Annotated in this window: 53 protein-coding genes, 1 other RNA gene and 1 riboswitch (2 of these 55 cut by a window edge); of the genes, 28 read left to right on the forward strand and 26 right to left on the reverse strand. The window is 68.2% G+C overall.

Annotated elements, in window-relative coordinates; translation table 11 throughout:
• On the reverse strand, positions 1 to 643 hold the 5' portion of the coding sequence (locus tag GBRO_RS15150; RefSeq protein ID WP_083775604.1) for a C40 family peptidase. 440 nt of this gene lie to the left of the window's left edge; only the first 643 of its 1083 coding nucleotides appear in the window; the start codon lies at positions 641 to 643; the stop codon falls past the left edge of the window.
• 294 nt (positions 644 to 937) lie between these two features.
• Positions 938 to 1621: a C40 family peptidase gene (locus GBRO_RS15155; protein WP_012834773.1), complete on the reverse strand. Its 684-nt coding sequence runs from the start codon at positions 1619 to 1621 to the stop codon at positions 938 to 940.
• A gap of 16 nt (positions 1622 to 1637) precedes the next feature.
• Positions 1638 to 1849, reverse strand: a riboswitch (cyclic di-AMP (ydaO/yuaA leader).
• A gap of 593 nt (positions 1850 to 2442) precedes the next feature.
• On the opposite strand from GBRO_RS15155, the gene GBRO_RS15160 reads away from it, so the two are divergent.
• A complete protein-coding gene (locus tag GBRO_RS15160) occupies positions 2443 to 4230 on the forward strand; it encodes a DEDD exonuclease domain-containing protein (RefSeq protein ID WP_012834774.1) in 1788 nt (595 codons plus the stop codon).
• Positions 4231 to 4377: 147 nt separating this feature from the next.
• Positions 4378 to 4656 carry an Lrp/AsnC family transcriptional regulator gene (locus GBRO_RS15165; protein ID WP_012834775.1) on the forward strand — a complete coding sequence of 93 codons (279 nt, stop codon included), beginning with the start codon at positions 4378 to 4380 and terminating at the stop codon, positions 4654 to 4656.
• A gap of 3 nt (positions 4657 to 4659) precedes the next feature.
• Here GBRO_RS15165 and trpD read toward each other — a convergent pair whose 3' ends face one another.
• A complete protein-coding gene (gene trpD / locus GBRO_RS15170; RefSeq protein WP_012834776.1) occupies positions 4660 to 5748 on the reverse strand; it encodes an anthranilate phosphoribosyltransferase in 1089 nt (362 codons plus the stop codon).
• 24 nt (positions 5749 to 5772) lie between these two features.
• Positions 5773 to 6282 (reverse strand): hypothetical protein, encoded by a 510-nt coding sequence (locus GBRO_RS15175; protein WP_012834777.1) that lies wholly within the window; start codon positions 6280 to 6282, stop codon positions 5773 to 5775.
• Positions 6283 to 6487: 205 nt separating this feature from the next.
• Between GBRO_RS15175 and ctaE the strand changes: the two genes are divergently transcribed.
• The 5 genes from ctaE to GBRO_RS15200 all read left to right on the forward strand — a co-directional run bounded on the left by ctaE (position 6488) and on the right by GBRO_RS15200 (position 12535).
• Positions 6488 to 7105, forward strand: a complete 618-nt coding sequence (gene ctaE / locus GBRO_RS15180; RefSeq protein WP_012834778.1) for an aa3-type cytochrome oxidase subunit III — start codon at positions 6488 to 6490, stop codon at positions 7103 to 7105.
• Between the two features lie 96 nt (positions 7106 to 7201).
• A complete protein-coding gene (qcrC, locus tag GBRO_RS15185; protein ID WP_012834779.1) occupies positions 7202 to 8089 on the forward strand; it encodes a cytochrome bc1 complex diheme cytochrome c subunit in 888 nt (295 codons plus the stop codon).
• Positions 8086 to 9234, forward strand: coding sequence for a cytochrome bc1 complex Rieske iron-sulfur subunit (qcrA, locus tag GBRO_RS15190; RefSeq protein ID WP_012834780.1), 1149 nt, complete (start codon positions 8086 to 8088; stop codon positions 9232 to 9234). Before qcrC ends, qcrA begins: the two co-directional genes overlap by 4 nt.
• Positions 9231 to 10850 carry a cytochrome bc1 complex cytochrome b subunit gene (gene qcrB / locus GBRO_RS15195; protein WP_012834781.1) on the forward strand — a complete coding sequence of 540 codons (1620 nt, stop codon included), beginning with the start codon at positions 9231 to 9233 and terminating at the stop codon, positions 10848 to 10850. The genes qcrA and qcrB overlap by 4 nt, the downstream gene beginning before the upstream one ends.
• Positions 10851 to 11029: 179 nt before the next feature.
• The gene (locus tag GBRO_RS15200) at positions 11030 to 12535 is read left to right on the forward strand and encodes a bifunctional phosphatase PAP2/diacylglycerol kinase family protein (protein ID WP_052298284.1); all 1506 of its coding nucleotides are present in this window, start codon (positions 11030 to 11032) and stop codon (positions 12533 to 12535) included.
• Positions 12536 to 12604: 69 nt separating this feature from the next.
• Here the strand turns inward: GBRO_RS15200 and GBRO_RS15205 are convergent, their stop codons facing one another.
• Together GBRO_RS15205 and ctaC are read right to left on the reverse strand one after the other, a co-directional pair.
• Positions 12605 to 13021: a cytochrome c oxidase subunit 4 gene (locus tag GBRO_RS15205; protein WP_012834783.1), complete on the reverse strand. Its 417-nt coding sequence runs from the start codon at positions 13019 to 13021 to the stop codon at positions 12605 to 12607.
• On the reverse strand, positions 13018 to 14046 hold the full coding sequence (gene ctaC, locus GBRO_RS15210; protein ID WP_052298416.1) for an aa3-type cytochrome oxidase subunit II: 1029 nt from the start codon (positions 14044 to 14046) through the stop codon (positions 13018 to 13020). Before ctaC ends, GBRO_RS15205 begins: the two co-directional genes overlap by 4 nt.
• 455 nt (positions 14047 to 14501) lie before the next feature.
• Between ctaC and asnB the strand changes: the two genes are divergently transcribed.
• Positions 14502 to 16442 carry an asparagine synthase (glutamine-hydrolyzing) gene (gene asnB / locus GBRO_RS15215; protein WP_012834785.1) on the forward strand — a complete coding sequence of 647 codons (1941 nt, stop codon included), beginning with the start codon at positions 14502 to 14504 and terminating at the stop codon, positions 16440 to 16442.
• Positions 16443 to 16490: 48 nt separating this feature from the next.
• On the opposite strand, the gene GBRO_RS15220 is transcribed toward asnB, so the two are convergent.
• The 3 genes from GBRO_RS15220 to GBRO_RS15230 form a co-directional block, all read right to left on the reverse strand.
• On the reverse strand, positions 16491 to 17465 hold the full coding sequence (locus GBRO_RS15220) for a carbohydrate kinase family protein (protein ID WP_012834786.1): 975 nt from the start codon (positions 17463 to 17465) through the stop codon (positions 16491 to 16493).
• Positions 17466 to 17592: 127 nt separating this feature from the next.
• Entirely contained in the window at positions 17593 to 17952 is a 360-nt protein-coding gene (locus GBRO_RS15225) for a HesB/IscA family protein (RefSeq protein ID WP_012834787.1), read from the reverse strand.
• 178 nt (positions 17953 to 18130) lie between these two features.
• On the reverse strand, positions 18131 to 19192 hold the full coding sequence (locus GBRO_RS15230) for a glycerate kinase family protein (protein ID WP_041920573.1): 1062 nt from the start codon (positions 19190 to 19192) through the stop codon (positions 18131 to 18133).
• Between the two features lie 78 nt (positions 19193 to 19270).
• Between GBRO_RS15230 and GBRO_RS15235 the strand changes: the two genes are divergently transcribed.
• Genes GBRO_RS15235 through GBRO_RS15245 form a run of 3 tightly spaced genes read left to right on the forward strand, consistent with a single transcriptional unit; the run spans position 19271 to position 22524 of the window.
• Positions 19271 to 19957, forward strand: coding sequence for a DUF3043 domain-containing protein (locus tag GBRO_RS15235; protein ID WP_012834789.1), 687 nt, complete (start codon positions 19271 to 19273; stop codon positions 19955 to 19957).
• A gap of 3 nt (positions 19958 to 19960) precedes the next feature.
• Positions 19961 to 21733, forward strand: coding sequence for a nicotinate-nucleotide--dimethylbenzimidazole phosphoribosyltransferase (gene cobT, locus GBRO_RS15240; RefSeq protein ID WP_012834790.1), 1773 nt, complete (start codon positions 19961 to 19963; stop codon positions 21731 to 21733).
• Positions 21734 to 21738: 5 nt separating this feature from the next.
• On the forward strand, positions 21739 to 22524 hold the full coding sequence (locus tag GBRO_RS15245) for an adenosylcobinamide-GDP ribazoletransferase (RefSeq protein ID WP_012834791.1): 786 nt from the start codon (positions 21739 to 21741) through the stop codon (positions 22522 to 22524).
• Positions 22525 to 22551: 27 nt separating this feature from the next.
• Here GBRO_RS15245 and GBRO_RS15250 read toward each other — a convergent pair whose 3' ends face one another.
• Positions 22552 to 23658 (reverse strand): branched-chain amino acid aminotransferase, encoded by a 1107-nt coding sequence (locus GBRO_RS15250; protein ID WP_041919921.1) that lies wholly within the window; start codon positions 23656 to 23658, stop codon positions 22552 to 22554.
• 80 nt (positions 23659 to 23738) lie between these two features.
• Here GBRO_RS15250 and GBRO_RS15255 point away from each other — a divergent pair, with 80 nt between their 5' ends.
• Complete coding sequence (locus GBRO_RS15255) at positions 23739 to 24080, forward strand: DUF2200 domain-containing protein (protein ID WP_012834793.1); 342 nt, start codon at positions 23739 to 23741, stop codon at positions 24078 to 24080.
• A 21-nt stretch (positions 24081 to 24101) separates the two neighbouring features.
• Here the strand turns inward: GBRO_RS15255 and gcvT are convergent, their stop codons facing one another.
• Both gcvT and GBRO_RS15265 read right to left on the reverse strand, forming a co-directional pair.
• Positions 24102 to 25211 carry a glycine cleavage system aminomethyltransferase GcvT gene (gene gcvT, locus GBRO_RS15260; RefSeq protein ID WP_041919922.1) on the reverse strand — a complete coding sequence of 370 codons (1110 nt, stop codon included), beginning with the start codon at positions 25209 to 25211 and terminating at the stop codon, positions 24102 to 24104.
• A gap of 65 nt (positions 25212 to 25276) precedes the next feature.
• Entirely contained in the window at positions 25277 to 25882 is a 606-nt protein-coding gene (locus GBRO_RS15265; RefSeq protein ID WP_012834795.1) for a CHAP domain-containing protein, read from the reverse strand.
• Positions 25883 to 25971: 89 nt separating this feature from the next.
• On the opposite strand from GBRO_RS15265, the gene GBRO_RS15270 reads away from it, so the two are divergent.
• The 6 genes from GBRO_RS15270 to GBRO_RS15295 all read left to right on the forward strand — a co-directional run bounded on the left by GBRO_RS15270 (position 25972) and on the right by GBRO_RS15295 (position 33000).
• Positions 25972 to 27519, forward strand: a complete 1548-nt coding sequence (locus tag GBRO_RS15270) for a leucyl aminopeptidase (protein WP_012834796.1) — start codon at positions 25972 to 25974, stop codon at positions 27517 to 27519.
• A 210-nt stretch (positions 27520 to 27729) separates the two neighbouring features.
• Positions 27730 to 29544 carry a 2-oxoglutarate dehydrogenase, E2 component, dihydrolipoamide succinyltransferase gene (gene sucB, locus GBRO_RS15275; protein ID WP_012834797.1) on the forward strand — a complete coding sequence of 605 codons (1815 nt, stop codon included), beginning with the start codon at positions 27730 to 27732 and terminating at the stop codon, positions 29542 to 29544.
• Between the two features lie 7 nt (positions 29545 to 29551).
• On the forward strand, positions 29552 to 30436 hold the full coding sequence (locus GBRO_RS15280; protein WP_012834798.1) for a TIGR01777 family oxidoreductase: 885 nt from the start codon (positions 29552 to 29554) through the stop codon (positions 30434 to 30436).
• Positions 30429 to 31184, forward strand: a complete 756-nt coding sequence (gene lipB / locus GBRO_RS15285) for a lipoyl(octanoyl) transferase LipB (RefSeq protein ID WP_012834799.1) — start codon at positions 30429 to 30431, stop codon at positions 31182 to 31184. Before GBRO_RS15280 ends, lipB begins: the two co-directional genes overlap by 8 nt.
• On the forward strand, positions 31181 to 32209 hold the full coding sequence (lipA, locus tag GBRO_RS15290; protein ID WP_012834800.1) for a lipoyl synthase: 1029 nt from the start codon (positions 31181 to 31183) through the stop codon (positions 32207 to 32209). The genes lipB and lipA overlap by 4 nt, the downstream gene beginning before the upstream one ends.
• A 47-nt stretch (positions 32210 to 32256) precedes the next feature.
• A complete protein-coding gene (locus GBRO_RS15295; RefSeq protein ID WP_012834801.1) occupies positions 32257 to 33000 on the forward strand; it encodes a DUF4191 domain-containing protein in 744 nt (247 codons plus the stop codon).
• A 68-nt stretch (positions 33001 to 33068) separates the two neighbouring features.
• On the opposite strand, the gene GBRO_RS15300 is transcribed toward GBRO_RS15295, so the two are convergent.
• On the reverse strand, positions 33069 to 33572 hold the full coding sequence (locus GBRO_RS15300) for an RDD family protein (protein WP_012834802.1): 504 nt from the start codon (positions 33570 to 33572) through the stop codon (positions 33069 to 33071).
• 328 nt (positions 33573 to 33900) lie between these two features.
• On the opposite strand from GBRO_RS15300, the gene glnA (GBRO_RS15305) reads away from it, so the two are divergent.
• Both glnA (GBRO_RS15305) and GBRO_RS15310 read left to right on the forward strand, forming a co-directional pair.
• The gene (gene glnA / locus GBRO_RS15305; RefSeq protein WP_012834803.1) at positions 33901 to 35334 is read left to right on the forward strand and encodes a type I glutamate--ammonia ligase; all 1434 of its coding nucleotides are present in this window, start codon (positions 33901 to 33903) and stop codon (positions 35332 to 35334) included.
• A gap of 168 nt (positions 35335 to 35502) precedes the next feature.
• A complete protein-coding gene (locus tag GBRO_RS15310; RefSeq protein WP_012834804.1) occupies positions 35503 to 35688 on the forward strand; it encodes a hypothetical protein in 186 nt (61 codons plus the stop codon).
• 63 nt (positions 35689 to 35751) lie between these two features.
• Here the strand turns inward: GBRO_RS15310 and GBRO_RS27870 are convergent, their stop codons facing one another.
• On the reverse strand, positions 35752 to 36456 hold the full coding sequence (locus tag GBRO_RS27870; RefSeq protein WP_408585045.1) for an MFS transporter: 705 nt from the start codon (positions 36454 to 36456) through the stop codon (positions 35752 to 35754).
• A gap of 11 nt (positions 36457 to 36467) precedes the next feature.
• The gene (locus GBRO_RS27875; protein WP_408585047.1) at positions 36468 to 37271 is read right to left on the reverse strand and encodes an MFS transporter; all 804 of its coding nucleotides are present in this window, start codon (positions 37269 to 37271) and stop codon (positions 36468 to 36470) included.
• 97 nt (positions 37272 to 37368) lie between these two features.
• On the opposite strand from GBRO_RS27875, the gene GBRO_RS15320 reads away from it, so the two are divergent.
• Together GBRO_RS15320 and GBRO_RS15325 are read left to right on the forward strand one after the other, a co-directional pair.
• Complete coding sequence (locus tag GBRO_RS15320) at positions 37369 to 38115, forward strand: TetR/AcrR family transcriptional regulator (protein ID WP_012834805.1); 747 nt, start codon at positions 37369 to 37371, stop codon at positions 38113 to 38115.
• Between the two features lie 4 nt (positions 38116 to 38119).
• Positions 38120 to 38530: a phage holin family protein gene (locus GBRO_RS15325; RefSeq protein ID WP_012834806.1), complete on the forward strand. Its 411-nt coding sequence runs from the start codon at positions 38120 to 38122 to the stop codon at positions 38528 to 38530.
• A gap of 8 nt (positions 38531 to 38538) precedes the next feature.
• On the opposite strand, the gene GBRO_RS15330 is transcribed toward GBRO_RS15325, so the two are convergent.
• The 5 genes from GBRO_RS15330 to glnA (GBRO_RS15350) all read right to left on the reverse strand — a co-directional run bounded on the left by GBRO_RS15330 (position 38539) and on the right by glnA (GBRO_RS15350) (position 45568).
• Entirely contained in the window at positions 38539 to 39183 is a 645-nt protein-coding gene (locus GBRO_RS15330) for a biliverdin-producing heme oxygenase (RefSeq protein ID WP_012834807.1), read from the reverse strand.
• The gene (locus GBRO_RS15335; RefSeq protein ID WP_012834808.1) at positions 39180 to 40124 is read right to left on the reverse strand and encodes an endonuclease/exonuclease/phosphatase family protein; all 945 of its coding nucleotides are present in this window, start codon (positions 40122 to 40124) and stop codon (positions 39180 to 39182) included. Before GBRO_RS15335 ends, GBRO_RS15330 begins: the two co-directional genes overlap by 4 nt.
• A gap of 19 nt (positions 40125 to 40143) precedes the next feature.
• Positions 40144 to 41100: an endonuclease/exonuclease/phosphatase family protein gene (locus GBRO_RS15340; RefSeq protein ID WP_012834809.1), complete on the reverse strand. Its 957-nt coding sequence runs from the start codon at positions 41098 to 41100 to the stop codon at positions 40144 to 40146.
• 27 nt (positions 41101 to 41127) lie between these two features.
• Positions 41128 to 44166 carry a bifunctional [glutamine synthetase] adenylyltransferase/[glutamine synthetase]-adenylyl-L-tyrosine phosphorylase gene (locus GBRO_RS15345; RefSeq protein ID WP_012834810.1) on the reverse strand — a complete coding sequence of 1013 codons (3039 nt, stop codon included), beginning with the start codon at positions 44164 to 44166 and terminating at the stop codon, positions 41128 to 41130.
• A gap of 61 nt (positions 44167 to 44227) precedes the next feature.
• A complete protein-coding gene (glnA, locus tag GBRO_RS15350) occupies positions 44228 to 45568 on the reverse strand; it encodes a type I glutamate--ammonia ligase (RefSeq protein ID WP_041920578.1) in 1341 nt (446 codons plus the stop codon).
• A 259-nt stretch (positions 45569 to 45827) separates the two neighbouring features.
• Between glnA (GBRO_RS15350) and panB the strand changes: the two genes are divergently transcribed.
• The 3 genes from panB (at position 45828) to GBRO_RS15365 (ending at position 49399) form a co-directional block, all read left to right on the forward strand.
• A complete protein-coding gene (gene panB / locus GBRO_RS15355) occupies positions 45828 to 46691 on the forward strand; it encodes a 3-methyl-2-oxobutanoate hydroxymethyltransferase (RefSeq protein WP_012834812.1) in 864 nt (287 codons plus the stop codon).
• A 44-nt stretch (positions 46692 to 46735) separates the two neighbouring features.
• Complete coding sequence (gene pip / locus GBRO_RS15360) at positions 46736 to 47695, forward strand: prolyl aminopeptidase (RefSeq protein WP_012834813.1); 960 nt, start codon at positions 46736 to 46738, stop codon at positions 47693 to 47695.
• A 213-nt stretch (positions 47696 to 47908) separates the two neighbouring features.
• Positions 47909 to 49399, forward strand: coding sequence for a CYTH and CHAD domain-containing protein (locus GBRO_RS15365; RefSeq protein WP_012834814.1), 1491 nt, complete (start codon positions 47909 to 47911; stop codon positions 49397 to 49399).
• Between the two features lie 55 nt (positions 49400 to 49454).
• Here GBRO_RS15365 and GBRO_RS15370 read toward each other — a convergent pair whose 3' ends face one another.
• Positions 49455 to 50882 (reverse strand): RNB domain-containing ribonuclease, encoded by a 1428-nt coding sequence (locus GBRO_RS15370; RefSeq protein WP_012834815.1) that lies wholly within the window; start codon positions 50880 to 50882, stop codon positions 49455 to 49457.
• Between the two features lie 60 nt (positions 50883 to 50942).
• On the opposite strand from GBRO_RS15370, the gene rnpB reads away from it, so the two are divergent.
• Positions 50943 to 51369: RNase P RNA component class A (gene rnpB / locus GBRO_RS24900), an RNA gene on the forward strand.
• 22 nt (positions 51370 to 51391) lie between these two features.
• On the opposite strand, the gene GBRO_RS15375 is transcribed toward rnpB, so the two are convergent.
• The 4 genes from GBRO_RS15375 to cobC form a co-directional block, all read right to left on the reverse strand.
• Complete coding sequence (locus tag GBRO_RS15375; protein ID WP_012834816.1) at positions 51392 to 52048, reverse strand: histidine phosphatase family protein; 657 nt, start codon at positions 52046 to 52048, stop codon at positions 51392 to 51394.
• Positions 52049 to 52051: 3 nt separating this feature from the next.
• On the reverse strand, positions 52052 to 52789 hold the full coding sequence (locus GBRO_RS15380) for a zinc ribbon domain-containing protein (protein ID WP_012834817.1): 738 nt from the start codon (positions 52787 to 52789) through the stop codon (positions 52052 to 52054).
• Positions 52790 to 52896: 107 nt separating this feature from the next.
• A complete protein-coding gene (locus GBRO_RS15385; protein WP_012834818.1) occupies positions 52897 to 54036 on the reverse strand; it encodes a Nif3-like dinuclear metal center hexameric protein in 1140 nt (379 codons plus the stop codon).
• A gap of 18 nt (positions 54037 to 54054) precedes the next feature.
• Positions 54055 to 55134 carry an Rv2231c family pyridoxal phosphate-dependent protein CobC gene (gene cobC / locus GBRO_RS26550; protein WP_052298417.1) on the reverse strand — a complete coding sequence of 360 codons (1080 nt, stop codon included), beginning with the start codon at positions 55132 to 55134 and terminating at the stop codon, positions 54055 to 54057.
• Positions 55135 to 55164: 30 nt separating this feature from the next.
• Between cobC and GBRO_RS26555 the strand changes: the two genes are divergently transcribed.
• Positions 55165 to 55851 (forward strand): HAD hydrolase-like protein, encoded by a 687-nt coding sequence (locus GBRO_RS26555; protein ID WP_012834820.1) that lies wholly within the window; start codon positions 55165 to 55167, stop codon positions 55849 to 55851.
• A complete protein-coding gene (locus tag GBRO_RS15400; RefSeq protein ID WP_012834821.1) occupies positions 55844 to 56317 on the forward strand; it encodes a low molecular weight protein-tyrosine-phosphatase in 474 nt (157 codons plus the stop codon). The genes GBRO_RS26555 and GBRO_RS15400 overlap by 8 nt, the downstream gene beginning before the upstream one ends.
• Positions 56318 to 56323: 6 nt before the next feature.
• Here the strand turns inward: GBRO_RS15400 and GBRO_RS15405 are convergent, their stop codons facing one another.
• On the reverse strand, positions 56324 to 57066 hold the 3' portion of the coding sequence (locus GBRO_RS15405) for a zinc-binding metallopeptidase family protein (RefSeq protein WP_041919924.1). The gene runs 259 nt beyond the window's last position; only the last 743 of its 1002 coding nucleotides appear in the window; its start codon lies off the right edge, out of view; it ends in the stop codon at positions 56324 to 56326.

Consider the following 57066-nt stretch of genomic DNA (forward strand, 5'->3'; position numbering starts at 1 on the left):
GGATCTGAATCCCCTGCAACTGGAGGTTGGCCTGTTTGGTCTGCAGATCACCGCGGACCCGCTCGGCCGTGGACACGGCCTGCGACGCCGTGGCCGCGGCGGTCTCGGCGGTGGCCTTCGCCGACGCGATGCGCTTGCGCGCGGCCTTGAGGTCGGTGAGGTCCTTGGCGGCCTGCCGCTGGATCATGTCCAGGCCCGACATCTGATCCAGCAGTGACTGCGGCGAATCGCTGACCAGGACGGCATACAGGCCGGTGACCCGGGCGCCCCGATAGCTGGCGCGCACGATCTTGTCCACCCGGCCCTGGTAGAGGTCGAGCTGCGCCCGCGTCGCATCCAGCGAGCGCCGGGCGTCGGCGGCGGCGCGCCGCGAGGTCGCCACGATGCGGCGTTGCTTGTCGTATTCGATCTGCGCGTTGTGCATCGACTCCGCGGTCTTCTCCGCGTCGATGCCGAGTTGCTTGTAGCGGGTCAGCAACTGGTCGGCGGTCCGTGCCGGGATCGCTTGCGCCTCACCGGTTCCGCCGACGCCCAGCTGGACAGCGAGCAGAATCGCCAGCGCACCGGCCGCCAGAATCGCGGGTATCGAACGCGACGCCGGCACGCGTCGCTCCCCTCCCGGTCGGTTGTCCACGTTGTTCATGTCTCCTCTGAAGCCTGCTGGCCGCCCGGAGCCCGGCGTCATCCCACCCGACCGGCGCCGCCTCATCGGCGGTCCTGCCTCATCGTGTGCGAAGAATCCCCCACTGCCGTGCACTCCCTCACCTGGCGTCCCAGCCTAGATCTGTCGGGCCGTCGGGATGACCGGTTTGGGCCATACCCGGGCGATCCGCTGTCCGGTGCGGGCGAACCCGCCGCCGGAATGAGGATCGGGCGGATCACGCGTGTGTGCGTGACCCGCCCGGATCCCAAGTCATCGTGTTGCCGGCATCGTCGCTCAGTAGCGCCGCACGCCGACCAACGACCATTCCTTGACCGCGGCCTTCTTCACCGGCTGGCCATAGGTCGAGGAGTGGATGAACATGCCGTTGCCGACATAGATGCCTGCGTGACCGCCACCGTTGAAGATGAGGACGTCGCCGGGCTTGGCATCCTGGTAGGCCACCGCACGACCGCCGCCGAGCTGGCCGTAGCTGTCACGCGGGATGGTCTTGCCGGCCTGCTTGTAGGACCAGTAGATGAGGCCCGAGCAGTCGAAGGCGTTGGGCCCGGCCGAGCCGTAGGAGTACGGCGAGCCGATCTTGCTCTCGGCGGCGCGGACAGCCTTCTCACCGGTGGTCTGCTGCGGCTGACCGAACGGAGCGCCACCGTGGGGGCGCAGCTGCTGGGGGATCTGGTCCGGGTTGATGCCGGGAACCGTGAACGTGCCGAGATTCGGGATCTCGACGGCAGCGCCCTGGTTCTTCTTCTTGACCGGCTGTGCCTTCTTGACCGGGGCCTTGTGATCCTGTTGCCCGACACCCGGCACCTCGAAGGTGCCGACACCGGGCACGGTGATCGGCGCGGCGAGCGCGGGGCCGGCGGCTGCGGCGAGCGAACCGAGTGTGATCGATCCGGCGATCACGGCCCTCTTGGCGACCTTGCCTCCGCGAGTGGGCTGTTCCAAACGATGTTTGGCCACGAAGCGAGTTCTCCTTCAGTTCTCCCTCTACCGCCTACCGAGTTAGCTGTCGGGTTCGGGCCGGAAGAATGGCCCTACGCGCGTGTCATCGTGACGTGTCCATTGCCGAACACACCCGACTCGATACGCGATTCACCCCGATTCGAACTCGTCCGATGAAACATCGAACCAGCCCGAAGATGGTGGTTCCCCGGTTCGCCCGCGAGGGCGATTGAGCGGTGACCGCTTGCAGACCACTTCTTGGTGAAGCGGGACGCTCCGCAAAGGTCTCGGAAAGGTTACGAAATCGGATGCGGGTCTGTCTACCAGGCCACGCACAGCCGAACTGGTTCGCTTTGCTAACCAGCCCTCAGGATGTGCGGACCGCGGTCCGAATCAGCCCTGTGAACTGCCGTTTTCCCTGATCTTGCAGATCGTGCAGCCGTACTGGAGGCCATTGCAGCCGAGACGAACACATCGATGGCCGCATCGAGTTCCGCATCCGGCGCAAGGGACCTCAGGCCCATCCCCGACGGACCCCTTTGACCCCCATCGTCCCAGCTCGGAGTACCCAACAGCACCGTCATCGCACAGTCGCCACACGCGACGGGACGGCCCGGGCAGCTAGCGCAGTCGACATACATCTGTGATCTCCATCTCACTTCTCCCGCACGGGATGTCGTCGGTCGGATTTCGCCTGGTGATCACGACGTCGACGCCGCTCTCACTCTGAGGTGGAGACTAGGGGCACCCACCGACAAAACCACCGCAGTCCCATCCGGCCCACCGGTCCCTCGTGTCACTACCGGCCGTTGTCATAGCGTCGAACTAGTGTTCGTCGCGTGCGGAAAACGTATCGGGAGGCCGGTGACGCCGGGCAACTCACCTTCGCCGATCTCGACGACGATGCCGCGGGTGGCGGCTTCGGCGATCGCGCCCTGTTCGACACGACACTGGTCGTGGTCGACCTCGAGACCACCGGGTCGGATCCGGCCGGCGATCGCATCACCGAGATCGGTGCGGTGAAGATCCGTGGCGGAGAGGTGCTCGGCGAGTTTGCCACCCTGGTCGATCCGGAACGATCGATCCCGCCGCAGATCGTCACTCTCACCGGCATCACCCACGCCATGGTCAGCGCTGCCCCCCGTATCGAGGAGGTCCTGCCGGCCTTCATCGAGTTCGCCCGCGGATCGATCCTGGTGGCCCACAACGCTCGTTTCGACATGGGGTTCCTGCGCCGCAACGCGCAGCGGCTGCATCTGGACTTCCCGTTCCCGCTGAGCCTGTGCACCGTCACCATGGCCCGGCGCATCTTGCACCGCGAGGAGGCACCCACCGTGCGACTGTCGGCGCTGGCCGACCTGTTCGACGTGTCGGTGCGGCCGACCCACCGGGCGCTCGACGACGCGCGCGCCACCGTCGAGGTGTTCCACCATCTGCTCGAACGTGTCGGCAACCAGGGCGTGCACAGTATCCGCGACCTCACCGAGTACCTGCCGCGAACCGATCCGCAGTTGCGCGCCAAACGCCATCTCGCCGACAAGATCCCGGCACGACCCGGCGTCTACCTGTTTCGCGGACCGTCCGATGAGGTCCTCTATGTCGGCACGGCCGTCGATCTGCGGCGCCGGGTGCGCTCCTACTTCACCGGGAGCGACCCGCGCCGGCGGATCGGCGAGATGGTCCGGCTCGCCCATCGGGTCGATCACGTCGAGTGCAGCCACGGGCTCGAGGCGGCCGTGCGCGAGCTGCGCCTGCTCGGCGCACACGCACCCGCCTACAACCGCAAGTCCAAGCAGCCGCACCGGGGCTGGTGGGTGGTCCTGACCGCCGAACGCTTTCCGCGGCTGAAGGTCAGCCGGTCCCCGAGCGCCGACACCATCGGTCCCGTCGGCAACCGGACCACGGCAGCCACCATCGCCGACGTCATCTCCGCGGCCGCCGGTCTGCGAACGTGCACCGGCCGGGCGGGCGCTGACGGTTACCACTGGTGCCGCCTACCCGAGCCGGGCGCAGCAACCGTCGGACTCTGCCATGCCTCGTCACGGCGACCGCAAACGCTGACCGACTATCTGCCCCGGGTGACCGCCGCGGCGGCCCTGATGTCCGGCGCCGACGACGCGCTACTGACCGCCCTGGCCGACCGCGTCGTCGCCGCCTCCGCGGCCCAGATGTTCGAGACCGCCGCGCGCCACCGAGATCGGCTGGCGCTCACCATAGATGCCCTCGCGCGATGCCAGCGGCTGGCCGCGCTGTGCGCCGTGGCCCAACTGATCGTCGCCCGGCCCGACGGTGCCCGCGGCTGGGAGTTCGCGGTGATCCGTCACGGCCGACTGGCCGGTGCGGGGGTCGCCCGGCGCGGCGTGGCCCCGATGCCCGTCGTCGATGCGCTCGTCGCGTCGGCCGAGACGGTGATCGCCGGTGACGGCCCGCTCCTCGGTGCCGCCGCCGAGGAGGCTGCCCTGCTCTTCCGGTGGATCACCGAACCGGATGCGCGAATCGTCGCCTGCACCGAGGCCCTTGCCCTGCCCGCCCGATCCGCTCAGCGGTGGCAGTCCTGGTCGGCGACCGCCCATCGCGCCCGGGACTCCGCCCGACACGTCCCGGCTACACACCTACGCGCGAGCTGATCAGCTCGTTCCCAGCACACATCCACTGCCGGTTGCGCCCGCCCCCCACAGCCGGTCAAGCCGCGACGGGCGAGCCCGTCGCGGGTCGAAACCCCGCACGCCGAACATGTCCGCACCCGCCGACGCACACCCACTACGCTGAGGGCCATGATCACCGCCATCGTGCTCATCCAGGCCGACATCCATCAGATCCCGGAGACCGCGCAGGCGGTCGCGGACATCCCGGGTGTCGCCGAGGTCTACTCGTGCGCAGGGGACGTCGACCTGATCGCGAAGATCCGGGTGCGGGATCACGAGCAGATCGCCGAAGTCGTCACCGGCCGGATCAACCGGCTTCCCGGTGTGCGCCACAGCGCGACCCACATCGCTTTCCGCAGCTACTCCCGCTCGGATGTGGAGGGCGGGTTCTCCATCGGCGAGGAGTAGTCGTCAGGAGCGAGCGCCGGCCAGGTCGGTACTCAGACTCGCCCAGCGCTCCAGCAGCGCGCGCGCAGCGCCCGAGTCGATGGCGTCGGCCGCGCGTTGCCGTGCGGCCCGGAATGCCTCGGTGAGTTCCGACGAGGTCATCGGGGTCTCCTGTTCGAAGGCGACGATCGCGCCGGCCGCGTTCAGCAGTACCGCGTCGCGCACCGCGCCCGTCGCCCCGGCGAGCAAGTCACGGGCGATCGCCGCGTTGGCGACCGCGTCACCGCCCTGCAGAGCCGACAGTTCCACCCGCTCGATGCCCAGGTCCGCCGGGTCGAGGGACAGCCGGGTGACCCGGCCGCCGATCACCTGCCACACCGTCGACGTGGTGGTGGTGGTCAGTTCGTCGAGTCCGTCGTCACCGCGGACGATGAGTGCGCCGGCGTCGCGGTCGGCGAAGGCCTGCGCCAGGACCGGCGCGAGATCGTCGAAGGCACAGCCGATCAGCCCGCGGGCCGGCCGGGCAGGGTTGGTGAGCGGGCCCAGCACGTTGAACACGGTCGGGATCCCGATCTGCTTGCGCGGCGGGCCGGTGAAGCGGAACGCCGGGTGAAAGACCGGGGCGAAGCAGAATCCGATGCCCAATTCGTCGACACACCGCGCGACACCCGCGGCATCCAGGGTGATCGCCACACCCAGCGCCTCCAGGACGTCGGCGCCCCCGCTCTTCGACGACGCGGCGCGGTTGCCGTGTTTCACGACCGGCACACCGGCAGCGGCGATGACGATGGAGGTCATGGTGGAGATGTTGACGGTGTGCGACCGGTCACCTCCGGTCCCGACCACGTCGACCGCCGGGCGGGATACGTCCACGAGCGTCGCGTGCGAGAGCATGGCCGCGGCCAGACCGATCAGTTCCGACGGCGCGACGCCCTTCATCTTGACCCCGACACCGAAGGCCGCGATCTGCGCGCCGGTGGCACCGTCGGTCATGATCTCGTTCATCGCCCAGGCGGCCTCCTCGGCCGTCAGGTCCTGTCGGTCGGTGACCTTGCCGAGGATCTGCGGCCAGGTGTACGTGGGTTGTGCGGGCGATGTCTGGGCGCTGCTCACAGACCCAGAGCTTACGGTGTTCCCTCAGCCCGATCGGTCATCGGCCGCAGGTCGCTGCAGCACCTGCCAGCCCAGAGCGGTCCCACCGTGCCGGGAACCGAGACTGGCCATTCGGGAACGTTCCTGGGACAGATGCATTGCGTCGAGAAGTTGCACGCGGGCCACCACGAGCACGGCGAGTCCCGCCGATGACGGCACCTCGGCCGACAGCGCTCCCCACCGCCCGGCGTCGACGACGCGGTAGCCGTCGAGGGCGGCGAGCGCGACGGCCTCGTCGAGACGGTGAGCCGGCAGCCGCAGAACGTGCCGCAGCACCACCTCCTCCTCGGGCTGCCACGACGACGCCGAGAGTGCCGTCGAACTCGCGATGGCGTCGTCGTCCGACGCGGCGACCACCGTCAGGTCGGGGTCGTCGACGGACAACGGCATCCCGGCATGCTCGCCGCCGAGGCGCGCGCGTAGCCGTGCCCACCGGCCGGCCGCAACGCGACGACCGTTCAGGTCGCGGCGGCCCCCGCTGTCACCGTCGTCCATGTGTCCTCCAGTCCTCGCTCGCGGCCTGTCGTCACAACCCCTTCAGCAAACCACGCGCACGCCACCCGCCCGTGCTCTCACCGAAGCCGTCAGGGGACACGCTGAGACGCCCCGATCATGCCCGCGACCTGCACGGAAAGAAAATGTTGGGGCCAATTTCCGACCCAAGTGGCCACCGCTTACTACGAACCGTCATACTTCACTTGTGACAAGCGCTGTAGGAACCTCAGGAACAGCCATCACCTCGCGCGTGCACTCGCTGAACCGGCCCAACATGGTCAGCGTCGGCACCATCGTGTGGTTGTCCAGTGAGCTCATGTTCTTCGCCGGCCTGTTCGCGATGTACTTCGTGGCGCGCGCGAACTCTCCCGCCGACATCGGCTGGCCCGCGAAACCCACCGAGCTCAATCTGGCACTCGCGATCCCGGTGACCACTGTGCTCATTCTCTCGTCGGTGACCTGCCAGATGGGCGTCTTCGCCGCGGAGCGCGGCGACGTCTTCGGCCTGCGCCGCTGGTATGTACTCACCTTCCTGATGGGGGCGTTCTTCGTCGCCGGTCAGGGCTACGAGTACTACCACCTGGTGCACGAGGGCACGACCCTCTCGTCGAGCGCCTACGGCTCCGTCTTCTACATGGCGACCGGCTTCCACGGCCTGCATGTCATCGGCGGTCTGGTGGCCTTCGTCTTCCTCCTGATCCGTACCAAGTTGTCGAAGTTCACGCCGGCACAGGCGACGGCCGCGATCGTCGTCTCCTATTACTGGCACTTCGTCGACATCGTCTGGATCGGTCTGTTCGTCACGATCTACTTCGTCCGATGACGCCGGTCCACACCGCCACCTGAACCAACAGCCCCGCGGGGCAGCTCCCCGCAGAGCACGACAACGACAGTCCGTCCGCTTAGTAGAGAGTCACAGATGAGTTCATCTCCACCGCGATCGTCGGATGGCGACGCCGGTACCCCCGCGGTTGCCGGACCCGCACCGTCTCGGGAGTCGGCCGCCGCTGCCGGCCGCAAGGCCAAGTCCCGTCGCAAGTTGCGCCGTCGGGCGAGTGGCGCGTTGCTGCTGCTCGCCGGTCTCATGATGGCCGGGGTCATCGCCTCGGTGCTGACCCCCGACGCTCAGGTCGCGGTCGCCAACGCCGACGACGCCGCCCTCATCAAGGACGGGAAGAAGCTCTACGAAACGTCGTGCATCACGTGTCACGGCGCCAACCTGCAGGGTGTGGCCGATCGTGGTCCGTCGCTGCTCGGCGTCGGCGACGCCGCCGTGTACTTCCAGGTGTCGACCGGTCGTATGCCGGCCGCCCGTGGTGAGGCACAGGCACTGCGCAAGCCGCCGAAGTTCACCACCGCGCAGATCGACCAGCTCGGCGCTTACATCCAGTCCGAAGGTGGCGGCCCGGTGGCCCCCGACGCCGACGGCGAGGCCCTGCGCGGTCAGAACCTCGGACGCGGTAGCGAACTGTTCCGCCTCAACTGCGCCTCATGCCACAACTTCACCGGACGTGGCGGTGCTCTCTCGGGCGGCAAGTTCGCCCCGACGCTCGACGGCGTGACGGAGAAGCAGATCTACACCGCGATGCTGACCGGTCCGCAGAACATGCCCAAGTTCTCGAACCGCCAGCTCACCAGCGATGAGAAGAAGGACATCATCGGGTTCATCAAGTACGCCACCGAATCCAAGCCGCAGGGCGGACTCGGTATCGGCGGCTTCGGCCCGGTCAGTGAGGGCATGGTCATGTGGTTTGTCGGAGTCGTCGCGGTCGTGGCCTCCGCCATGTGGATGGGATCTCGGACATGAGTGGCGCAGACAAGGACGTCCCCACGCAGGACGAACTCGAGCAGATGAGCAACGACGAGCTCGTCAAACTGGGTACCAACCTCGACGGGGTGGAGATCATCCACCGTTCCGAGCGCTATCCCGAGCCCGGTTCCAAGGTCGAGAAGCGCGCAGAACGCCAGGTGGCCATCTGGTTCACCGTCTCGGGCATCTCGGCCATCGCGTGCTTCATCATCTTCATCTGGAACCACTGGGAGTTCGCCCTCCCCGGGAGTGCCGACTACTGGCGTTACACGCTGAACACTCCCCTGCTGGGCATCACCTTCGGGCTCTCGGTCCTCTCCATCGGTATCGCTCTGGTGCTCATCACCAAGAAGTTCCTGCCGGCCGAGATCGCGGTGCAGGATCGTCACGACGGTGGTTCGTCGGAGCTCGACAAGAAGACCATCGTCGCCGAGCTCGTGGACTCGGGCACAACGTCGACGCTGGGTCGTCGCAAGATGCTCATCGGGTCGGCCGTCTTCGGTCTGGGAGCGTTCGCGTTCACCGGTCTGATCGCCTTCGTCGGCGGCCTCATCAAGAACCCGTGGGCCGAGGGTGACAACTCACCCCTGTGGCATTCCGGCTGGTCGACCCTGCCGGGGCAGCCCAAGGAGACCGTCTACCTGCGTCGGGACACGGGTGACCCGTGGCGCGTCGCGCTCGTCCGTCCGGAAGACCTCGATGCGGGCGCGATGGAAACCGTGTTCCCGTGGCGGGTGTCCGACGGCTACGGCGCCGATGAGCACTCCCGGCACAAGCTGCTCGAGGGGCTGCGTCAGGTGCGCAACCCCGTCATGCTGATCCGCCTGCGTCCCGAGGACGCCAAGAACGCGGTCAAGCGTCGTGGCCAGGAGAGCTTCAATTACGGCGACTACTTCGCCTACACCAAGGTCTGCAGCCACCTCGGCTGCCCGACCTCGCTGTACGAGCAGCGCACCAATCGCATCCTCTGTCCGTGCCATCAGTCGCAGTTCGATGCCCTCCAGTACGCGAAACCGGTGTTCGGTCCGGCTGCGCGTGCACTGGCCCAGCTGCCGATCACGGTGAACAATGAGGGATACCTGGTCGCCGCAGGCGACTTCATCGAGCCCGTCGGACCAGCATTCTGGGAGCGTAGATCATGACCATCGCCGACCGTCTCGGGACGCAGGCGCAAGAGGTGGATTCGCGGTATCACCTCGCCGCCGGTATGCGTCGCCAGATCAACAAGGTCTTCCCGTCGCACTGGTCGTTCATGCTGGGTGAGGTTGCGCTCTACAGCTTCATCATCCTGCTGATCTCCGGCGTGTACCTGACTCTGTTCTTCGATCCGTCGATGAGCGAGGTCATCTACGACGGCGCCTATCAGCCGCTCAACGGTGTGATGATGACCAAGGCCTACGAGACCACCCTCAACATCTCCTTCGAGGTGCGCGGCGGTCTGTTCGTCCGCCAGATCCACCACTGGGCCGCGCTGCTGTTCGCCGCGTCGATCATCATCCACATGATGCGCATCTTCTTCACCGGTGCGTTCCGGCGTCCGCGTGAGGCCAACTGGATCATCGGCTGCTTCCTGCTGATCCTGGCGATGTTCGAGGGCTTCTTCGGCTACTCACTGCCCGACGACCTCCTCTCCGGCACCGGCGTCCGCGCCGCGATGAGCGGCATCGTGCTCGGTATTCCGCTGGTGGGTACGTGGATTCACTGGGCGCTCTTCGGTGGGGACTTCCCCGGCGAGATCATCATCCCGCGCATGTACGTGCTGCACATCCTGCTGTTCCCGGGCATCATCCTGGCGCTCATCGGCGCCCACCTCGCGCTCGTCTGGTACCAGAAGCACACCCAGTTCCCCGGCCCCGGCCGCACCGAGCGCAACGTGGTCGGCGTGCGCATCATGCCGGTCTTCGCCGCCAAGGGCGGCGCGATGTTCGCGATGACCACCGGCGTGCTGGCCCTGATGGCGGGTGTCTTCCAGATCAACCCGGTGTGGGTGCTCGGACCCTACAACCCGGCCCACGTCTCGGCCGGCTCCCAGCCCGACATCTACATGATGTGGACCGACGGTCTCGCCCGTCTGATGCCTGCGTGGGAGTTGTATCTCGGTAGATACACGATCCCGGCCATCTTCTGGGTGGTCGTGGTGATCACGATCATGTTCGCGGGGATGTTCGCCTACCCGTGGATCGAGAAGCGCTTGACCGGCGACGACGCCCATCACAACCTGTTGCAGCGTCCTCGGGATGTGCCGGTGCGTACCGGCATCGGGGCGATGGCGCTCTCGTTCTACATCATCCTCACGCTGTCGTGCATGAACGACGTGATCGCCTACAAGTTCCACGTCTCGCTCAACGCGACCACCTGGATGGGCCGCATCGGCCTGATCGTGGTGCCACCGCTGGCCTACTTCGTCGCCTACCGCTGGGCCCTGGCCCTGCAACGCAGCGACCGTCAGGTCCTGGCGCACGGTATCGAGACCGGCCTGATCAAGCGCCTGCCGCAGGGCGAGTACATCGAGGTCCACCAACCGCTGGGCCCGGTCGACTCGCACGGCCACCCGATCCCACTGCCCTACGAAGGTGCGGCTCTGCCCAAGCGGATGAACAAACTCGGCTCCTCCGGCGCACCCGGCACCGGATCGATCCTCACCGCCGACCCGCCCGAGCAGCAACGCCGCAACGTCGAGGCCGACCACGAGAACGAGATGGCCGAGCTCAAGGCTCTACGCGAGCTGCAGGCCAAGGGCGGCAATCCCTTGGAGTGACCCCGACCCGCTCGACAACGTCAGAACGCCCACCGGAGAGAACTCCTCCGGTGGGCGTTTTGACGTCGGTGTCCGAGGGTTGAGGAATGCGGTGACGGCTCCCCACGATAGGACCGATCGACTCAGTGTCGCGCGCGACCTACCGCGCACCTTTGCGCCGATATGACAACGTGGAGGCCATGAGACGACGCTTCGTTGCCGATACCGCCCGCCGAGCTACGGGCTTGCGCCAGATCACCCGCGGACTCGGCACCCTCGACGCCGAAATCTACGATTCCATCGCACGCTCCCCCAGCCCACTGCTGGATGCCACGATGCCCAAATTGTCTCGCGCAGCAGATCATTCGAAGTTGTGGATGGCCATCGCGGCCGGGCTTGCGCTGTCGGGTAAACCGTCGTTGCAGCGGGGCGCGGCCCGTGGCATCGCCTCGCTGGCGGTCACCAGCGTCGTGACCAATCAGGGCGCCAAGCGGATTCGGCGACGTTCCCGCCCAGGCGTCGACCCGATTCCCCTCCCCCGCCGTGGGTTGGCCCAGCCCACCTCCAACTCGCTGCCATCGGGGCACTCAGCGAGTGCGGCTGCTTTTGCCGTCGGTGTGGCGGTGGAGAACCCACCGGTCGGTCTGGGCCTGGCCGCGCTGGCCGGTCTGGTCGGTATCTCGCGGGTCGCGACGGGGGCCCACTACCCCGGCGACGTGATGGCGGGACTGGGCATCGGTGCCGGGATCGCCACGCTGGGCACCCGAGTGATCACACCGATCACCCGGCCGCGGATCTCCATGGCCCCACCCTCACGAGTACACACCCAGGCCCGGCCAGACGGTGATGGTGTTGTGGTGGTGGTCAATCCAGACTCGGGTGACGGTCAGGGCACGCGCGTGCTTGACCGCATACGCCGCGATCTGCCGGCGGCCGAGATCGTCGAACTCGATGAGAACTCCGACGTCGAGCAGGTCTTGCGTGATGCGGCGGCCGACGCCGAGGTACTCGGTGTCGCCGGTGGTGACGGGACCGTCGCGACAGCGGCCGCAGTCGCCCGCTCGGCCGATCTGCCCCTCGCGGTGTTCCCGGCCGGCACCTTCAACCACTTCGCCCGCGACATCGGCTGCGACACCACCGCTGCCACCATCGGCGCGATCCGCGCCGGGCACGTCACCCGCGTGGACACGGTGTGGCTCAACGACGAACACCTCATCCTCAACACCGCGAGTATCGGCGCCTACCCGCAGTTCGTCCGGACCCGTACCCGCCTGCAACGCCGGATCTCCCGGCCGCTGGCGACCGCCTATGCGGTCTTGCGAGTGGTGCGTCGTGCCCCGCATGTCCGCATCGACGTGGACGGCAAGGAGGTCGAGACGGCTCTGTTCCTCATCGGCAACTCGATGTATCACCCCACCGGCTTCCTGCCCTCCCGTCGCATGCGCATCGACGACGGTCTCCTCGACGTCCGCATCCTGGAGACCAATCACCGCTGGGCGACGGCCAGAGTCCTCGGAGCCCTTGCCGTCGGACGGCTTGAGGGTTCGCGCCTGTACCACGAGATGCAGGTCCCGGAGTTCCGGTTCTCCGCCGTCGACGCACCGATCACCATCGCCCACGACGGTGAGGTGGGAGACGCCTACACCGATGCGCATTTCCGCGTCGGCTACCGCGAGCTCGCCGTCTACTCGCCGCGTCGTCGCTGACCCCCAGCTGCTGAAACGACTACGGCCGCACCGAGATCGGTGCGGCCGTAGTCGTGCGGAGAGAGCGGGTCAGTGTTTCTCGGGTCCCACGTGGTATTCGAAGACCATTCCCGCAGCGGTACCCATGATGACCGCTGCCGCGAAGATCGCCAGCCAGAAGTTGCCGGTCGCGAACGCCACCGCGAACAGTGCCGCGCCGCCGGCTACCAGGATCGGCCACCACGAGTGCGGGCTGAAGAAGCCCAGTTCGCCTGCGCCGTCCTCGATCTCGGCGTCCTCGAAGTCCTCCGGACGGATCTCGACGCGACGGGCCACAAAGCGAAAGTAGGTGCCGGCGATCAGCGTCAGGCCGGCGCTGAAGAACATGCCGACCACACCGACCCACTCGGTGCCCTTGCTGGTGAAGGTGGTGAATAGCGTGTAGGCGACGCCCGCGAGGGCGAAGAACACGGTGAGCAGCTCGAAGAGCCGGGCTTCGACTTTCACTGGGGGCCTCCTGGCGAGCAGCTGGCGAGACGGGTGTTGTTCGGGTCACCGGTGGCTCCGATGCTGCCGTCGGACTTGCGTCGCGTGTCGAACGGCACGGTCGTCACCGACTTGGGCTCCTGGCAGATCGCTTCGAGCGCTTGGGCGTTGGTTGCCTGCGGGTTGCGATCGCGGAACTTGATGTAGGCGTCGAAGGCCTGCGGCGAGACCGCACGCACCTCGAAGTTCATCATCGAGTGGTATGTGCCGCACATTTCCGCACATCGTCCGACGAAGGCGCCCTCCCGGTCGATCGAGGAGATCTGGAAGACGTTGTCGGTGTGGTTCTGCTCCGGGAAGGGCAGCACGTCGCGCTTGAACAAGAACTCCGGCACCCAGAAGGAGTGGATGACGTCGGCGGCGGCGAGGTTGAACTCGATGCGCTTGCCGGTCGGCAGAACCAGGATCGGGATCTCGCTGGAGCTGCCGATGGTCTCGATCTTGTCGAACCGCAGGTAGGTGCGGATGTCGTCGTCACGACCGCCGGCCGGGAACGGCAGTTCCTCGCCGTGATGCATCTCGCGTTCCTGCGGACCGGCGAACGGGTTGCCCTCACCCACGCCGGGCTGAGCGCCCTCGTAACGGGGAGTGCCGTCGTCGAAGATCACGCTGCGGTAGCCGAACTTCCAGTTCCACTGGAAGGCAGTCACATCCACGACGACCTTGGAGTCGTTGTTCTTGCTCTCCACGTCGTTCTGCACGATGACGGTGAAGTAGAAGAGGACCGCGATGATGATGAACGGGATGGCGGTGTAGGTCAGCTCGAGCGGCACGTTGTAGGCCGTCTGCCGCGGGAACACGCCCTTCTTCTCGTCGTTGGCGCGATGGAAGCTGATGGTCCAGAAGATCAGCGCCCACACCAGGATGCCCATGATGAGCGCCGCGATGACCGACCAGGTCCACAGGTCGCCCATCTGCTTGGCCTCCGGCGTGATGCCTTCGGGCCAGCCGAAACGCATCGCATCGCGCGCGTCGCAGCCGGTCATCACCAGGGCGGCGAGCGCCAGACCGGCAACGACGCCGACCCGCTTGACCGCCCGTGACGTGGAAGAGACCTGCCGCGATCGGGGTCGTCCACCGTGTGCCAATTTCACGCCTTCCTGCTCGCCCGGGTGCGCGCTCACGCCACCGGGTGCATGCCACATGACCTGCACAGCACAAGTCCTGCGCGGGAGTCCCACGGCAATTCTTGCACCTAGTACTACGCAGCGTAGACCAACACGACGAAGCTTTCGTGATTGGGGCGCACGTTGCGACATCTGGTGGTCTCAGGCCGTGCTCAACCGCAGTTCATCGCACGCTCAGGCGGCATCGGCAACGCGTCACCACCGATGGTCACCTTCGAGGTACGGCGCCGACGTCAGGCATAATCGGACGCGGTCGGCGACGCGCTCGTCGCATCGACCGGCACCGGACCCCGACGAGGAAATGAGGCGCTCACGTGTGCGGACTGCTCGGCCTGCTGACATCCGACGGTTCGGCGGCCCATGCCGTCGACGCCGTCTCATCGGCCTCGCACTGCATGCGCCACCGTGGGCCCGACGAACCGGGCACCTGGCACGACGACGATCTCGTCTTCGGATTCAACCGGCTGTCCATCATCGACATCGAACACTCCCACCAGCCGCTGCGCTGGGGCCCGCCCGAGGCACCCGACCGGTATGCCCTGGTCTTCAACGGTGAGATCTACAACTACGTGGAGATCCGGGCCGAGCTCGCGCGCGACGAGGAAGCCGTTTTCGCCACCGAGGGCGACGGTGAGGCGATCGTCGCGGCCTTCCACTACTGGGGGCCCGACGCGGTGCGTCGCCTGCGCGGCATGTTCGCCTTCGCGATCTGGGACACCGTCGAGCGCAGTCTGTTCCTCGCGCGCGATCCCTTCGGTATCAAACCGCTGTTCCTGGCGACCGGGCCGGGCGGAACGTTGTTCGGCAGTGAGAAGAAGAGCCTGCTGGAATTGATCGGCCGGGTGGTTCTCGACGGTGCCCTCGATCCCTGGGCCCTCGATCCCCGGGCCATCGAGCACTACACCGTCCTGCAGTACGTTCCCGAGCCGGAGACGCTGCATGCCTCGATCCGCCGGCTCGAGTCCGGTTCCCACGCCACCCTGAGGCCCGGGCAGGCACCCGATATCCGACGGTATTTCACCCCCCGGTTCGGCGTGCACCCGTTCACCGACGCCACCCGGCAGTCGCGGTACGACGAGATCGCCGAGGTGCTCGCGGACTCGGTCGCCAAGCACATGCGCGCCGACGTCACCGTCGGCTCCTTCCTGTCCGGCGGAATCGACTCGACGGCGATCGCCGCGCTCGCCATCCGCCACAACCCCGACCTGATCACCTTCACCACCGGCTTCGAACGTGACGGATATTCCGAGATCGACGTCGCCGTCGAATCGGCCGAGGCCATCGGCGCGCGCCACGTCGTCAAGGTGGTCAGCGAACGCGAGTTCATCGACGCCATCCCGCAGATCGTCTGGTACCTCGACGACCCCGTAGCCGACCCCGCGCTGGTCCCGCTGTACTTCGTGGCCCGCGAGGCCCGTAAACACGTCAAGGTCGTGTTGTCCGGTGAGGGCGCCGACGAGTTGTTCGGCGGTTACACGATCTACAAAGAACCGTTGTCGCTCAAGGGCTTCGACCGGCTGCCGGGCTTTCTGCGCCGCGCCGCCGGCCGGGCGTCGGACCGCATCCCCGAGGGAACGCGCGGCAAGAGTCTGCTCCACCGCGGGTCGCTGACCCTCGAGGAGCGCTACTACGGCAACGCGCGCAGCTTCGACGACGCGCGACTGCGAGCCGTGCTACGCGACTATCGGCCGGAGTGGACCCACACCGACGTCACCGCACCGATCTACGCGATGAGTGAGGGCTGGGATCCGGTGGCGCGCATGCAGCACGTGGATCTGTTCACCTGGCTACGCGGCGACATCCTGGTCAAGGCCGACAAGATCACCATGGCCAACTCGCTGGAACTGCGTGTCCCGTTCCTGGACCCGGAGGTGTTCGCGATCGCCGAACGTCTCCCCTACGACGAGAAGATCGCGCACGGCACGACGAAGTACGCATTGCGCAAGGCGCTCGAACAGATCGTCCCGGCCCATGTGCTGCACCGCAAGAAGCTCGGCTTCCCCGTACCGATCCGCCTCTGGCTGGCCGAGACCGAGATGTACGACTGGGCCCACGAGATCATCGAGCACTCCCAGACCGATCACATCCTGGTGAAGGAGGCGGTGGTGGCCATGCTCGACGAGCACCGCGCCGGCACCGTCGACAACAGCCGCCGGCTGTGGACGCTGCTCATGTTCATGGTGTGGCACGGCATCTTCGTCGAGAAGACGATCGTCCCCCAGATCACCGACCACACCTACCCGGTCCGCCTGTAGCGGCCCGCGTCGACGTCCACTCAGCCACCGAGGTGGGACGCGGCTCGATCAGCTCAGGACCGCGCGGATCTCCGACGCCGCCTGCTCACCGTAGGCACCGGCGATCCGGCCGAAGGCGGTCTCGGACTCCCAGGTCCAGTCCTGGGTCGATTCCGCCTCGAGCACGAGCACCGCGACCATCGAACCCACCTGCGCGGCGCGCTCGAAGCCGAGCCCCTTGCCGAGCGCGGTGAGGAATCCGGCACGGAATCCGTCGCCGACACCGGTCGGGTCCACCTTGGCGGTCTCGGGGACGACCTCGACGTGGATTCGGGTGCCGTCGGAGTCGATGATCTCGGCGCCGTCTTTGCCGAGGGTCGTCACACGCACGCCCACCATCTCGGCGACCTGCGCCTCCGACAACCCGGCCTTCTGGCGGAGCAGCCCCCACTCGTACTCGTTGGTGAACAGGTAGGCCGCGCCGTCGATCAGCTCGCGCACCTGCTCCCCGTCGAGACGCGCGAGTTGCTGCGAGGGGTCGGCTGCGAACGGAACCCCGGCGGTCCGGCATTCGCGGGTGTGCCGGAGCATGGCCTCGGGGTCGTCGGCACCGACGAGAACCAGCTCGGGAGTTCCGGTTTCGCTGATCACGTCGGCCAGGGAGATCTCGCGTGACTCGCTCATGGCACCGGCGTAGAAGGTGGCCAGCTGCGCCATCGTCTCGTCGGTGGTGCACATGAATCGGGCGGTCTGGTGAATGTCGGACACCCGCACACCGCGGCAGTCGACGCCGTTCGATTCCAGCCACTGCCGGTAGTCGTCGAAGTCGGGCCCGACGGAACCGACGAGGACCGGATTGCCACCGAGCTGACCCATGGCATAACCGATGTTGCCTCCGACACCGCCCCGGCGGACGACGAGATCCTCGACGAGGAAGCTCAACGAGATGTGTTCGAGGTGATCGCCGAGCAACTGCTCGGAGAACTTGCCCGGAAACTTCATCAGGTGGTCGGTCGCGATGGACCCGCAGACGACGGTTGCCACGTGGTTCTCAGCCCTTCAGATGTGGGACGGGTGAACAGCAAATGAGGAACGTCCGTCAGGCTACCCACACCAACACACAACCGACCGCACCCCGTCGATCACGAGGTGCGGTCGGTAGTGGTCGAGATCAGTTGAACGAGTCGCCGCAGGCGCAGCTGCCGGTCGCGTTCGGGTTGTCGATGGTGAAACCCTGCTTCTCGATGGTGTCGACGAAGTCGATGGTCGCGCCCTGCACATACGGTGCACTCATCCGGTCCACCGCGAGGCTCACGCCCCCGAAGTCCGAGATGACGTCGCCGTCGAGCGAACGGTCGTCGAAGAAGAGCTGGTAGCGCAGACCCGCACAGCCGCCCGGCTGCACCGCGATCCGCAGCGACAGGTCGTCGCGGCCCTCCTGGTCGAGCAGCGCCTTGGCCTTGGACGCGGCGGCGTCGGTCAGGATGACGCCGGTGCTCGTCGCGGCGCCGGATTCGTTCTGCACGGTCATGGATTGCTCCCTCGGTGGTTGGTTTCCCGGATGACATCCCCCGTGCGCGCGGCCGGCCGGCCGGAACCGCGATCCAGAGGCATACCGGGATGGCGAACCAGTGGTACGTGTGCCCTCAACGGTACTCCTTCGCCGTCTATTCCCGCGTATCGCGAGCGGTGTATCAGAGGCGATGCACTCAGGCCGCCCACTGCCCGGCCACCGACTCGGCCAGCCGGGCGAGCTGAACGGCGGCGTCGTTCATGGCGACCTCCACAGAACCGGCGATGTCGACGACGGCATGCGCCGATGCGATACCGGCTGCCGCGATCTCGCCGGCGGGCAGTGTCACCTGTCCGGCGAGGACCACCGTGCGTGCACCTGCGGCAGCCGCCGCGCCGTGCAGCGCGGACACCACCTTGCCGCGGAGTGTCTGGGCGTCGAACTTGCCTTCCCCGGTGATCACCAGGTCGGCGGCGGCGACGTCGGTGGCCAGGTCGGTGGCCTCGGCCACCAGCGTCGCACCGGACACGCGCCGGGCGCCGAGCGCGAGGAGCGCCGCACCGAGACCACCGGCCGCCCCGGCGCCGGCGTCCCCACTGATGTCGCGACCCGCCATCGACGACAGCACGCGTGACCACTGGGTCATCCGTTCCTCCAGGCGCGCCACGGTCACGTCGTCGGCGCCCTTCTGCGGCCCGAATACGGCCGCCGCGCCGAGCGGGCCGAGCAGCGGGTTCTCCACGTCGGAGGCCGCGACGAGATCGATGTCGCGCAACCGCGCCGCGGCCTGGGTGGTCCCGCCCAGCGCTTCGACCAGACCGCTGCCGCCGTCGGTGGTCGCGCTGCCACCCAGTCCGACTACGATGCGCCCGGCACCGCGCGCGAGCGCCGCCGACACCAGTTGCCCCACGCCGCGGGTGTCGGCGGCCATCGCGGTGCGCGGCGTCGGACCACCGCCGAGCTGATGCAGTCCACAGGCCTGCGCACATTCGATGTAGGCCGTCGGCACCTCGCCGCCGGTGTCATGGAGCCACCGCGCGCTCACCGACGCGCCGAGTGGCCCGGCGACCGTCTCGGTGACCACCGTGCCGAACCTCGAGGCGAGGACGTCCACGAAGCCCGGCCCCCCGTCGGATTGCGGCGCGCGGGTGATGTGGTCGTCGGGCCGGGCGGCCGACCAGCCGCGGGCGATCGCCTCGGTCGCGGCGACCGCCGAGAGGGTGTCACCGAAGGAATCGGGGGCGATCAAGACACGCAGGTGAGCGGGTGCCGTCATGCGCGGAAGTATAGGGAGGCCCCCGGAAGTCGGCAGCGCGGATCGCCTAGGCTCGAAGGTGTGAAACTGCCATGGAAGTCGGACACCGGGGGCCGTGACGACAGCGACGACGCGACGACCGGCGAGGTCGTCGACACGACCGGCGCCGACGATTCCGCCGGCTCGGTGAAGGGCGGCTCGTACACCCCCGGCAAGGGCAAACCGACTCCCAAACGGCGTGAGCAGCAGGCCCGTCGCCGCGGACCGGTGGCGCCCCCGCCGACGACCCGCGCCGAGGCCCGCGCCCGCCGCAAGGAGCTCAAGGCCACCGAGACCAAGGTGGACCGCAAGCAGCGCAACGCCGAGCGCCGCGAGCAACGCCTCGAGCAGCGCGAGCGGATGATGGCCGGCGACGAGCGCTACCTGATGCCGCGAGACAAGGGCCCGGTCCGCAAGTTCACCCGTGACATCGTCGATTCCCGGCGCAACTTCGCGGGCCTGTTCATGCCGTTCGCGATCGTGCTGATCGTCGTCATGTTCATCCCCAACCTCGCCTACCTGTCCACCCCGGTGCTGCTGGTCTTCGTGATCTTCATGGCCATCGATGCCGTCATCCTCGGCCGGCTGGTGAATCGCAAGGTGCGCGAACGGTTCCCGGATTCGAGTGATGGCGGGTTCAAACTCGGCTGGTACGCATTCACCCGGGCCATGCAGATGCGCAAGATGCGCGCGCCGAGCCCGCAGGTGTCGCCGGGCGACGAAGTCTGATCGATGGCCGATCGGGGGACGCGCACTCTGGTCCTGGGCGGGGTGCGTTCAGGAAAATCCGAGCACGGTGAGTCGCTGCTGGCCGCACACACCCAGGTCCGCTATCTGGCGACCGGACCGACGACCAGCAGCGACGCCCACTGGGTCGCCCGCGTCGAACGACACCGCACCCGCCGCGATGCCCGCTATACGACGATCGAGACCACCGACCTGGCCGATTCGCTCCGTGCCGCACCGGCCATCCCGGCGCTGGTCGATGACCTCGGCAACTGGCTGGCGGCCCGCATCGACGCCGCCGACGGCTGGACGAAGCCGCTCGATCTGAGCGCCGAGGTCGACGATGTCTGTGCGGCCCTGACGGAGATGTCCGCCGACGTGGTGCTGATCAGCCCGGAGGTCGGACTCTCGGTGGTCGCCCCCACCCCGGCCGGGCGGACGTTCCAGGACCAGCTGGGCGCGCTCAACACAGCGATCGCGGCCGTCTGCGACCGCGTCGTGCTCGTCGTCGCGGGACGGGTCCTCGAACTTCCCGGCCCCACCACCCGGCGGGCTGCCGCGGTGCCGGTTCCGTTGCCCGCCACCGAGACCGGGGCCGTCGGGGCCACGACCTCCGACGCCGCCACCCAGCAGGAACCGGAAGCGCAACCGGCATCGCCGCGATCCGACGCCGGGGTCACGCCGACGGCAGCGGCGCTCGATCCCACCGACGCCGAGGTGTTCGGTGTTCTGGACCTGCCCGACGAGGCCACCGCACGCGCGGCCCGCGAGCGGCAGCTGAACCTCACCAAACCGCCCGGCTCGCTGGGTCGGGTCGAGGAGATAGCGGCGTGGATCGCGGCCTGCCAGCATCGCTGTCCGCCCGAGCCGATCACCAACCCCGCGGTGGTGGTCTTCGCCGGCGATCACGGCGTGGCCAAGGCCGGGGTGTCGGCGTTCCCGCCGGAGGTGACCGCGCAGATGGTCGCCAACATCGCAGCCGGTGGCGCCGCCGTGAACGTCCTGGCCCGATCCACCGGCGCATCGGTACGCGTCGTCGACATATCCGTCGACGCCGACACGGCACCCGAGGTGTCGCGCTACAAGGTCCGACGCGGCAGCGAAGATCTGCGCGTCACCGACGCCATCACCATCGCCGAGGCCCGCAGCGCCATGGCAGCCGGCCGCGCCATCGTCGACGATCTGGTCGATTCGGGCGCCGACCTGCTCATCGCGGGCGAGATGGGGATCGGCAACACCACCCCGGCCACCGTGCTGATCGGCACCATCACCCGCCGCGAGCCGGTGGAGATCGTGGGCCGCGGCACCGGCATCGACGACACCGGCTGGATGCGCAAGACCGCCGCGATCCGCGACGGCATGCGCCGCGCACGGTCGGTGACCCACGATCCACTCGCCCTGCTGGCCGCGGTCGGCGGCGCCGATCTCACCGCGGTGGCGGGTTTCCTCGCCCAGGCCGCGGTTCGACGCACGCCGGTCATCCTCGACGGTGTGGTGATCGCCGCAGCCGCACTCGTCGCCAACGAACTTGCCCCCGGGGCGTCGCGCTGGTGGCTCGCCGGACATCGCTCGGTGGAACCGGCGCACGCGCTCGCCCTGGAGCATCTCGACCTCGAGCCTGTCCTCGACCTCTCGATGAGACTCGGCGAGGGCAGCGGCGCCCTGATGGCCCTGCCCGTGGTGACCTCGGCGGTCGAGTTGCTCGGATCGATGGCCACCTTCGGCGAGGCGGGCGTCAGCGACAAGCAGGCCGACACCTCGGCGACCGAAAACGCCTGACAGTCATGCGGGTCTCGCCGATTCGTGCGGTACGCACGGCATTCGGTTGGCTGACCGTGTTCCCGGTCGGTGCCGAGGACACCACCCCTGACCGGACGCTGGGTGCGGCGGTGATCGCCGCGGTCCCCATCGTCGGCGCGGTCCTCGGCGCATTGGTCGCACTGTTGGGTATGGCCCTGGCGCACACCGGCATTCCCGCGCTCCTCGCCGGTATGCTGGCGGTCGCACTGCTGGCGCTGACGACTCGCGGTATGCATCTCGACGGCCTGGCCGACACCGCCGACGGTCTGGGATGCTACGGACCGCCGAGCCGCGTCACCGAAGTGATGCGCAGCGGGACCGTCGGACCGTTCGGCGTGGCCACCCTCGTCCTGGTGCTCGGCATCCAGGGCGTTGGATTCGGCGCACTGTTCGACCAATCACGGTGGTATGACGCAGCTTTCGCAGTGGCCCTGGGACGCGTCGGCGTGCTGGTCGCCGCCCGCCGGGGGCTGGCCCCGGCCCATCCCGACGGCTTCGGAGCGCTCGTCGCGGGAACCCAGCGGAACGCGCTCGTGGTCTGGGCGGCGCTCGCCCTGGCCGCCGCCGCCGTGTGCGGATTCGACGTCAGCACAGGCGTTTTCGACCTACCAGCGGCGGTCACCGCGATGCTCGTCGTGCTCGTCGTGGCTGTCGTCGTCTGGCTGTTCACCGCCCATTGCGCACGGCGGATGGGCGGCATCACCGGCGATGTGCTGGGCGCGACGATCGAGCTGGGAACCGCGATCTCCGTCGTCGGGCTGCTGGCCTGACCCGGCCACCGCCCCCCGATAGACGCCTCAGCGCCGGTAGAGCTCCGTCATCCAACCGTGCGTGTCGGCGAAGGTGCCGCGCTGGATGCCGGTGAGGGTGTCGCGCAGCGCCTGGGTCACCTCGCCGGTCTCGCCGCCGGCGATCACGTAGTCCTCGTGGTCGCCCTTGACCCGGCCCACGGGGGTGATGACCGCGGCAGTGCCGCAGGCGAAGACCTCGGTGATGTCACCGGAGGCAACGCCCTTGCGCAGTTCCTCGGTGGTGATCCGTCGTTCCTCGACCGCGAACCCCGCGTCGGTGGCCAGTGTGAGCAGCGAGTCACGCGTGATGCCCGGCAGCAGTGATCCGGTCAGTTCCGGGGTGACCAGCCGGGCGTCGGCGCCGGACCCGAACACGAAGAAGAGGTTCATGCCGCCCATCTCCTCGATGTAGCGACGTTCCACCGCGTCGAGCCAGACCACCTGATCGCAGCCCTGCTCGGTGGCCTGCCGCTGCGCGAGGAATGCGGCCGCATAGTTGCCGCCGCACTTCGCGAAACCGGTACCACCGGGAGCGGCCCGCACGTACTCGGTGCTGAGCCACACGCTGACCGGTTTGATGCCCCCGGCGAAGTAGGCGCCGGCCGGTGAGGCGATCACCGAGTAGATGTACTTCGACGACGGGGCGTTGACGCCGAGACTCGCCTGCGAGGCGAACATGAACGGACGCAGATAGAGCGACTCCTCGCCACCGGCGGCGGGAACCCACTCGTTGTCCGCGGCGAGCAGCGCGCGCAGTGAGGCGATGAAATCCTCGACGGGCAACGGCGGCATCGCGAGGCGTTCTGCGGAACGCTGCAGACGCTCGGCGTTGGCCTCGGGACGGAACGCGGCAATCGAGCCGTCGGGCTGCCGGTAGGCCTTGAGTCCCTCGAAGACCTCTTGCCCGTAATGCAGCACCATCGCCGACGGATCGAGTGCGATGGGGCCGTACGGGGTCACCTTCGCGCTGTGCCATCCAAGGTCCGCGTCGTAATCGATCATCACCATGTTGTCGGTGAAATGCCGGCCGAAACCGGGGGTGGCGAGGATCTCCGCACGCCGCGATTCCGACACCGGATGGGGATGCTCGTTACGGGTGAACTGCAAGGTCATGGCGCCCATCGTACCGCCGGGGCACAACCGAATTCGCACGGGACTCCGACGGCGAAGGACGCGACACTACTCTTGGGACCATGGACCGGATCTTCGGGATGAGCGTCGCGTCGGTGTATCCGCTCTACGTAGCCAAGGCCGAGAAGAAGGGCCGCACCAGGGCCGAGGTCGACGAGATCATCGAGTGGCTCACCGGATTCGACGACGCCGCCCTGGCCGAGCACCTCGCGCGGGGCACGACGTTCCGGGACTTCTTCGCCGCGGCGGATCTGAACCCGAGCGCGGCCCTGATCACCGGCTCGGTGTGCGGAGTCAAGGTGCAGGAGATCGACGATCCGCTGATGCGCAAGATCCGCTACCTCGACAAGCTCGTCGACGAGCTGGCCAAGGGACGACCGATGACGAAGATCCTGCGTACCTGAGATTCCTGCGTACCTGAGATTTCAGACGTGGCTCTCGACGAACGGCGGTATGACCACCTCACACGGCAGGTCCCGTCCGCGGACGTCGATGCTCACCTCGTCGCCCTTGCGGACACCGGATGCGGTGTCGATCAGCGCGAGCGCGATTCCCTGTTTGAGGGTCGGCGAGAACGTTCCCGAGGTACACACCCCGATGCGCTCGCCGCCGGGCCCCGAACGCACCTCGCAGTCGGCACGCGGTACCCCGCGCCCGGTCGCGCGCAGCCCGTAGAGACGACGACGCGGCCCGGCCTCCTTCTCGGCCAGCAGCGCGTCGCGGCCACCGAAGTGCGGCTTGTCCCAGCCCACCGCCCAACTCGACCGCGCCTGCACCGGCGTGATCTCGGGTCCCAGCTCGTGCCCGTGCAGGGCGTAACCCATCTCGGTGCGCAGGGTGTCGCGCGCCCCGAGCCCGGCCGGCATCCCGCCGAGATCCCGAACACCGTCGAGCAGGGTGTCGAACACCGGACCGGCATCATCCCAGGAGGGCAGGATCTCGTAGCCGCGTTCACCGGTGTAGCCGGTGCGGCACACCCGCACCGGACGCGCCCCGCCGGCGGTGACGAGTTCCGCGTCGACGAAGGCCATGTACTCCATGCCGGCCGGCAACCCGAGGCCCTCGAGCAGCTCCGGGCTGCGCGGTCCCTGTACTGCGAAGACGGCGTGGTCGCGGTGGCGGTCGGTGACGGTGACGCCGTCGGGGGCCGCGGCTCGCAGCACGTCGACGACGGCGGCCGTGTTGGCCGCGTTCGGGATCAGGAACACCTCGTCGTCGGACACCAGGTAGGCGATGAGGTCGTCGATCACGCCACCGGAATCGTTGCAGCACAACGTGTATTGGGCCCGGCCCGGGCCGATCCGGCCGAGATCATTGGTGAGTGTCGCGTTCACCAACGCGGCCGCGCCGGGGCCCGACACCAGCGCCTTGCCGAGATGGCTGACGTCGAAGATGCCCACCGTCTCGCGCACCGCGGTGTGCTCGGCGACGGTTCCGGCATACGACACCGGCATATCCCAGCCACCGAAGGCCGCGAACGATGCACACAGGGCGACGTGGCGATCGGCGATGGGACCGGCAAGCAGTTCACTCATGGCCCACACGCTAATCGACTCCCTGATCGACGGCCGCGTGCCGGCCGCGATCCTCACCGACCGCGCTAATCCACGAGCACCCCGTACCCGATGATGCCGGGGTCGCTGCCCTGCCGATACGTACGCAGCGTCACCCCGTCACGCTCGTTGCCGCCGACCGTGGTGATCTCGTCGCCGGCCACCGCCACCACGACGTTGGTGTGCTGCCCCATCGGGCTCGGCTTGTCGTAGAGCACGATGTCGCCGGGCGTCGGCCGATAGGTCGCCGGACGCAGCCGGCCCACGTCGCGGAGATGGTCGGTCAGGTTCGCCACCCCGGGGATGCGCCACGACCCGGAGTTCGGATTACGCAGCGGCACACCGGCTTCACGCATGGTCCAGCTCACGAAGTCCGCGCACCAGGGTTCGGTCACCCCCTGCGAATTAGGTCGTACCCGCCGGATTGTGCTCGTACTGTTCGCGGACGACGTCGACGACACGCGCCCGCTGCACCGGCAGGGTCGCGTCGACGGCCGGGAGTCGGGGCGGTGCGCCCCCAGCGCCGAGCGCACGCCCGGCAGATGACCGGTCGCGCCGGCCAGGACCACCCCGACGACGGCCACGGCGGCCAGCACGCCGACGATCACGCCCGCACCCAACCCCCGCCGGCGCGTGGCTGCGCGTCCCGCCATGTGGCCCTCCCCGGTTCGTTCTCCCCACGGTATCCGGCGGCCATCCGCATGTCGTTCGGTCAACGGAGCGCTGTGGCAGAGTTGATCGGGTGAGCAAGAACGAGACTGTCGACCGCACACGCGGCCCCGAACTGGAACTGTCCACCACCATCGGCAAAGGCGACACCGCACTCGTCATCGGCCTGATCAGCGCATCGGGTTCCGACTCCCCCGATACCGAAGCCATCCCCGACGCCGAGCCCACCCTGGTCATCGGCGACGGTCTGCTCGACGACGCTCAGGCGAGTGAGATCTCCACGGCCCTGGCCGTTCTCGGCGCGAGCGGCTCGCATGGCGAGGTCACCCGCATCGCTGCTCCGGCGTCGTTGCCGGTGGACCTCGTCGTCGCGGTGGGACTCGGTGGCGCCGACAACGTCGACGATCCCGATCAGCTCCGCCAGGCGGCCGGCATCGCGGTGCGCTCACTGGAGGGCGTCGACTCCGCGGCCAGCACCCTGTCCTCGGTCAACCTGGCCGCCGCCGCGGAGGGCTTCTTCCTGGGCGCCTACCGGTTCGACGAGTTCCGCTCGGAGAAGACCACACCCCGCAAGGCGTTGCCCTCGACGATCACGCTGATCGTCGAGTCCAAGTCCAAAGAGGCCAAGGCCGAACTCGAGCAGGCGACCACGATCGCCGACTGCGTCGCCATCGCCCGCGACTTCGTCAACACCCCACCGAGTCACCTCTACCCCGAGGAATTCGCCGCCCGCGCTCGCACGCTCGGCTCGAAGGCAGGTCTGGGCGTCGAGATCCTCGACGACACCGAGCTCGAGGCCAAGGGGTACGGCGGGATCATCGGTGTCGGCAAGGGCAGCTCACGCCTGCCGCGCCTGGTGCGGCTGACCCACAACAAGAAGTCCGCGAAGAAGGTCGCACTGGTCGGCAAGGGCATCACCTTCGACACCGGCGGCATCTCGATCAAGCCGGCGGCCAACATGGACCAGATGACCTCCGACATGGGCGGTGCCGCCGCGGTGATCGCGGCCACCATCCTGGCTGCCCGCCTCGACCTCGACGTGTCGGTCACGGCGACCGTTCCGATGGCCGAGAACATGCCGTCGGGTACCGCGCAGCGCCCCGGTGACGTGCTGACCCAGTACGGCGGACGCACCGTCGAGGTGCTCAACACCGATGCCGAGGGACGCCTGGTGCTGGCCGACGCCATCGTGCGCGCCTGCGAGGACGAGCCGGACTACCTCATCGACACCGCCACCCTGACCGGCGCGCAGATGGTCGCGCTGGGTACCCGCACACCGGGCGTCATGGGCACCGACGACTTCCGCGACCGGGTGGCCGCCCGCTCCGCCGAGGTCGGCGAGAACGCGTGGGCCATGCCGCTGCCGGCCGAACTGCGCGGCGATCTCAAGTCCCGCGTGGCCGATCTCGCCAACGTGACGCCGCATCGGTGGGGCGGCATGCTCGCCGCCGGATTGTTCCTCAAGGAATTCGTTCCCGAGGGCGTCGCATGGGCACACGTCGACATCGCCGGACCGGCTTTCAACACCGGCAGTCCGTGGGGCTACACCCCCAAGGGCGGCACCGGGGTACCGGTGCGCACCATCGCCGCGGTGCTCGCCGACATTGCCACCAACGGATGAGCGGCCACCAACGGCCGAGCGGCCACGAATCGGCCGGGCGTCGAATTGTCCCGACACGACGCGTGACCGAGTCGGTCGCCGGGTAGGGTTAGCCGAGGGTGACGGCTGACCCGCCACCAGCCCGGTGTCCGACGGCGCACACACCGTCGAGCACACAGCTTCGCATCACAACAGCACAGACAACAGTGTCGAGTTCAGGAGTCAACAACGATGGCCTTCTCCGTCCAGATGCCCGCCCTCGGTGAAAGCGTCACCGAGGGGACAGTCACCCGGTGGCTGAAGGAGGAGGGCGACACCGTCGAGGCCGACGAGCCATTGCTCGAGGTGTCGACGGACAAGGTCGACACCGAGATCCCCGCACCCACCTCAGGTGTCCTCACCAAGATCATCGCGGCCGAAGACGACGTGGTGGAGGTCGGCGGTGAACTCGCGCTGATCGGTGACGCCGACGAGGCGCAGGACTCCGGTGACGACAGCGGTGACGACAGCAGCGGGGGCGACGAGCCCACCGAGGCAGCACCCGAGCCGGAGCCCGACGAAGCGGCCGCCGAGCCGTCCACCGATTCCGACGCGCCGGCCGAGAAGCCCACGGCCGACACCGGATCCGGGTCCGCGGAGGGCACCGACGTGCTCATGCCCGAGCTCGGCGAATCGGTCACCGAAGGCACCGTCACCAACTGGCTCAAGGCCGTCGGCGACGAGGTCGCCGCCGACGAACCGCTGCTCGAGGTCTCCACCGACAAGGTCGACACCGAGATCCCCTCCCCGGTCGCGGGCACCCTGCTCGAGATCGTCGCCGAGGAGGACGACGTGGTCGAGGTCGGCGGCAAGCTCGCCGTCATCGGCGATGCGTCGGCGGCCAGGTCCACACCGGAACCCGAGCCGGAACCCGAACCCGAGCCGGAGCCCGAGCCGGAACCGGAACCCGCAGCCGAGAAGAAGTCCGAGCCGGCGAAGTCAGAGCCCGCGAAGTCGGAGTCGGCGAAGTCGGAGAGCAAGCCGGCCGAGTCCGAGAGCAAGCCCGCCGCAAGCAAATCCGAGGATCCGCCGACCGTCGAGTCGACCCCGTATGTGACCCCGCTGGTCCGCAAGTTGGCCGCGGAGAACGACATCGACCTCAACTCGATCAAGGGCACCGGTGTGGGTGGTCGCATCCGCAAGCAGGATGTGCTGGCCGCGGCCGAGGCCAAGAAGGCCCCGGCTCCCGAGCCCGCCGCCCCGGCCGCCTCGTCGGCCCCGGCCGCTTCTGAGAAGAAGGCGTCGGCCTCGCCGGAGATCAAGCCGGAGCTCGCCGAGTTGCGCGGAACCACGCAGAAGATCAACCGCATCCGGCAGATCACCGCGAAGAAGACCCGCGAGTCGCTGCAGACCAGCGCTCAGCTCACCCAGGTCTTCGAGGTCGACATGACCAAGATCGTCGGGCTGCGCAAGGCGGCCAAGGAGTCGTTCCAGGCATCCGAGGGCGTCAACCTCACCTTCCTGCCGTTCATCGCGAAGGCCGTCGTGGAGGCGCTCAAGGCGCACCCGAACGTCAACGCGTCGATCGACGAGGACAAGAAGGAGATCACCTACTACGACAAGGTGCATCTCGGGATCGCGGTGGACACCCCGCAGGGTCTGCTGTCGCCGGTCATCCACAACGCCGACGACCTGTCGATCCCCGGCCTGGCCCGTGCCATCGCCGACATCGCGGCCCGCGCACGGAAGGGTGCGGGCGGTCTCAAGCCCGACGAGCTGGCCGGCGGCACCTTCACCATCACCAACATCGGCAGCCAGGGCGCGCTGTTCGACACCCCGATCCTGGTCCCGCCGCAGGCGGCGATGCTGGGCACCGGGGCGATCGTCAAGCGCCCCGTGGTGATCACCGGCGACGACGGATCGGAGTCGATCGCCGTGCGGTCGATGTCGTATCTGCCGCTGACCTACGACCACCGGCTGATCGACGGCGCCGACGCCGGCCGCTTCCTCACCACCGTGAAGAAGCGACTCGAGGGCGCCGCCTTCGCCGCCGATCTCGGGCTCTAGGCCGGGCGTGCGAGTAGCCGTAGCCGGCTCCCAGGGGCTGATCGGTTCGGCCCTGGTCACCTCGTTGCGCGCGGCGGGCCACACGGTCCACCGTCTGGTCCGCCGCGAAGCGCTCGACGACGACGAATTCAGTTGGGACCCAGAGACCTTTGGCGTCCCGCCGGAGAGTCTCGACGGCGTCGACGCGGTGGTGAGCCTCGGTGGTGTCGGAGTCGGCAACCAGCGCTGGACCGGGCGGTTCAAGCAGGAGTTGCGGGACTCTCGGATCACCCCCACCGAGGTGCTCGCCGAGGCGGTGCGCGACGCCGGTGTGCCCACCTTCCTCAGTGCGAGCGCCACCGGCTTCTACGGGGACACGGGCAGCCACGCCGCCACCGAATCCGACCACGCCGGTGACGGCTTCCTGGCCGGCCTGGTCACCGACTGGGAGCAGGCGGCCACCGCGAATGCGGGCCGCGACACCCGGGTGGTCCTGCTGCGCACCGCACCGGTGCTGAGTCCGAAGGGCGGTCTGCTGGCCAAGCTGCGGCCGATCTTCCGGCTCGGTCTTGGCGGGCCGATCGGCGACGGCAAGCAGTACTTCTCGTGGATCAGCCTGGCCGACGAGGTGCGGGCCATCGAGTTCCTGCTCGGTTCGTCGATCTCGGGTCCGGTGAACCTCAGCGCACCCGCGCCGGTGCCGTTCGGCACCTTCGTCGACGCTCTGGGCCGTTCCGTGCACCGGCCGGCATTCCTGCCGGTTCCCGCCTTCGCCGCACGTTTCGTCGGTGGTGAGATGGCCGAGGAAATGATCTTGTTCAGTCAGCGCGTTGTACCCGGCGTGTTGACCGACAATGACTTCACCTTCGATCATCCCGACATCGACTCGGCCCTGGAGTACACGCGTGGCTGACATCTCTGGACGCCCCGATTCCGGACTCCCCGAATCCGGATTGCCCGGACCGGTTCGTGCCGACGCCGGTCCGATCGAGGTCCGCGAACTCGGCACCGTCGACTACCGCGACGCCTACGACATGCAGCACCGTCTGGCCGAGGAACGCGCGCAGGGCAGCCTCGATCACGACGTCCTGCTTCTGCTCGAGCACCCGTCGACCTACACCGCGGGCAAGCGGACCGAACCCGCGGATCGTCCGGTGGACGGATCACTGGTCATCGACGTCGACCGCGGCGGACGCATCACCTGGCACGGTCCCGGCCAACTCGTCGGCTACCCGATCGTCCGCCTTCGTGAACCGCTCGACGTCGTGGAGTACGTGCGCCGGCTCGAGTCCGCCCTCATCGCCGTGTGCGGCACCGTCGGTGTCACGGCCGGTCGCGTCGCCGGGCGCTCAGGTGTCTGGATCGACGATTCGCCCGCGCGCAAACTCGGACAGATCGGCATCCGCGTCGCCAAAGGCGTTGCGCTACACGGCTTTGCACTCAACGTCGACCCGGACATGAGCGCCTTCGAAGCGATCGTTCCGTGCGGTATCGCCGACGCCGGAGTCACCTCGCTGGTTCTGGAGACGGGCCGTCCGATCAGTGTCACCGACGTCGTGGCACCGGTCGCGCGTACCGTCGCCGCCGCCCTCGACGGCCACGACCCCGCCGCATCCGTCGCGGATGCGCACATCGGCTCGGGCGTAGGATCAGCACAGTGACCCCCGGCACCACCCCTGACACCGCACCCGACGGCCGCAAACTGCTCCGTCTCGAGGTGCGCAACGCGCAGACGCCCATCGAACGCAAACCCGAGTGGATCCGCACGCGCGCCACCATGGGTCCGGAGTTCACCGAACTCAAGGGACTGGTGAAGCGCGAGGGCCTGCACACCGTCTGTGAAGAGGCCGGTTGCCCCAACATCTACGAGTGCTGGGAAGACCGCGAGGCCACCTTCCTCATCGGCGGCGAACAGTGCACCCGGCGATGCGATTTCTGCCAGATCGACACCGGTAGACCCGCTCCCCTCGACCGCGACGAGCCGCGGCGCGTCGCCGAGAGCGTCCAGGCGATGGGCCTGCGGTATTCGACGATCACCGGTGTCGCCCGCGACGATCTGCCCGACGAAGGTGCTTGGCTCTACGCCGAGACGGTACGGGCGATCCACCGCTTGAACCCCGGTACCGGCGTGGAGAACCTCATCCCCGACTTCCACGCCAAACCGGACCTGCTCGCCGAGGTCTTCGACGCCCGCCCCGAGGTGCTCGCACACAATCTGGAGACCGTGCCGCGCATCTTCAAGCGCATCCGGCCGGCCTTCCGTTACGAGCGGTCGCTCGAGGTCCTCACCGCGGCCCGCGACTTCGGACTGGTCACCAAGTCAAATCTGATCCTCGGCATGGGAGAGACCCCGCGCGAGGTGCAGTCGGCGATCGTCGACCTGCACGAGGCCGGTTGCGACATCCTGACCATCACCCAGTACCTGCGCCCGTCGCCGCGCCACCACCCGGTGGAACGGTGGGTCAAGCCCGAGGAGTTCGTCGATCACTCCGAGTTCGCCAACGAGGTCGGCTTCGCCGGTGTGATGGCGGGCCCGCTGGTGCGGTCCTCCTATCGGGCGGGTCGGCTCTACGCACAGGCGATGGCCCGGCACGGTCGTGAACTCGCCCCGGCGATGGCTCATCTCGCCGACGAGGGCTCGGCCAGCCAGGAAGCCTCCAGCCTGATGGCCCGCCTCGGCCGCTGATCCGACGCGCCGCCGAACCCGGCATCACGCAGTCGTAAGCTAGACCCATGGCAAAGGCGCAGTCCAAGGACAAGGAAGCAAAGGCCGCGGCCAAGCAGGCGCGGAAGAAGGCATCGAAGGAACGGCGCCAACAGCTGTGGCAGGCCTTCCAGATGCAGCGCAAGGAAGACAAACGTCTGCTGCCGTACATGATCGGCCTGTTCGTCGTGGTCGTCGCGGTCTTCGTCGGACTCGGGTTCGCCTTCGGCTCGCTGTGGCTGTTCCTGCCGCTCGGCATCGTGCTCGGACTGCTCGGCGCGTTCATCCTGTTCGGCCGTCGTGTGCAGCGCTCCGTGTACACCAAGGCCGAGGGTCAGCCCGGCGCCGCCGGTTGGGCGCTGGGCAACATGCGCGGCCAGTGGCGGGTGCAGCAGGCCGTCTCCGGTACCTCGCACCTCGACGCCGTGCACCGGGTCATCGGCAAGCCGGGCGTGATCCTCGTCGCCGAGGGCTCCCCCACCCGGGTGAAGTCGCTTCTCGCGCAAGAGAAGAAGAAGGCGGCGCGCGTGGTCGGCGACACCCCGATCTACGAGATCGTCGTCGGCAACGACGACGGGCAGGTGCCGCTGTCCAAACTCGAGAAGCACATCAACAAGCTGCCCAAGAACATCAACGCCAAGCGCATGGACACCCTCGAGGGCCGGCTCGCCGCCCTCGGTTCCAAGGCTCCCGGCCCGGGCATGCCCAAGGGCCCGATGCCGGCCGGTGCCAAGATGCGCAGCATGCAGCGCACCGCCCGTCGACGCAGCTGATCCGCCGCGCCCGGGACGCGAAGCGGGTGAGCGACGGGGTGCGGCGTCGGCCGCACCGGCGCTTGCCGTCAGCGTGTACGAATGATGGCCGTGCCGGTTGCGCGGTCGTGCAGGGCGCGTCCGTTGTAGTCGTTGATCAGGGCCGGCACCAGGAAGATCATCAGGACCTGCCGCGCCACGGCACGCACGATGCCCACAGCAGCGGCCGGAACCTCACCCGCGACCTCTGCGGCGGCCCGGTCGGGACCGTGGTCCACCCGCGCCACCCGCAGCCCGATCGCGAACTGTCCCGGGGTGAACCCGAACAGGGTCACCGCCACCACGCCGATGACGAACCAGACAGCCGTCACCATGGTGCTGATGTGCGGTGAGTCGAACCCGACGAACAGCATCGCCAGACCACCGGCGATGAGCCAGTCCACGAACAGTCCCGACACGCGCGACCAGCCGGTCGCCAGGGAGCCGGGTCCCGACTGCGGAAGGCCGAGGTCTTGACCGCGGTAATCGTTGTCGACGCCGGCGGCCGGTCCGATCTGCGGACCGGACAGCCACGATCCGGTGGACCGCCCCATTGGTGTTCTCCCTTCGCCGTCGGCCGCGACGAAAGCCTGCGTCACCGCCGTCTCCCATGGTAGTGGCCGTCCACCCGGGGATTGACGCCACGGGGATCGGTGACGGGCGACTCGGGGAATCCGAAAGGTTCCGTGCAGCACCACCGACCCGGGGGCATAGTGTTGGACTGCGCACCAAGCCGAGCGCGTAACACAGGAGAAACACACCCTTGACGCCTGGGCAACCTCGCCTCCATACGGTTCAGGCTGAGATCCGCTGCTGTTCCTTGGTGGCGGATGAGGCGTGTCAGCACCCCTGACCACCCGATCACGAAGGAGTCACCGCACGGTGTACAGCAGTAAAGAAGAACTACTCGAGGGCATCAAGAAGGAAGGTGTCGAGTACGTCGACATCCGCTTCTGCGATCTGCCCGGTGTCATGCAGCACTTCTCGATCCCGGCGTCGGCCTTCACCGAGGACGTCTTCGAGGAAGGTCTGGCCTTCGACGGCTCGTCCGTGCGTGGCTTCCAGTCGATCGACGAGTCGGACATGATGCTGCTGCCCGACCCGGCCACCGCGCGGATCGACCCGTTCCGCAAGGCGAAGACGATGAACATCAGCTTCTTCGTCCACGACCCGTTCACCCGTGAGGCCTATAGCCGCGACCCGCGCAACGTCGCCCGCAAGGCCGAGGACTACCTGGCCTCGACCGGCATCGCCGACACCTGCTTCTTCGGTGCCGAGGCCGAGTTCTACATCTTCGACGGTGTGTCCTTCGGCTCGGAGATGAACGGCACCTTCTACGAGGTCGAGTCCGAGTCCGGCTGGTGGAACACGGCGTCGCCGACCGATCCCGACGGCAGCCCGAACCTCGGCTACAAGGTTCGCCCCAAGGGCGGCTACTTCCCCGTCGCACCGTACGACCACTACGTGGACCTGCGCGATGAGATGTCGACCAACCTGCAGAACGCGGGCTTCGAACTCGAGCGTGGACACCACGAGGTCGGCACCGGCGGCCAGGCCGAGATCAACTACAAGTTCAACACGCTGCTGCACGCAGCCGACGATGTGCTGCTGTTCAAGTACATCATCAAGAACACCGCGTTCGCGAACGGCAAGACGGTGACCTTCATGCCGAAGCCCCTCTTTGGCGACAACGGCTCGGGCATGCACGCCCATCAGTCGCTGTGGAAGGACGGCAAGCCACTCTTCCACGATGAGGCCGGCTACGCGGGCCTGTCGGATCTGGCGCGCTACTACATCGGCGGCATCCTGCACCACGCACCGTCGCTGCTGGCCTTCACCAACCCCACGGTGAACTCCTACAAGCGCCTGGTGCCCGGCTACGAGGCCCCGATCAACCTGGTCTACAGCCAGCGCAACCGCAGCGCCTGCGTGCGTATCCCGATCACCGGCAACAACCCGAAGGCCAAGCGCCTCGAGTTCCGCTGCCCGGACAGCTCGGGCAACCCGTACCTGGCGTTCGCCGCGATGATGATGGCCGGCCTCGACGGCATCAAGAACAAGATCGAGCCGCACGAGCCCGTCGACAAGGATCTCTACGAGCTCCCGCCGGAGGAGGCCAAGGGCATCCCGCAGGCCCCGACCTCGCTGTCGGCCGTGATCGACAAGCTCGAAGAGGATCACGAATACCTCACCGCGGGCGGCGTGTTCACCGAGGACCTCATCGAGACCTGGATCGCGCTCAAGCGTGAGAACGAGATCGAGCCGGTGCAGATCCGTCCGCACCCCTACGAGTTCGCCCTCTACTACGACTGCTGAGCCGCAGGCGTCAGTACACTCGGTTGCCCGATCGCTCGCCTCGCGAGCGATCGGGCAACTTTTTTGTCAGCGCAACCTCCGTCCGCGGAGATCTGGGCACTGTGATCCGAGACACGATCGGGACCTTATGCCCTGCCGACTCACAGCCAATGCCTTTACCGTAAGAGAATGCCCCGCACGAGATACGCCGAAGACCTCGCACCCGGCGACCGCGTCACCGTCGATGGTGCCGACCGGGTCGTCCGCACCACCGTCCCGCGTGATGACGACCAGCTCCTGGTCGAGTTCGTCGCCGGCGCCGATACCGATAACGAGCTCCTGCTCCATCGTGGCTCCAAGGTCGAGGTCGTCTGACCCGTCCGTTCCCCAGCGCGCCGGAGAACGTCATCTGACGGTCTCCGGCGCTGCGCTTTGCGGTCAGTGGTGGGTGGCCGGGGCCACCCCGTCGTCGACGCTGTCCGTACGCTTCTGCGGCCGATCGCGCAGACCCCACACTGCGAGCGCGGCAGTGAGCACCAGGGCCGCGGCCCCCGCCCAGGCGGCGGCGGTGAGGCCGTCGACAAAGGCGACCCGTGCCGCGTCGATCGCCGTCCCCGCTCGATCCGCCGGCAGGTGGTGTGCGGCGGCGAGCGCGCCGGTCAGGGTGCGCGGCTGCTCGCCGTCGAATCCCGCGTCGGTGAGGTTGGTCCGAAAGACCACGTTGACGATGCTGCCGAGCACCGCGATCCCGAGCGCGCCGCCGAGTTCACTCGTCGTCTCCAGCAACCCAGAGGTCGCGCCGGCGCGGTCGGCCGGGGCGACACCCACCACGTAGTCGGCGATCATCGAGGTCGCCGCGACGATGCCGGCGGCCAGCAGGGTGGCTCCCACCAGAACGGGCAGCAGGGTGTGGATCCCGGTCGACGACGCCAGCACCACGAAGCCCGCGGCGCCCACCAACAGCCCGGCGACGATCACCGCGGGACGTCCTGCCCGGTTGGCAGCCACCGCGGCCAGCGGTGCGACCGCACCGACCACCACCGTGGGGGCCAGACTCCACAGTGCGGCACGCAGCGGCGAGTATCCGAGCACGGACTGCAGATACTGGGTCATCAGGATGGAGTTGCCCAACATCGCGAACATGCACATCAGGTTCACCGACACCGACGTCGCAAACCGCCGCTCCCCAACAAGATCAGATCGACCAGCGGATCCGCCAGACGACGCTGACGCCAGACGAACACGGTCCCGATCACCCCGCCGACGGCGATCGTGAGGACCGCGGCGACCGACCAGCCGTCGGCAGCAAGCGATTTGATCCCGTCGATGACCGGCAGGATGGCGCCGAGGGCCAGAACCGCACTGAGCACGTCCACCCGACGGCCGGGGACCGCGGTGTGTCCGGGCAGCAGCACCGGAGCGACGAGCAGCAGCACCACCATGACGGGCACGTTGATGAGGAACACCGACCCCCACCAGAAGTGTTCGAGGAGAAAGCCGCTGATGATCGGCCCGACGGCGACCCCACCGGCCAGCACGGCGTTCCAGGTGGCGATCGCCTTGCGGCGCGCGTCCTCGTCGTCGAAGAGGTGGCGGATCATCGCCAGTGTCGAGGGCATCAGCGTGGCCCCGGCGACCGCGAGCAGTGCACGCGCCCCGATCAGCATCTCGGCACTCGTCGCGAACGCCGCAACCACCGACGCCGCCCCGAATCCGGCCGCCCCGAGCATCAACAGCCGACGGTGACCGATCCGGTCGGCGACCGACCCCATCGTCAGCAGCAACCCGGCCAGGACGAACCCGTAGATGTCGAAGATCCAGAGTTGCTGGGCAGCCGACGGTTCCAGGTCGGCGGCGATATAGGGCACTGCGAAGAACAGCACCGAAACATCCATCGACACGATGAGCATCGGAAGACACAACGCGGTGAGACCCCACCACGGTGAACGTATGGCCATGATCCTCGTCCTTCTGCGTATTACATAGACTGTTTATTTGATACGCAGATAGTAGAACGGTTCTGTGTACGCCGCAAGCAGTAAGTAGGATGTGGTCATGACGAGCCGCTCCCCCGACCCCGACGCCCTGCCCAGATACCTGGCATCGCTCTGGGGTCGCGGTGACGACGCACCGCGCCGTGGGCCCAAGCCGACCCTCACCATTCATGACATCGCCCGCGCCGCCGTGGCCATCGCCGACGAGCACGGATGGGAGGCGGTGTCGATGAAGGCCATCGCCGAATCACTCGGCATGACCACGATGTCGCTCTACCGCTACGTGGAGAGCAAGGACGACGTCATCGACGTGATGGTCGATGAGGCGTACGGGCCATCACACCCCATGCCCGGCGAGACCTGGCAGGAACGCATCCGCAACTGGGCCTACACGGTCACCGATCGGATGCGCGCGCGTCCCTGGCTCGCGGTGGTGCCGTTGTCACGACCGCCGGTGGGCCCGAACACGTTGTCCTGGACCGAATCCGGGGTCCGCGCTTTCGACGGGACGCCGCTGACCGGCCAGCAGAAGATGAACGCGCTGCTCCTCGTCGACGGCTTCGTACGCCACCACGTACGCCAATCCATCCAGATGGGCATGCTCGACGCGAAACCCGACGGCCCCGCCTACGAGAGCATGCTCGCCGTGCTCGTCGGACCCGATACCCATCCGGGTATCACCGCCGCCATCGCGGGGATGTCCCCGTGGGACGCCGACGACGACTTCTTCACCGAGCAACTGGAATTCGGACTCGCGGTGCTCGTCGACGGACTTGCCGCGCTCATCGACGGCAAAGCCCTACGATGAGCGCATGATCCGTCTTCTCATCCGCGCCGTCGTCTACCTGGTCTCGGCGGCCATCGGACTCATCGTCGCCTCTGCGGTACTTGACGACTTCCATCTCCACGCAGGTGGTTTCATCGTCGCTCTGGTCATCTTCGCGCTCGCCCAGCTCATCCTCGGACCGTTCATCGCCAGGGTGGTCCGCAACAATGCCGAGGCACTTCTCGGCGGCGTCGGGCTGGTGTCCACCTTCGTCGCGCTGCTGATCGCATCGCTGATCGGTGACGGACTCGAGATCAACGGAGTCGCGGCATGGATCGCCGGCACGGTGATCGTGTGGCTGGTCACCGCCATCGCCACGATGGTGGTGCCGTACCTGCTCGTCAAGGCCGGGGTCAAGCACGTCCGCGACGACGACGACGCGCCAGACCCGGCCTGACGTAACCCTTAGGCGGCGGCCGCGCCCTCCAGCTCACCGAACATGTCCTGGTTGTGCCCGAAGGCCGCAACCGCCTCGGACACAAGGCGTTCCACCGCGTCGGCGTCGAGCGGCAGACCGTCGAGACGGTCGCGGTAGGCGTCCTTGTACCGCTTGAGTTTGTCGATCCCCTCGAAGCTGTAGAAGCTCAGTGTGGCGTCGTCGAGGCCGTAGTGTTCCCGCATCCGGTGCGCCACGACCTGCCCGCCGGAGAGGTCCCCGAGGTAGCGGGTGTAGTGGTGGGCGACGTAGCGCGCCGGATCGGTGCGGGTGGACTCGATGGCGTCGACGTAGCGCTGCACCGCGGGCAGCGGGGCGACGGTGTCCGGGTCGATCCCGAGGGCGGCCAGGTCCGCGCGGAGCCGAGGAAGGCGGCGCAGCCGTTCGTCGACGACAGCTGCGGCGACCGGGTCGTCGGCCAGGTGATCGCCCACCTCCTCGAGTGTGCGGTACACGAAGTACAGCTGCATGGCCAGGCGGGTGTACTGCGCACCGTCGAGACGCCCGGACATCAGGTCGTCGACGAATCGCGCGCTCTCGGCCTGCTGATGGGCCACTGCGGTTGCTGCGCGCAGGCGTTCGGAGATGGTCGTGGGAAGCTGCGAGGTCGTCATGATGCCACCAGTGTTACCACCACGGCACGATGATCGGAACCCGGGATGTCATGTGTGCTCAACGACGCCGCGGCGAAACCCCGGGTGATGACATGATCCAGCGTGATGAACGGCCGTCGGGAGCGGTTGGCCGGGAAGGTCGGTGAGAAGCCGGCACCGATCTGTTCGGCGGCGTCGGCGAACCCGTCGGTGAGCAACGCGCGGTAGCGGGAGCTGTCCCAGGTGGCGTTGAAATCCCCGGCCGCGACGACGCGTTGCTGCGGGGTGGACCGCAGGTAGTCCCCGAGGGCCCGCAGATCCGAATCCCAACTCGTGACGAACCCGCCCAGTGGGGCGCGCGGATGGATGGCCAGCACCCGCGTGCCCGGCGCTCCCGGCAGATCGGTGACCGCGCTCAGCATCCGGTCCGCGGTCCCGGGCACCGGTGCGGCGCCGACCAGCGGCTGCGCGCTGAGCAGCGCGGTACCCCCGGTCTGCGACACCGGGATGGCATACACGTGCGGGAGGCGGGCGACGATGCGTCCGGCCCGAATGCGTGCCAGCGCCTCGGGTGTCACCTCCTGTAGGGACAGCAGGTCGGCGTGCGAGGAGTCGACGAGCTCGGCGAGCGCCTCGGTGTCGGCCTCGCCGAGACGAAGATTCGCGGTGATCACGGTGAACCGCTCACCCGCCGGCGGACTCTCCCCGATCCACAGCGGCAACTGCGACCATACGAGCGCCAGCGCGGCAAGCACCGCGATACCCAACCAGTTCCACCGGCGCAGGACCGCGAAGACGAGCACCGCCCCGACCGCCGGGATCACCGCGAACGGCACGCGGCTGGTCATCCGCACAGCCGTCGACCAGGTGGACGGGTAGTAGTGCAGGCCCAGGGCCACGATCACAACTGCCAGCGCGATGAAGCCGGACACCAGCGCCGACGTCGAGATCAGTTTGCGCATCGTGCGACGTCCGGGGCCCTCACCTCTCCGATGATGCCACCAGCGTGACGACCACGGCCCGATGGTCCGAACCCGGCAACGCCGCGGTCCGCATCGATGTCGCGACGAAACCACGCGTGATCACATGGTCGATCGCGACCACCGGCTGTCCGCCGAAACGATCCGTCGGGTAGGTCGGCAGAAAGCCGGCGCCCGCCTGTTCGGCGGCGTCGGCGAAACCGAGATCGAGCAGCGCACGGTAGCGCGCGTTGTCCCAGGTGACGTTGAAGTCGCCGGCGACGATCACCGGTCCGGCGGGCAGCGACCGCAGATGTGCCGTGAGGATGTCCATGTCGCGCACCCATACATCGGCCTTGCCGTCCAGCGGGGCACCGGGGTGCACGGCGAGCACCCGGGTACCGGGGGCCCCGGGGAGATCGGTACTGGCCGCCAGGTTGTGCAGGACGGTGCCGTCGATGTTGAAGGGCTCGGTCAGCGGCGTGCGACTCAACAACGCCGTCCCGGCGGCAAGGGGATACGGAATGGCGTACTCGTGGGGCAGCTGCCGGACGATCTGGCTGCCCCGGATACGGGCGAGCGCTTCCGGGGTGACCTCCTGCAGTGACACCAGGTCGGCGTCGGATTCGGCGATCAGCTTCGACAACGCATCGACGTCGGCCTCACCGAACAGCAGGTTGGCGCTCACCACCGTGATCGGTTGACCCGACGGCGCCGAATGCGCCACCCAGAGCGGTGCCTGGGTCATGATCAGCGCGACCGTGGCGCACACCGCGAAGGCGAGCATGAACCACCGGCGCAGCACCCCGAAGATGACGATGGCCACGACCGCCGGGATGACCGCGAACGGGACGACGGCCGTCAGGTAGATGGTGAGCAGACCGCGCGACGGGAAATGATGCAGCCAGAGCGCCACCCCCACCATCGCGAGCAGTATCCATCCGACGACGAGGGTCGCCGCCGAGACATACTTGCGCATCAGACCTCGAGACTCTCTGACCCGAACTCAGACACCGAATACCTTGAGCACCACGGCTTTTGCGCGTCGCGTCACTCGCAGGTAGTGCTCGAGGAACTCGGCGGCCTGATCCTGCGGCCAGCCGGCGGCATAGGCGATCTGACGCAGCTGCCGGCCCGGACCGGGCAACTGGTCGATCGGTTTGCCACGGACCAGGACCAGAGCGTTGCGGGCCTTGGTCGCGGTGATCCACGCGTCCTTGAGCAACGCGACATCGTTCTCGCCGAGCAGCTCGGCAGCACCGATCGCATCCAGCGACTCCAGCGTGGACGTGTTGTGCAGCGACCGGTACCGGTGGGCGTAGCGCAGCTGCAGCAGCTGCACCGTCCACTCGATGTCGGCGAGTCCGCCGCGGCCGAGTTTGGTGTGCGTGGCCGGGTCCGCGCCACGTGGTAGCCGCTCGGCGTCCACGCGGGCCTTGATCCGGCGGATCTCCTTGACGGCTTCGGCGGACACCCCGCCCGCCGGATAGCGGATGCGGTCGGCCATGTGCAGGAAGTCGATACCCAGGTTCTCGTCGCCGGCCACCTGATGGGCGCGCAGCAGCGCCTGTATCTCCCACGGCTGCGCCCACTGGTCGTAGTAGGCGGCATAGGCGGTGAGCGTGCGGACCACCTTTCCGTTGCGTCCCTCCGGGCGCAGTCCGGTGTCCACCTCGAGCGGCGGGTCGTCGCTGGGCGATCCCAGCATCGTTCGCACGTTCTCGGCGATGGTCTGCGACCAGCGCACAGCGGCCGCCTCGTCGACGTCGGGGTTGGGCTGGCACACGAACAACACGTCGGCGTCCGAGCCGTAGCCGAGTTCGCCGCCGCCGAGCCGGCCCATGCCGATCACCGCGATCCGCGCCGGGGCGGGCTCGCCGCGTTCGGCCTCCGAGGCGTTGATCACCACCGTCAGCGCGGCGTTGAGCACCGCCGCCCACACACTCGACAATGCGCGGCACACCTGCGGCACGTCCATCAGACCGAGCACGTCGGCCGAGGCGATCCGGACGAGCTCGGCGCGCCGGTGCGAACGTGCCGCGGCCACCGCGCGTTTGAGGTCCTGCTGCCGCACCGTGGAGGCTATGAGTCCCTTGGCGACGTCTTCGGGACGGACGTCGCAGAGCTTGGGTCCGTCCGGACCGTCGGAGTACTGATGGATGACCTCCGGTGAGCGCATCAGCATGTTCGCGATGTACTCCGAGGTGCCGAGTACCTTCATGAGCCGCTGCGCCACCACACCGTCGTCGCGGAGCAGCCGCAGGAACCAGTCGGCATCCTCCATGACGTCGCACAGACGCCGGTAATTGAGTAGCCCGGCGTCGGGATCGGGTGTGCGACTGATGGTCTCGAGGAGTTGCGGCAGGATCAGCAGTTGGATCTGTCCGCGCCGCCCGGGTGCATTGGACAATGCCCGGATGTGATTCATCGCCCGGTCCGGCTTGGCGTAGCCGAGGGCCGCGAGGCGCCGTTCGGCCGACGAATCCGACAGCGTCAGTTCCTGCGTGTTGAACCGCGTCGCCGCCTCGAGCAGCGGGCGGTAGAACAGCTTCTCGTGCAGGCGACGCACACGCAGACTCTGATGGCGGATCTGTTCGCGCAGTACGCCGGTCGCGTCGAGTTCACCCTCTCGGCGGATGTGCGCCGCGCGCGCGAGCCAGCGCATGCCCTCGTCGTCGTCGAACTCGGGCAGCAAATGGGTGCGCGAGAGTCGCTGCAACTGCAGCCGGTGTTCGAGCAACCGCAGGAATTGGTAGGACGCACCGAGATTCGCGCCGTCGTCGCGTCCCACGTACCCACCTGCGGTGAGGGCGGCGAGTGCGTCGACGGTGGGCATCACCCGCAGACTCTCGTCGATGCGGCCGTGCACCATCTGCAGCAGTTGCACCGCGAACTCGACGTCGCGCAGGCTGCCGCTGCCGAGCTTCAGGTTGCGTGCGCGCAGGTCCTCGGGCACCAGCGATTCCACGCGGCGGCGCATCGCCTGCACCTCCGGTACGAAGTCCTCGCGCTCGGCCGCCTGCCACACCATCGGTTTGACCGCCGCGATGTAGTCGTCGGCGAGTTGCATGTCACCGGTCATCGCGCGGGCCTTGAGCAGCGCCTGGAACTCCCACGTCTTGGCCCACCGTTTGTAGTAGGCGACATGCGATTCCAGGGTGCGGGTCAGCGCACCGGCCTTGCCCTCCGGGCGCAGCGCCGCGTCGACCTCGAAGAAGGCCAGCGATCCCACCCGCATCATCTCGCCCGCGATGCGTGCGGCCACCCCGTCGGCCGGTTCGCTGACGAAGATGATGTCCACGTCGCTGACGTAATTGAGTTCGCGCGCACCGCATTTGCCCATCGCGATCACCGCGAGGCGGACCGGTATCGGCTTGTCGCCGCAGACCTCACGGTAGGCCACCGCCAGCGCGGCGGTCAGTGCCGCGTCGGCCATGTCCGCGAGGTACGCGCCGACCTCCGGGAACCACATCACCGGCTCGTCCTCGACGGTGGAGGCCACGTCGTGCGCCGCGAGACGCAGCATCAGGTTGCGGTAGGCCAGCCGCAGCGCCACCACGGCCTTCGGTCCGGTGAGACCCGCCCGATGAATCCGGTTGCCCTTCTCGAGTTCGCCGGGTTCGGCGATGGCGTCGACCGATTCCAGCATCAGGCGGTCGATCTCATCGCGGTCCGGCAGTTCGTCGTCGAGCAGTAGACGCCAGCTCGCCGGCTCGGCCACGAGATGGTCGGCGAGCGCATCCGAGGACCCGATCACCGCGAACAGCCGGCCCCGAAAACCCTTGTCGGCCCGGATCGCCGCGTCGATCTCCGACCATTCCTCGGCGCCCACCTCGGCATACAGGCGGGTCAGTGTGCGTAGCGCGAGGTCCGCGTCGGGTGAACGCGACAACGACCACAGCACGTCGATCGCGGCCTTGTCGTTCCAGCCCAGCCGGGCGAGGTCGTCGGCGGCCGACTTCTCCAGCAGACCGAGGCGCCCGGGACTGGGCAGCGCACTGCGCCCGGCCGGCCGGCCGGGCGCCGGCCCTGAAACGTTCGTCACACCCCAAACCGTAGCGAGCCGGGACCGAACCGGTAACGGCGGTACCCAGGTGAGCGACGCCTCAGAGCGGCAGGTAGCTCTTCAACTCGAACGGGGTGACGAGGCTGCGGTAGTTGGTCCACTCCGACCATTTGTTGCGCAGGAAGTAGTCGAAGACGTGCTCGCCGAGCGCCTCGGCAACCAGCTCCGACTTCTCCATCTGGTGCAACGCCTCGGCCAGACTGCCGGGAAGCTCCTGGTAACCCATCGCGCGACGCTCGGCCGGGGTCAGCGCCCACACGTCGTCCTCGGCCTCATCGGGCAGCTCGTACCCCTCGGTGATGCCCTTCAGGCCGGCGGCGAGGAGCACCGCGAAGGTCAGGTAGGGGTTGCACGCCGAATCCGGACTGCGGACCTCGACGCGACGCGACGACGCCTTGTTGGGCGTGTACAGCGGCAGCCGGATCAACGCCGAACGGTTGGCTCCACCCCAGGTGGCCGCGGTCGGGGCCTCACCACCGTGGATGAGTCGCTTGTAGCTGTTGACCCACTGGTTGGTGACCGCGCTGATCTCCGCGGCGTGATGCAGGATGCCGGCGATGAACTTCTTGCCGGTGTCCGACAGTTGCATCGGGTCGTCGGGATTGTGGAAGGCGTTGATGTCGCCTTCGAACAGACTCATGTGGGTGTGCATGGCCGAGCCGGGGTGCTCGGAGAACGGCTTGGGCATGAACGTCGCCCACGTACCCTCCCCGATGGCGACCTCTTTGATCACGTACCGGAAGGTCATCACGTTGTCGGCCATCGACAGCGCATCGGCGTAGCGCAGGTCGATCTCCTGCTGGCCGGGCGCGCCCTCGTGATGGGAGAACTCGACGGAGATCCCCATCGACTCGAGCGCCTCGATGGCGTGCCGGCGGAAGTTGGGGGCCGAATCGTGCACGGCCTGGTCGAAGTAGCCGCCGGAATCCGCGGGCACCGGCACACTGCCGTCCAGCGGCGCCTCCTTGAGGAGGAAGAACTCGATCTCGGGGTGCACGTAGCAGCTGAAGCCCTGGTCGGCGGCCTTGTTGAGCTGCCTGCGCAACACGTGCCGGGAATCGGCCCAGCTCGGCGTACCGTCGGGCATCGCGATGTCGCAGAACATCCGGGCCGAGTGGTGACGTCCGGCCGAGGTGGTCCACGGCAGGATCTGGAACGTGGAGGGATCGGGCTTGGCAACCGTGTCGGCCTCCGACACCCGGGAGAGTCCTTCGATCGCCGAACCGTCGAATCCGATGCCCTCGGCGAATGCGCCTTCGAGTTCGGCCGGGGCGATCGCCACCGACTTGAGATAACCGAGGACGTCGGTGAACCATAGGCGGACGAATCGGATGTCGCGCTCTTCGAGGGTCCGCAGCACGAATTCCTTTTGGCGATCCATGATCGCCGACATTAGAAGTAGCCTGTTAAATCCGTGTTACATGCACAATTCGAACTCGATGTCCTGCGGTTTTCGCTGCCCCATCCCATCATCCGGGACGTGGATACGCAATGGTGAGAAGGCCCCGATAACCGGGGGGCCACTGTGACCAATGCCATAGCGACGGCGGGGTTCGACGGCGCTCGGCGGTGAGAGAATCGAGGCTGTCCGTATCAACCCGGGTACCTGCATCAGGACTCGAGGCAGAAAAGAGACAACGATGTCCGAAACTTCGGTCTACGGCGCTGCGCGTCCAGCAGATTCCGCCACCGATTCCCCCGCACGCCCGCGACGCAAGACCCGCGTGCATCATCTCGCCCAGATGAAGTCCGAGGGCGAGAAGTGGTCGATGCTCACCGCCTACGACTACTCCAGCGCCGCCATCTTCGACGAGGCACAGATCCCCGTCCTGCTCGTCGGTGACTCCGCAGCCAACGTGGTGCTCGGATACGACACCACCATCCCGGTCTCGCTCGACGAGATGATCCCGCTGATCCGCGCCGTGGTCCGCGGCGCCCCGCACGCCCTCGTCGTCGCCGACCTGCCGTTCGGCACCTATGAGGCCGGCCCGCAGCAGGCTCTCGAGTCGGCCGTCCGCATCTTCAAGGAGACCGGCGCCCACGCCGTGAAACTCGAAGGCGGAGAACGGGTCGCAGCCCAGATCGCCGCCCTGAGCGCCGCCGGTATCCCGGTGATGGCCCACATCGGTTTCACCCCGCAGAGCGTCAACGGCCTCGGCGGTTTCCGCATACAGGGTCGCGGTGATGCCGGTGATCAGCTCATCGCCGACGCGATCGCCGTCCAGGAGGCCGGCGCCTTCTCGGTGGTCATGGAGATGGTCCCGGCCGACCTCGCCGGTCAGATCACCCGCAAGCTCACCATCCCGACGATCGGCATCGGCGCCGGCAACGAGACCGACGCCCAGGTGCTCGTCTGGCAGGACATGGCCGGAATGACCCACGGCAAAACCGCGAAGTTCGTCAAGCGCTTCGCCGATGTCGGCACCGAATTGCGCAATGCCGCAGCACAATACGCCGACGAGGTACGCCGGGGCGTCTTCCCCGCGCCCGAACACAGCTACTGACGCTCCTCGACCACCCGTCGCGCATGGGCCCTAGGCTTGGGCCCATGCGCGATTTCTATCCTCCGATCGAGCCCTACGCCTCCGGCCACCTCGACGTCGGCGACGGCCAGCAGATCTACTGGGAGACCTCGGGAAATCCCGACGGCAAACCGGCGGTCTTCGTCCACGGTGGTCCCGGCGGCGGGACCTCGCCGGACCAGCGACGCTTCTTCGATCCCGCGCGCTACCGCATCGTGTTGTTCGACCAGCGCAACTGCGGACGGTCCCGGCCCCACGTCGCCGACGGTGCCGATCTGTCGACCAACACCACCGGCCACCTCGTCGCCGACATGGAGGCCCTGCGCACCCATCTCGGCATCGACCGGTGGCAGGTCTTCGGCGGATCATGGGGATCGACGCTCGGCCTCACCTACGCCCAGACCCACCCCGACCGGGTGACCGAACTGGTCCTGCGCGGGATCTTCCTGCTGCGCCGCAGCGAGATCGACTGGTACTACAACGGTGGGGCCGCCCACATCTTCCCCGACCTGTGGGAATCCTACCTGGCACCGATCCCGCACAACGAGCGCGACGGTGACCTCGTCGCCGCCTATCACCGGCTGCTCACCGCCACCGACACCGACACCGCCTACGCGGCCGCCCGGGCATGGACCGGCTGGGAGAAATCCACCAGCCACCTACTGCCCCGGCCTGAATCGGTCGACGACGATGGCGACGGCCCCCGATTCGATCTCGCCTTCGCGTCCATCGAGAACCACTACTTCGTCAACCACGGCTTCCTCGACGACGGTCAGCTGTTGCGCGACATCGGACGCATCGCGCACATCCCGGGCGTCATCGTGCAGGGCCGCTACGACGTGGTGTGCCCAGTCCGCAGCGCCTGGGATCTGCACCGGGCATGGCCGGACGCCGAACTCCACATCGTCGACGACGCGGGGCACGCATCCTTCGAACCCGGCATCAAACACCACCTGATCGAGGCGACCGACCGGTTTGCCCGATAGCGGCCGCGACGTAGGGCGTGTCTCTCAGTTCCACTGCGAGGGATTGGCGGAATCGATTGTGCCCTGGCAAGGCGGAGGAGAGAGCGATAGCAGCGCTATCGTGATTCGACGACAACGCAGCCAGGGTGCAATCGAGCCGCCAAGACCCGCAAAGGGAATTGGGAGACACGCCCTAATACACTGGCGGCACTGACGTCGTCGACAGGAGGACACGTGGCCGCATCCGAACAGATCGAGGTCGAGCTCAAGTTCGACGTGGATGCCGGCCATGCCGCCCCGGATCTCCGCGCCCTGCCGGGTGTGGTCTCGGCCACCGATCCGGAGACGTTTGCTTTGGACGCAACGTATTTCGACACCGAAGCGCTGGATCTGGCGGGCAACGCCATCACCATGCGTCGGCGTACCGGCGGTCCCGACGCCGGCTGGCACCTCAAACGTCCGACGACGGTGCGTGGCGCCCGCCGCGAGACCCGGCTCACCTTCGACGACGCACCCGCAGACGGCGACATCCCGGCCGATCTGCTCACCCCGGTACTGGCGCTCACCCGCTCCCGGCCGTTGGCGCCGGTGGCCGTGATCTCCACCTCACGCACGGTGACCGTCCTCATCGGCGCCGACGGCGTCCGCCTCGCCGAGGTCGCCGAGGACCTGGTGACCGCGCAGTCGCTTTTGCCCGGCGGACACCATCAGCAGTGGGCGGAATGGGAATTCGAGCTCATCGAGGGTGACGCCCGCCTTCTGAAGGCGGCCGCCAAGGTACTGCGGTCGGCCGGCGGGCGCGAACCGTCGAGCGCCTCCAAACTCGCCCGCGCCATCGGATCGACGCCGACGGTACACAAGCCGCGACTCTCCAAGAGGCCCACCGCACTCGAACTCGTCATCACCGACGTCGCACTGCACCGCAACGCGCTCATCGCCTACGACCCGCTCGTCCGGATCGACGCCGAAGACGCCGTCCACCAGATGCGGGTGTCCACTCGTCGCCTGCGCAGCGTCCTCTCCGGTTTTCCGACGGTCCTGGACTCGGTTCGCACCGAGCACCTCAACGCCGAGTTGAAGTTGCTGGCCCAGATCCTCGGCGACGCACGCGATTCCGAGGTCCAGCTGGCCCTCGACGAGGCCCTGCTACGGGACGAACCGGCCTCGGCCGCACTCATCGCCGAGTTGGCGGGGACCCAGACCGCCGCGCACGATCGGGCGCTTCGCCATGCGCATTCGGCGATGTCGTCGAACCGCTATTTCACGCTGCTCGACGCGATCGACGAACTCATCGCGGCGCCCCCGCCCGGCCCCGACGCCGAGATCCCGGCCACCGAAGCCGTCGACAAGGCGATCGCGAAGAGCCGCAAGCACATCGAGAAGGCACAGAAGCGTCTGGCCGAGCTACCGGAGGGCTCCGACGACTGGGAGGAGCAGCTGCACACCATCCGCAAGCGGGCCAAGCGGCTGCGGTACAGCATCGACGCCGCCGAACCACTCGGACGGAAGAAGGACAAGAAGATCGGCGCCGCCGCCAAAGCGATCCAATCGGCGCTCGGTGACTTCAACGACGCCCGTATCAACCGGACCCGCTTGGCCGAGCTGGCTGCCAGTGGCCGGCTCTCGGGGGAGGACATGTTCGTCCTGGGCCGCATCGACGCCCGGCTCGAGGCCGACACCGAAACGGCCATCGCCGACTACCGCAAGGCCGCCAAGAAGCTCTGAGTACCCACCCCACCGCCGGCCCCGACTGCCGGCGCAACCAGCAGTGGGGCGAAGCTCAACCAACGCGTGGGGCCGGCGCGAAACTCACCTTCCGTTCGACGGGATCTGCCGCGGTCAGGGTGACCGGCAGCCGGGTCCCCTGCTCGAGTGTGCCGTCGCACGATGCGAGGACCGCCGGTTCCTCGATGAAGATCTGGGCCGGTCGTTTGCCGTCGGCCTGCGCCAGCACCACCGCGTCGAAGCGCTCGCCCACCCGATCTTCGAGGACCACCGCCTCGGTGAGGTCGATGCTCTCGCGATCGGCCGACGCCCCGAGCGAGTCGGCGGCGCGCAGGATCTTCGGCAATGTGGGCAGCGCCCGGATCACCCAGTCGGGCACCGGTTGTCCGGCGGTGACCGCCAAACAGACCTCGGTGGCGAAGCGATCCCCGAGTCGACGCAGCGGCGCGGTGACGTGGGCGTAGACACCGCCGATCGCGGCGTGCACCATCTCGTCGGCGGCCGGTGGCGCTACCCCGTCGCCGAGCGCGAGGTAGCCGGCGCCGCGCATCAGCCCGGCGGCGTGCGACATCAGCGCGAGGGTGGCGGGCATATCTGGCGGAAGGCCGGCGAGGAACTGTCCGGGGGTCTGATCGTCGGGCCACCCGACGCCGAGTGCTCGTGCGGTGGCTCGCAGGTCGGCGACGGCCTGCGCGGGAGCCGGCGGCAGGGTGCGCAGCAGGCCGATCCCGGCGTCACGCATGATCTCACCCGCGCACCGTCCGGTCAGCAGTGACAACTGCGAATTCCACAGATCGGCCGGGGTGCGCGGCGCGATCTGCAACACCCAGCGCCCGTCGACGTCGCGCACCACCTCCTGGTCGGGCAGATCGAGTTCGATCGCCCCGCCGGCCAGTGCGACGCGCCGGCGCAGCTCGCCGAACTCGGGCAGCGCGGTGATCGAGGGATGCAGACGGCCTGCGGCCGCGTCGGTGGCCACCCCGGCGTAGTCGAGTCGCGCCACCGACCGCACCCGGGCGCGCCGCACGTCGACGTCGGTGACCGCACCCTCGCGGGTGACCCGGATCGTCCACAGCACACACGGCCGAACCTGTTCGGGCAGAAGCGATCCCGCCCCCTCGGAGAGTGCCCGCGGATGCAGCGGCACCGATCCGTCGGGAAAGTAGACGGTGGTGCCCCGGCGTCGGCTCTCCTGATCAAGCGCACCCTCTGGCTGCATCAGCGCGGCCACGTCGGCGATCGCGTAGTGGACGGTGTAACCGTCGGCGTCGGCGGCCAGGTGCACGGCCTGGTCGAGATCCATCGATCCGGGCGGGTCGATCGTGACGAACGGGAGGTCGGTGCGGTCCTCCCGTTCGTCACCGAACCGGTCGGTCGCCGCCGCGGCCTCGGCGAGCGCGGCATCACCGTAGTCCTCGCTCACCCCGAGCTCACCGCGGATCGCATCGAAGTCGATATCGGGTGCCGAGAGTCTGCGTTGCACGACTTCGACCCTAACCGCCGAACCCGCGTCGGCGACGGTGGCTTATCCTGACGGGGCGAACGAGTCGGCCGGGCGGCCGCGGCGCACGGAACGGCCAGCTCACTGGTACGCCGCGCGCCGAGGAAAGTCCGGACTCCACAGAGCAGGGTGGTTGTCAACGGCAACCCGGGGTGACCCGCGGGACAGTGCCACAGAGAACAGACCGCCGGCCGCGAGGCCGGTAAGGGTGAAACGGTGCGGTAAGAGCGCACCAGCGGAGCGGGTGACCGTTCCGGCTAGGTAAACCCCACCCGGAGCAAGGCCGAAGCACGGATCGCGGCGTGACGCCGGGATGCGTGTGCGCGGGCGTCATGAGGGCTGCTCGCCCCAGCCCGCGGGTGGGCCGCTCGAGGTGCCCGGCGACGGTGCACCCAGATGGATGGTCGCCACCGTCCGAGCGAATTGTCGCCGGACGGGACAGGATCCGGCTTACACGCCGGCTCGTTCGCCCACCCCGTCACGGTCGGGGGTCAGCGCAGATGCGAGGTGTCGTTGACGAGGCGCACCACCGACCCGCCGTCGTCGAAGAACTCCGCGATGGAGATCGACGCGAGATCGAGGTGCAGGCGGAACAGCAGTTCCGGTCCGACGCGCAGCGCCTCCCGCAGCAACGACTTGATCGGTGTGACATGGGAGACCACCACCACGGTCTGACCCGGATACCGTTGAACGAGTTCGTCTTTGACGTCGGACACGCGTTTCGCGACGGCCGCGAAGCTCTCCCCGCCCGGGGCGGGCACCTCCACGTCGCCCAGCCACCGTGCGTGCACGTGCGGGTCACGCGCGGCCGCCTCGGTGAACGTCAGGCCCTCCCACTCGCCGAAGTCGGTCTCGATGAGTCCCTCGTGTTCGTCGACGTCGACACCGATCCGCTCGGCGACGGCGCCCGCGGTCTGCAGGGTGCGTCGCAGCGGTGAGGAGACGACGGCCGCGATCTCCCCGTCGCCGGCGTGCGCCAAGGAACCGAAGGCGGCAGCGGCGGCCTGCGCCTGCCGGCGTCCGGTCTCGGTCAGCTCCGGATTGCCGCGTCCGGAATACCGGCGATCCACCGACAGCGCGGTCTGCCCGTGCCGCAGCAGGATCACCCGCGTCGCGGCCCCCCGCTGCCCCTGCCAGGACGGTGCCATCGGCTACAGCCCGGAATCGGCGGTGCGGACCAGGATCGCGCCGCACTCATCGCACCGGATCACCTCGTCTGGGGCGGCTGCGGCAATGCGGGCGATGGTGCCGCGGTCGAGTTCCATCCGGCACGCACCGCATCGGCGTGCCTGCAACTTGCCCGCGCCGATCCGGCCCGCCGAGCGCTGACGGTCGTAGGTGGCCAACAACTCCGGGTCGATCGTCGCGGCCAGGCCGGCACGCCGCTCCCGCACGCCGTCGAGGTCCTCGTCGATGACGGCGATCGACTTCTCCCGACCGGCCCGCAACTCGGCGAGCCGTCCCTCGAGGTGGTCGATGGTGGCCGCCGCCCGCGTCCGCTCGGCCTCGGTCGCCTCCTGCCGCTCCATCACGGCGAGCAGATCGTCTTCGAGGGCGGCCCGGCGCCGGCCGAGTCCGGCGAGTTCGTGCTGGAGTTCGGAGAGCGCCTTGGGTGCCAGTCCCCCGGCCGTCAGCAGAGCCGAGTCCTTCTGTTCCCGCGCCGCCATCCCGGTGACCTCGGAATCGATCCGACGATACTCACGCCCGAGGTCCTCCCCGGCCATCTCGGAACGCACCAGATCATCGCGTGCCGCCTCCAGCGCGCTGGTCACCTCGGCGATCTCGGCATCCTCCGGAAGCTTCGAACGACGGTGTTGCAGGCGGGCGATCTCGGCGTCGGCGTCCGCGAGGTCCAGCACCAGTCGCTGGGCACCGGCGTCCACTTTCATTGCGGCCTCCTGAGTTCGGGCATCTCACAACCGTACGCGTCGGGCACCGTCGTACCGCAGGCGCCGTCGTACCGCAGAGACCCGAGACCCGGCCGATCGCGCCGAATCTATTGCGCCCGGTGGTGCCCGACGAACGGATCGGTGGGGCGGTCGTAGACGTCGGCCACCACGCCCAGCCGATCGGTGAGCATCTCGGCCGCCTGTGTGCACCACGGGAATTCGGTCGCCCAGTGACCGGCGTCGATCAGTGCCGGGCCCCCGGCGCGCAACGCCTCGTCGGCCGGGTGGTGGCGCAGGTCGGCGGTCACGTACACATCGACGCCGAGCCGACGCACCACCTCGAGCAGCGAGTCACCCGCGCCGCCGCACACCGCGACCGCCGTGACCGTGGTGTCCGGATCACCGGCCACCCGCACACCCCAGGGGCTGTTCAGTCGAGCGGCCACCGTCGCAGTGAACTCGGCCAGCGTGACCGGTTCGGCGAGCCGGCCGACCCGTCCTAGTCCGACGTCGCTGTCGACGTCGGCGAGCTCGAGGATGTCGAAGGCGGGCTCCTCATACGGATGCGCGGAGCGCAGGGCCCCGAGAACCGCGGCGCGCAGGCCGCGAGCGGCGACCATCTCCACCCGGGCCTCATCGACATGCGTGCGCATGCCGATCTCCCCGATGGCCGGCGTCGCCCGTTCCTGCGGTTCGAACTGCCCGGTGCCCACCACCGACCATGCGCAGTCGCGATAGTCGCCGATGGCGCCCGCGCCGGCCGCGAACATCGCCTCGCTGACCTGCTCGGCGTTGCCCTCGGACACCATCACCACCCATTTGTCCATCGGCACAACGGGTATGGGCTCGATCGGGGTGGTGTCGAGCACGCCGAGAAGATCGGCCAACGCGTCCGAGACGCCCGGACGGGCACTGTCGGCGTTGGTGTGCGCGGTCAGCAGCGCGATCCGATTGCGGATGAGCCGGTGCACGATCCGGCCCTTGGGGGTGTCGGCGGCCACCGAATCCACCCCCCGCAGCAGCAGCGGATGGTGGGCCAGCACTAGGCCGGCCCCTTGTCGCACAGCGACATCCACCACGTCGTCGGTGACGTCCACACAGACCAGCACACGCCGCACATCGTCGTCGGGGTCACCGCACACCAGTCCCACCGAGTCCCAGCTCTGCGCCAGGGCGCGCGGATAGGACTCGTCGAGCACGGTCACCACGTCGGCCACCGATACGCCTTGTGCCCGGTCACCGGTCATCGTCGATCTCCTGTCGTGTCACTGTGTCTGCCGAATCGAGGTGATTGCCGTCGTGAGGGCGACGACCTGGTCGATCGGCCGGACCGCCAACCGCAGATGATCCGGCCCGAGTCCGACGAAATTGGCGCAACTGCGGACCGCGAATCCGTGGTCGGCGAGCCGCTGTTTGAGTGGGAGGGCGTCGTCGGCCGACACCAGGACGAAGGGGGCGCGGGGCTCGGCGAGCACACCGAATCCGGCCCGCTCGAGTTCATCGCACATCCGGGCGCGTTCGCTCTCGACGGCGCGTGCCTGCTCGGCGCAGTAGCGCTCGCCGCGTTCCCCCGCGCAGGCGACGAGCGCCGCGAGCGCCGGGGTGGCCAACGGCCACGGCCGACGGCCCGCGCTGAGCCGGGCGATCACCTCGGGCGCCGCCAGCAGATAGCCCGCCCGGAGCCCCGCCAGTCCGAAAGTCTTTGTGACGCTGCGGATCACGATCACATCGGGCCACCGATGCCGGGCCAGTGAGGCTGGCTCGCGCGTTCCGTCGGGACCCAGGGTGAGGTCGGCGAACGCCTCGTCGACGACGATCAGGCGTCCCGGGCGTCGTAGCGCGGCTATCGCCGACACCGGATGCAGCACCGACGTCGGGTTGGTCGGATTGCCCACCACCAGCAGGTCCGCGTCGTCGGGTACCTCGGCGTCGGCGAGCTGATAGGGCGCGGGCAGCACCACCTGCGTGACCGGAATCCCGGCGGCCCGCAACACCAGTTCCGGCTCGGTGAACGAGGGCTGGATCAGGGCGGCGTGGCGGGGCCGCAACCGGGGCAGCATCTCGAAGCCGTCGGCCGCCCCAGCCAGCAGCAGCACCTCCTCGACCGGACGGGCGTGCGCCGACGCGACGGTCGCCACGGCCTGCGACTCGTCGTCGTGGGAGGGGTAGCGCGCCAGGTCGCCGAGGCGCGCTCGCACCGCCTCGATCACGAACTCCGGTGGGACGCCACGCACGTTGACCGCGAAATCCACCAGCCCCGGACGCGCATCACGATCACCGTGCCGGTCGAGAGCGTAGAGGCCGCCCGTCGCATCGGTTGCCGCCCGATTCAACCCGGATGTCATGTCACTCGACATTACGTGCACGATGAACGAGTGACTTCGTTGCCAGACCCCCGTGACCCGGCCACCATCCTCCTCGTCGATCTCGACGGCACGATCACCGACAGCTTCGAGGGCATCGCCAACAGTTTTCGCCACGCACTCGCCGCCGTCGGCGCCCCCGAGCCCGCCCCGGAAGTGGTGCGCGGCATCGCGGGTCCCCCGATGATCGACTCCCTGCACGCGCTCGGCCTGTCCCCCGAGGTCGCCGACGATGCGATGCGCGCCTACCGCAGCCGCTACACCGAGACCGGCTGGCTGGAGAACTCCGTCTACGAGGGGATGGACGCGGTCCTGGCCGATCTCGCCGCCGCCGGACGCACGCTCGCGCTCGCGACCTCGAAGAACCAGACCACCGCCCGCGCCATCCTGGAACACTTCGGACTGGCCGGGTACTTCCAGGTGATCGCGGGTGCCAGCGACGACGGCACCCGCCGCCACAAGGCCGACGTCATCGAACACGCCCTGACCGAACTGGGCATCGGCCTCGATCCGTCGACGCGGCGGCCGCGGGTGCCGGTGGTGATGATCGGCGACCGCAGCCACGACGTCGACGGCGCCGCCCGGTTCGGCATTCCGGCAATCCTGGTCGGATGGGGTTACTCTCAGGTAGGGGAAGGCCGCCACGCGACGTGGCCTGTTGCATCGACAGCGGATCTGCGCGAGGTATTGGGTGTCTGAACGGCTACACATCTGTTTCGTCTGTACCGGCAACATCTGCAGGTCACCGATGGCACAGAACATCTTTCTCCGCGCCCTCGAGGAGCAGGGGCTGACCGGGGAGATCCGGGTCTCCAGCTGCGGAACCAGCGGATGGCACACCGGTGAACCCGCCGACAACCGGGCCCGCACCGAACTCTTGGCCCACGGCTACTCCGATGCCCACGTCGCCGCACAGCTCGGTCCCGAGCACTATGAGGCGGATCTGCTGGTCGCCATGGACTCCGGGCACGTGCACGAACTCGAACGCAAACGCCTCGGCGACCGGGTCCGGCTACTGCGCTCCTTCGATCCGACGGCCGATCCCGCCGATCTCGACCTGTCCGACCCGTATTACGGCGGCACCGAGGACTTCACCGTGACACGCGAGCAGATCGAGAAGTCGATGCCCGGGCTCGTCGTCTGGGCCGTCGACCGGCTGGCCTGACTCGCCTCACGCCTGCGGCATCACCAGGTTGTGCACGAACTTGATCTTCTCGAGCACCTTTGCGGGCAGCACGAACGGGTACAGATCCGGGTGGCCCATGGACCGGTTGATCTGGTTGAGCGCCCAGGTCAGCGGCAGCCACCACTCGACGATCTGCTCGAAGCCGACGTCGCCGGGCAGGATGCCGTCGAGTGTGGCGCCCGCCGGTGCCATCGCGAACGCCGCCGCGGTGTCCAGGGTGTCGCGGATGTGCAGGTAGTGGGCGAAGGTCTCGGCAAAATCCTCGGCGGGATGCATCGTCGCGTACGACGACACGAAGTTCTGCTCCCACCCGGCCGGCGCACCCTGCGAGTAGTGACGGTCGAGGGCGGCCTGATAGTCCTCGTCGGGGTTGCCGAACAGCGCCTCGAAGCCGGCTCGGGCCGAGTCGAGGAAGACGAGCTGGTAGTAGTGGCCGATCTCGTGCCGGAAATGCCCGAGCACCGTGCGGTACTGCTCGGCGAGTTCCACCCGCATCTGTTCGCGATGCACGTCGTCACCTTCGGCGAGATCGAGGGTGATGACACCGTTCGCGTGGCCGGTGACGACCGGCTCGCGGGCGCTCGAGAGCAGGTCGAAGGCGAGGCCCGTGTCGGGATCCTCGTCACGCCCGCGGATCGGCAGGCCCAGCTCGTCGAGCTCCAGGATCAGCCGGCGTTTGGCCGTCTCGGCCTGCCCGTAGGCGGGCAGCGCGTCGGTGTCGTCGTCGG

It is taken from the genome of Gordonia bronchialis DSM 43247 (assembly GCF_000024785.1).
Taxonomy (GTDB): domain Bacteria; phylum Actinomycetota; class Actinomycetes; order Mycobacteriales; family Mycobacteriaceae; genus Gordonia; species Gordonia bronchialis.

What these genes read in the sequence shown, in the direction of transcription:
- GBRO_RS15165 (WP_012834775.1), top strand. Translation starts at nt 4,378, where the DNA reads ATGATCACCGCCATCGTGCTCATCCAGGCCGACATCCATCAGATCCCG.
- GBRO_RS15175 (WP_012834777.1), bottom strand. Translation starts at nt 6,282, where the DNA reads ATGGACGACGGTGACAGCGGGGGCCGCCGCGACCTGAACGGTCGTCGC.
- qcrC (WP_012834779.1), top strand. Translation starts at nt 7,202, where the DNA reads ATGAGTTCATCTCCACCGCGATCGTCGGATGGCGACGCCGGTACCCCC.
- qcrA (WP_012834780.1), top strand. Translation starts at nt 8,086, where the DNA reads ATGAGTGGCGCAGACAAGGACGTCCCCACGCAGGACGAACTCGAGCAG.
- qcrB (WP_012834781.1), top strand. Translation starts at nt 9,231, where the DNA reads ATGACCATCGCCGACCGTCTCGGGACGCAGGCGCAAGAGGTGGATTCG.
- GBRO_RS15200 (WP_052298284.1), top strand. Translation starts at nt 11,030, where the DNA reads ATGAGACGACGCTTCGTTGCCGATACCGCCCGCCGAGCTACGGGCTTG.
- ctaC (WP_052298416.1), bottom strand. Translation starts at nt 14,046, where the DNA reads ATGACCGGCTGCGACGCGCGCGATGCGATGCGTTTCGGCTGGCCCGAA.
- GBRO_RS15225 (WP_012834787.1), bottom strand. Translation starts at nt 17,952, where the DNA reads ATGACCGTGCAGAACGAATCCGGCGCCGCGACGAGCACCGGCGTCATC.
- cobT (WP_012834790.1), top strand. Translation starts at nt 19,961, where the DNA reads ATGGCCGATCGGGGGACGCGCACTCTGGTCCTGGGCGGGGTGCGTTCA.
- GBRO_RS15245 (WP_012834791.1), top strand. Translation starts at nt 21,739, where the DNA reads ATGCGGGTCTCGCCGATTCGTGCGGTACGCACGGCATTCGGTTGGCTG.
- GBRO_RS15250 (WP_041919921.1), bottom strand. Translation starts at nt 23,658, where the DNA reads ATGACCTTGCAGTTCACCCGTAACGAGCATCCCCATCCGGTGTCGGAA.
- GBRO_RS15255 (WP_012834793.1), top strand. Translation starts at nt 23,739, where the DNA reads ATGGACCGGATCTTCGGGATGAGCGTCGCGTCGGTGTATCCGCTCTAC.
- gcvT (WP_041919922.1), bottom strand. Translation starts at nt 25,211, where the DNA reads ATGAGTGAACTGCTTGCCGGTCCCATCGCCGATCGCCACGTCGCCCTG.
- GBRO_RS15265 (WP_012834795.1), bottom strand. Translation starts at nt 25,882, where the DNA reads ATGGCGGGACGCGCAGCCACGCGCCGGCGGGGGTTGGGTGCGGGCGTG.
- sucB (WP_012834797.1), top strand. Translation starts at nt 27,730, where the DNA reads ATGGCCTTCTCCGTCCAGATGCCCGCCCTCGGTGAAAGCGTCACCGAG.
- GBRO_RS15295 (WP_012834801.1), top strand. Translation starts at nt 32,257, where the DNA reads ATGGCAAAGGCGCAGTCCAAGGACAAGGAAGCAAAGGCCGCGGCCAAG.
- GBRO_RS15300 (WP_012834802.1), bottom strand. Translation starts at nt 33,572, where the DNA reads ATGGGGCGGTCCACCGGATCGTGGCTGTCCGGTCCGCAGATCGGACCG.
- GBRO_RS15310 (WP_012834804.1), top strand. Translation starts at nt 35,503, where the DNA reads ATGCCCCGCACGAGATACGCCGAAGACCTCGCACCCGGCGACCGCGTC.
- GBRO_RS27870 (WP_408585045.1), bottom strand. Translation starts at nt 36,456, where the DNA reads ATGTTCGCGATGTTGGGCAACTCCATCCTGATGACCCAGTATCTGCAG.
- GBRO_RS27875 (WP_408585047.1), bottom strand. Translation starts at nt 37,271, where the DNA reads ATGGCCATACGTTCACCGTGGTGGGGTCTCACCGCGTTGTGTCTTCCG.
- GBRO_RS15320 (WP_012834805.1), top strand. Translation starts at nt 37,369, where the DNA reads ATGACGAGCCGCTCCCCCGACCCCGACGCCCTGCCCAGATACCTGGCA.
- GBRO_RS15325 (WP_012834806.1), top strand. Translation starts at nt 38,120, where the DNA reads ATGATCCGTCTTCTCATCCGCGCCGTCGTCTACCTGGTCTCGGCGGCC.
- GBRO_RS15330 (WP_012834807.1), bottom strand. Translation starts at nt 39,183, where the DNA reads ATGACGACCTCGCAGCTTCCCACGACCATCTCCGAACGCCTGCGCGCA.
- GBRO_RS15335 (WP_012834808.1), bottom strand. Translation starts at nt 40,124, where the DNA reads ATGCGCAAACTGATCTCGACGTCGGCGCTGGTGTCCGGCTTCATCGCG.
- GBRO_RS15340 (WP_012834809.1), bottom strand. Translation starts at nt 41,100, where the DNA reads ATGCGCAAGTATGTCTCGGCGGCGACCCTCGTCGTCGGATGGATACTG.
- glnA (WP_041920578.1), bottom strand. Translation starts at nt 45,568, where the DNA reads ATGGATCGCCAAAAGGAATTCGTGCTGCGGACCCTCGAAGAGCGCGAC.
- panB (WP_012834812.1), top strand. Translation starts at nt 45,828, where the DNA reads ATGTCCGAAACTTCGGTCTACGGCGCTGCGCGTCCAGCAGATTCCGCC.
- pip (WP_012834813.1), top strand. Translation starts at nt 46,736, where the DNA reads ATGCGCGATTTCTATCCTCCGATCGAGCCCTACGCCTCCGGCCACCTC.
- GBRO_RS15375 (WP_012834816.1), bottom strand. Translation starts at nt 52,048, where the DNA reads ATGGCACCGTCCTGGCAGGGGCAGCGGGGGGCCGCGACGCGGGTGATC.
- GBRO_RS15380 (WP_012834817.1), bottom strand. Translation starts at nt 52,789, where the DNA reads ATGAAAGTGGACGCCGGTGCCCAGCGACTGGTGCTGGACCTCGCGGAC.
- GBRO_RS15385 (WP_012834818.1), bottom strand. Translation starts at nt 54,036, where the DNA reads ATGACCGGTGACCGGGCACAAGGCGTATCGGTGGCCGACGTGGTGACC.
- cobC (WP_052298417.1), bottom strand. Translation starts at nt 55,134, where the DNA reads ATGACATCCGGGTTGAATCGGGCGGCAACCGATGCGACGGGCGGCCTC.